We start from the raw sequence: 56644 nt of genomic DNA, 5'->3' as shown, positions 1-56644 counted from the left end.
GTGGGACTGTTCAACATCGGTGCCCGTGGGCAGATGTTGATGGCGTCGGCGGCCGCCGGCTGGGTGGGCTTCTCGTTCCACCTGCCGCTCGCCGTGCACCTCCCCCTCGCCCTCGCCGCCGGCATCGCCGCGGGTGCGCTCTGGGGCGGCATCGTCGGTCTGCTCAAGGCCCGCACCGGCGCCCACGAGGTGATCCTGACGATCATGCTCAACTACATCGCCTTCTACCTGTTGGCCTTCATGTTGCGCACGCAGGGCCTGCTGCAGGCCCCGGGCAGCGCGAACCCGAAGTCGCCCGCCACGCTCGACACGGCGATCCTGCCCGACCTGTTCGGCGCCCGGTACAACCTCAACTGGGGCTTCGTGCTGGTCATCGTGATCACGGCCGTCGTCTGGTGGCTGATCAACCGGTCGACGCTCGGCTTCCGGTTCCGCGCCGTCGGCGAGAACCCGCACGCGGCCCGCACGGCCGGCATGAACGTCAAGAACATCTACCTCTACGCGATGCTCATCTCGGGTGCGCTCGCGGGCGTCGCCGGGTCGACCCAGGTGCTCGGCACGCTGACCAGCGGCTTCACCTCGGGCATCGACGCCGGCATCGGCTTCGACGCGATCACGGTCGCGCTGCTGGGTCGCTCGCGGCCGTGGGGCGTCTTCGGAGCGGGCGTCCTGTTCGGGGCCCTCAAGGCCGGCGGGTACTCCATGCAGGCCGCCAACGGCGTGCCGATCGACATCGTGCTCGTCGTGCAGTCCCTCATCGTGTTGTTCGTGGCCGCGCCCCCGCTGGTCCGAGCGATCTTCCGTCTGCCGGCCCCGGGCCTCCGCCCGGTGCGCAAGGCCTCGAACAAGGAGGCGGTGGTCACCAAGTGAGCACGCTCACCCCTGACACCGCGGTCCCCGCCGCGCCGTCGCCCGACCTGGCCCGGGCCACGACCCGCAGCCTCAAGGCCCCGATCGCGTTCGCGATCTTCACCGTCGTGGCCGCCGTGCTGTTCCTCGGCCTGGCACGGGACGGCGAGAGCACCTTCCGCCTGTCGACCGCGACGGACTTCTTCGCCCTGCCCGACGCGGTCCTGCCGGCGGCCGGCACGGGCATCGTGCTCACGGTGCTCCTGGCCGTCATCACCGTCGTCGCGGTGCTGAGGGCCGTCCGCTTCGAGAAGGTGCCGATCTGGCTGATCGCCGTGTTCGGCGTCCTCTTCCTGCTCGGCTTCCTCACGTGGGCGAGCGCCGGTCAGACCATCCCGGTGCCCGGTCTGCTGCTCGGTGCCCTCGCGCTCAGCACCCCGCTGATCTTCGGTGCCCTCGGTGGCGTCATCAGCGAGCGCGTCGGCGTCGTCAACGTCGCGATCGAGGGGCAGTTGCTCGCCGGGGCCTTCGTCTCGGCGATGGTCGCCTCGGCGACCGGATCGGCCTACGTCGGCCTGGTCGGGGCGATGATCGCGGGCGTCCTCGTGTCGATGGTGCTCGCCGTCTTCAGCATCCGCTACATCGTCGACCAGGTCATCGTCGGCGTCGTGCTCAACGTGCTCGTCACGGGCCTCACCAGCTTCCTGTACTCGCAGGTGCTGTCGAAGTCCGAGTCGCTGAACCGCGGGGTGCGCTTCCCGCAGCTCGACATCCCTGTGCTCAGCCAGATCCCGATCGTGGGCCCGGTCTTCTTCCGCCAGACGATCATCGTCTACCTGATGTACATCGCGATCGCGGTCGTCTTCTACGGTCTGTTCCGCACCCGGTGGGGGCTGCGCCTCCGTTCGGTGGGCGAACACCCCCAGGCGGCCGACACCGTGGGAATCAAGGTCAACGCCACCCGCTTCTGGAACGTCTCGCTCGCGGGGGCCATCGCCGGCCTCGGCGGGGCGTACTTCACGCTCGGCTCGCTCGGCAACTTCCAGAAAGAGATGACGGCGGGCGCGGGCTTCATCGCCCTGGCGGCGGTCATCTTCGGCCGGTGGGACCCGATCCGGGCCACGCTCGCCGCGCTGCTGTTCGGTTTCGCGAGCAACCTGCAGAACGTGCTCGGGGCCATCGGTTCGCCGGTGCCCAGCGAGTTCATGCTGATGCTGCCGTACGTCGTGACGATCTTCGCGGTCGCCGGCCTGGTCGGGCAGTCCCGGGGCCCCGCGGCCTCGGGCAAGCCCTACATCAAGTCGTGACGGGCCGCAGCAGCGAGTCGGTCGTCGCCGAGACCGACTGGGACGCCCTCCGCGAGGCCGCCCGAGACGCCATGCGCAAGGCGTACGTCCCGTACTCGAAGTTCCCCGTGGGGGCCGCGGCCGTCACGGACGACGGACGCATCGTCTCGGGCTGCAACGTCGAGAACGCCTCGTACGGCATCACCCTCTGCGCCGAGTGCTCGCTCGTGTCCGACCTCGTCATGACGGGGGGCGGCCGCCTGGTCGCCTTCGCCTGCGTCGACGGCAACGGTGGGGTCCTCATGCCCTGCGGTCGCTGCCGTCAGCTGCTCTACGAACACTCCGACGAGGCCATGGTGCTCGACACCGTCTCGGGCTTCAAGACCATCGACGAGGTGATCCCCGACGCGTTCGGGCCGCGCCAACTCGAGCAGTACCGCGCCTCGCAGAGCTGACCCGCGCCTCCTCGTCCGTCCCCGTCGCGGCGTCCGCGTCGCGCCGACGGCCGCACTACCCACCGCACCACCGCTAGGAGCCCCACCGTGACCCAGAACGCCGTCGAACCGTTCGACACCGTCGACCTCATCCGCGTCAAGCGGGGTGGCGACGCCCTCAGCACCGAGCAGATCGACTGGCTGATCGACGCGTACACGCGCGGCTACGTGGCGGACGAGCAGATGTCTGCGCTCACCATGGCGATCTTCCTCAACGGCATGGAGCGCCGCGAGATCCGCGACATGACGATGGCCATGATCCGGTCGGGCGAGACGATGGACTTCACCGGGCTCGGCAAGACGACCGTCGACAAGCACTCGACCGGTGGCGTCGGCGACAAGATCACCCTGCCGCTGGCCCCGTTGGTCGCCTCGTTCGGCGTCGCCGTGCCCCAGCTCTCGGGCCGGGGACTCGGTCACACCGGGGGCACGCTCGACAAGCTCGAGTCGATCCCGGGGTGGCAGGCGTCGATCTCGAACGACCGCATGCGCGAGATCATGGCCGACAGCGGCGCCGTGGTCTGCGCCGCCGGGTCGGGCCTCGCCCCCGCCGACGGCAAGCTCTACGCGCTCCGTGACATCACGGGCACCGTCGAGGCCATCCCGCTGATCGCGTCGTCGATCATGAGCAAGAAGATCGCCGAGGGCACCGCGGCGCTCGTCCTCGACGTCAAGTTCGGCTCGGGCGCGTTCATCCAGGACATCGAGCGGTCGCGTGAGCTGGCCCGCACGATGGTCGACCTCGGCACCGATGCCGGCGTCGCGACGACCGCCCTGCTCACCGACATGAACGTGCCGCTCGGCCTGACCATCGGCAACGCCCTCGAGGTGCGCGAGTCGGTCGAGACCCTCGCCGGAGGCGGCCCGGCCGACATCCGCGAGCTCACCGTCGCCCTCGCCCGCGAGATGCTGACCCTGGCGGGTCGACCCGACGCCGACGTCGAGGCCGCCCTCGACGACGGCCGCGCGATGGACGCCTGGAAGCGCATGATCCGCGCCCAGGGCGGCGACCCCGACGCAGCCCTGCCGACCGCCCGCGAGACGCACGTCGTCACCGCCGAGCGCACCGGCTATCTGACCGAGCAGCACGCGTTGCCGTTCGGCATCGGTGCCTGGCGTCTCGGCGCCGGTCGTGCCCGCAAGCAGGACCCGGTGCAGGCGGCCGCGGGCATCGAGCTGCACGCGAAGCCGGGCGACCGGGTCACCGAGGGCCAGCCCCTGTTCACGCTGCACACGGACGAGCCCGGGCGCTTCGAGCGTGCCCTCGACGCCGTCGACGGGGCGTGGACGATCGGCGACGAGGCTCCGGCGGCGCGCACCATCGTCGCCGAGCGGATCGGCTGACCCGGCCACGTCCCACGCACGTCCCCCGGCACCGCGCCTCCGTCCAGGAGGCGCGGTGCCGGTTCTCGAGGCGCGCGCACCGCTCTCGTGGCGCGCGTCCAGAGTCGTCGGCCGGACCGCTAGTAGATTGAGGGCATGAGCGCTCCCGACAAGGACTACCGGCTGCCGAACGGGGGCCCGCGGCTCGCGGCCCTTCCGAAGGTGTCGCTGCACGACCACCTCGACGGGGGCCTCCGGCCCGAGACCGTCGTCGACCTGGCGGTCGAGGCCGGCATCGACCTCCCTGCGTCCGACCCCGAGGCGCTGCGCCGCTGGTTCGTCGAGAACGCCGACTCCGGCACCCTCGTCGACTACCTCGCGACCTTCGAGCTCACGGTCGCGGTCATGCAGACCGCCGAGCAGTTGACCCGCGTCGCCCACGAGTTCGTCCTCGACCTGGCCGCCGACGGCGTCGTCCACGCCGAGGTGCGCTGGGCCCCCGAGCAGCACCAGCGGCAGGGGCTCACCCTCGACCAGGCGGTCGAGGCCGTGCAGACGGGCTTCGCGTCGGCCGTACGGTCGTTGGCCGCCGACGGGTACGAGATCTCGGTCGGCCAGATCCTCAGTGCGCTGCGCCAGGGCGAGCGGTCGCTCGAGATCGCCCAGCTCGCGGTCCGCCATCGCGAGAACGGCGTGCTGGCCTTCGACATCGCCGGGCCCGAGGCCGGGTACCCGGCCGCCGACCACAAGGTCGCCTTCGACCTGCTGGCACGAGAGTTCATGCCCGTCACGGTGCACGCGGGCGAGGCCGACGGTCTCGACAGCATCCGCGGTGCGTTGATCGACGGGCGGGCCCTCCGGCTCGGCCACGGAGTCCGCATCGCCGAGGACATCCGCGTCGTCGCGAGCAAGGGGTCGACCTCGACGGTCGAGATCGGGCCGATCGCCTCCTGGGTGCGCGACCGCGAGATTCCGCTCGAGCTGTCACCGCAGTCCAACCTGCAGACCGGTGCCGTCGCCGCCTGGGGCACGGACCTCGACGACCATCCCTTCGACCTGCTCTACCAGCTCGGCTACAGCGTGACGGTCAACACCGACAACCGCCTGATGAGCGACACGAGCCTCTGCAAAGAGCTCGCCCTCCTCAGCCAGGCCTTCGACTACGACCTCGACGACCACGAGACGTTCCAGCTCAACGCCGCCGCGTCGTGCTTCCTCCCGCTCGAAGACCGTGAAGCACTGGCCGACCGCATCACCGCCGGCTTCGAGGGGGTCTGAGCATGGCGCTCCCCCCGCTGCCCGACGAGGCGGTCGTCATCGGTGCCGAGGTCGCCGACTGGCGTGAGGCCGTCCGTGTCGCGGGGCACGCGCTGGTCGACTCCGGTGCCGCCCGCGAGGGCTACGGCGACGAGATGGTCCGCATGATCGACGAGCACGGCCCCTACGTGGTCATCGCGCCCGGCCTCGTGCTGGCCCATGCTCGTCCGGGCGACGACGTGGTCCGTGACGGGCTGGCGGTCGTGACCCTGGCCGAGCCCGTCCCGTTCGGGCACCCGCACAACGACCCGGTCAGCGTGGTCCTCGGCCTCGCGATCGTCACGGTCGGGGGCCACCTCGAATCGATCGCCGACCTCGCGAACGTCTTCAACGAAGCCTCCGTCATCCCCGCCCTCGCGGCCGCCACCTCGGTCGACGAGGTGCGTCGGCTGATGGGCGTCCCCGCCTGACCCTCCCACGACGGATCGAGACAGCCCCATGAAGATCGTCACCATCTGCGGCGCCGGCATCGGCAGCAGCGGAATCCTCAAGGTCAACGCCGAACGCGTCCTGGCCAAGCTCGACATCGAGGCCGACGTCGTCGCGGCCGACATCGGCTCGATCGCCTCGGTCGGCGACGACGCGCAAGTGATCCTCACGTCGGCCGAGTTCGTCGAGGCCATCGGCTCCACGTTCGCCGACGTCATCGTCATCCAGAACCACTTCGACCAGGCCGAGCTGACCGAGAAGCTGCAGAAGTCGCTCGGCTGAGCCCGGCGGGCGCACCGGGGCGAGCCGCCACGGCACGGACGTCAGAAACCCCGGAGGCGCAGGTCGCGCCTCCGGGGTCTTGTCCGTCGTCCGGGCGGTCACCGCCCCGACCGTCAGGCCAGCAGGGCCCGCATGCCCGCGTCGAGGTCGGCCACGGCCGCCTCGGCCGCTGCTCGGCGGGCGACGGCGTCGCCCTCGGTGCTCGACGCGTCGATGTAGACCTTGAGCTTCGGCTCGGTGCCGCTCGGGCGGACGATGACGCGCGAGCCGTCGGTCAGCCAGTAGCGCAGGATGTCACCTGCGGGGAAGGCACCGAATCCGTCGCGGAAGTCGTCGACGCGGTCGACGCGGTGCGAGCCGATCGTCGCCGGGGGGCGCCGGCGCAGACCGTCGGTGAGTGCCGTGATGGTGGCGAGGTCGTCGACCCGGATCGAGATCTGCGACGAGGCGTAGGCGCCGAACCGTTCGTCGAAGGCGACGAGGTGCTCGGCCAGGCTCGACCCGGCGGTGTGCAACTCGGTCGCGAGGGCGAGCAGGTCGACCGCGGCCGAGATGCCGTCCTTGTCGCGGACGACGTCGGGGTCGACGAGGTAGCCGAGTGCTTCTTCGTAGCCGTAGAGCAGGCCTCCGACGCGGGAGACCCACTTGAAACCGGTGAGGGTGTCGACGTAGTCGAGCCCGTGCACCCGGGCGACCTCGCGCAGGGCGGGGGAGGAGACGATGCTCGCGGCCAGGGTGCCGTCGCGGTCGTCCCGACGCGCGTGCTCGGCGGCGCGCCAGCCGAGCAGTGAACCGACCTCGTTGCCGCTCAGTCGACGCCAGCCGCCGTCGACGGGGATGGCGACCGCGAGCCGGTCGGCGTCGGGGTCGTTGGCGATGACCAGGTCGGCCTCGACACGGTCGGCCGTGGCGAACGACAGATCCATGGCGCCGGGCTCTTCGGGGTTGGGGAAGGCCACGGTCGGGAACGCCGGGTCGGGGGCGCTCTGTTCACTGACGGGGATCGGCTCGGCGAAGCCCGCGGTGGCGAACACGCGTCGCGCGACCTCCCACCCGACGCCGTGCATCGCGGTGTAGACGACGCGCGGCTGACGACCGGTCGCCGCCGTCCCGGCCACGGCGGCGGTGCGTCGGACGTACTCCATGACGAGGTCGTCGCCGGCCTCGCGGTAGTCGTCGGAACGGGCCAGCCGGGTGACGGGCGCCTGCGCAGCCTTCTCGATCTCGGCCGCGATCTCGCCGTCGACCGGCGAGACGATCTGCGATCCGGCGTCGACGCCCCCGAGGTAGACCTTGTAGCCGTTGTCCTGCGCCGGGTTGTGGCTGGCGGTGACCATGACGCCCGCGCTGACGTCGAGGTGGCGCACCGCGAAGGCCAGCACCGGCGTCGGCAGGGCGCGCGGCAGGATCGTCGCGGAGACGCCGGCCGCCGCCATGATCTCGGCGGTGTCGCGGGCGAAGACGCCGGAGTTCTTGCGCCCGTCGTAGCCGATGACGATCGAGGGGTGCGACTCGCGGCCGAGGAGGAACGCCGCGAAGCCCGCCGCGGCCTGAGCCACGAGGACGCGGTTCATGCGGTTCGAGCCCGAGCCCAGGGCGCCGCGCAGGCCGGCGGTGCCGAACTCCAGGCGACCGGCGAACCGGTCGGCGAGGTCGAGGACGGCGTCGGAGTCGTCGGACCCGGCACGGGCGAGCAGGCGGTCGAGCTCGTCGCGCGTCTCGTCGTCGGGGTCCTGGTCGCGCCAGGCCGTGGCCGTCGCGATCAGACCGTCGAGGTGGGGCGAGACCCGGGGGCCGTCGCTGCCGGGCGTCGGCACGTCGCCGCTCACAGGGCCGCCACGATGCGGGCGAGCAGGTCGCTGATCTTGGCCTCGGCGTCGCGCCCGGCCTCGAGCACCTCGGCGTGGCTGAGGGGGGTCTTCTGGATGCCCGCGGCGAGGTTCGTGATCAGCGACATGCCGAGCACCTCCATGCCGGACTGGCGGGCGGCGATGGCCTCGAGGGCCGTCGACATGCCGACGATGTGGCCGCCGATCGCCTTCGCCATCTGCACCTCGGCCGGCGTCTCGTAGTGCGGGCCGCGGAACTGCGTGTAGACGCCCTCGTCGAGGTCGGGGTCGATGCCACGCGCGACGTCGCGCAGTCGCGAGGAATACAGGTCGGTCAGGTCGATGAACGTCGCGCCCTCGAGGGGCGAGTCCGCCGTGAGGTTGATGTGGTCGCTGATCAGCACGGGGGTGCCGGGCTTCCACGTCTCCCTGATGCCGCCGGCACCGTTCGTCAGGATCATCGTCGTCGCGCCCGTGGCGGCGGCCGTGCGCACGCCGTGCACGACCCGACGCACGCCGTGGCCCTCGTAGTAGTGCGTGCGGGCACCCATGACGAGGGCGTGCTTGCCCGAGGGCAGGGCGATGCTGCGGATCGAACTCGTGTGGCCGACGACGGCCGACGCGGCGAACCCGGTGATCTCGGTCGCCGGGACCTCGGCCACGGTCTCGCCGATCAGGTCGGCGGCCTTGGCCCAACCGCTGCCCAGCGTCAGGGCGATGTCGTGTCGGGCGACGCCGGTCTTGTCGGCGATCTCGGCGGCGGCGGTGCGGGCGACCTCGAAGGGGTCGGCGGCGCGGTCGTCGAGCGGGTGCGTGGTGGTCTCAGACATGGCGTCCACTCTAGGGTCTGCCGACCCGCGTCCCCGGTCGCCACGGGGCCCGGCGCGGGCTCAGTCGATGCTGAGCAGGACGTGGCCCGACGAGACGGTCTCGCCGACGACGGCCGCGATGCCCGAGACGGTGCCGTCACGGTGGGCGGCGACGGGCTGTTCCATCTTCATCGCCTCGAGCACGAGCACCAGGTCGCCCTTGACGACCTGCTGACCGGCCTCGACGGCGAGCTTCACGACGGTGGCCTGCATCGGCGCCTTGACCTCGGCACCGGTCGCGGTCACGACCGACGACCGGGGCGCACCTCGGCGCTTGGGGGCGACCGCAGGAGGCGCGGTGCGCGACCCGAGACCGGCCGGCAGCGAGACCTCGAGTCGCTTCCCGCCCACCTCGACCACGACGGTGTCGCGTGCGTCGGCCGGGCGCGGGGCCTCGGCCTCGCCGCTCCACGCGGGGATGGTGTTGTCGAACTCGGTCTCGATCCAGCGGGTGTAGATCGAGAACGGTGCGCCGTCGGCGGGCGCGAACGCGGGGTCGTCGACGATCGCGCGGTGGAACGGCAGCACCGTCGGCAGGCCGGCGACCTCGAACTCGGCCAGGGCGCGACGCGAGCGCTCGAGGGCGTCCTCGCGCGACGAGCCGGTGACGATCAGCTTGGCGAGGAGCGAGTCGAACGAGCCGCTGATCTCGTCGCCCGCCTGGACGCCGCTGTCGACGCGCACGCCGGGGCCTCCCGGGGCCTTGAAGACGTGGATCGGGCCGGGGGCCGGCATGAACCCGCGACCGGCGTCCTCGCCGTTGATCCGGAACTCGAACGAGTGGCCGCGGGCCTCGGGGTCGTCGTAGTCGAGCACGCCGCCCTCGGCGAGGCGGAACTGCTCGCGGACGAGGTCGATGCCGGTGACCTCTTCGGACACGGGGTGCTCGACCTGCAGGCGCGTGTTGACCTCGAGGAACGAGACGGTGCCGTCCTTGCCGATCAGGAACTCGCAGGTGCCGGCGCCGACGTAGCCGACCTCGCGCAGGATCGCCTTCGAGGACTCGTACAGCTTGGCGGTCTGCTCGTCGGTGAGGAACGGCGCGGGGGCCTCTTCGACGAGCTTCTGGTGGCGGCGCTGCAACGAGCAGTCGCGGGTCGACACGACGACGACGGTGCCGTGCGCGTCGGCCAGGCACTGGGTCTCGACGTGGCGCGGCTGGTCGAGGTACTTCTCGACGAAGCACTCGCCGCGTCCGAAGGCGGCGACGGCCTCGCGGGTGGCCGAGTCGAACAGCTCGGGGACCTCGTCGCGGGTGCGGGCCACCTTGAGGCCGCGTCCACCGCCGCCGAAGGCCGCCTTGATGGCGACGGGCAGGCCGTGCTGGTCGACGAACTCGAGGACCTCGTCGGCGCCCGAGACGGGGTTCAGGGTGCCGGGGGCGAGCGGGGCCCCCACGCGCTCGGCGATGTGGCGAGCGGAGACCTTGTCGCCGAGCTGCTCGATGGCCTCGGGCGACGGGCCGATCCAGATCAGACCCGCGGCCTGGACGGCCCGCGCGAAGTCGGCGTTCTCGGCGAGGAAGCCGTAGCCGGGGTGCACGGCGTCGGCGCCCGAGCGGCGGGCGACCGAGAGGATCTTGTCGATGACGAGGTAGGTCTCGGCGCTCGTGGTTCCGCCCAGGGCGTAGGCCTCGTCGGCGAGACGGGCGTGCTGGGCGTCGCGGTCCTGGTCGGCGTAGACCGCCACCGAGCCGATTCCGGCGTCACGCGCGGCCCGGATCACGCGGACGGCGATCTCTCCACGGTTGGCGATGAGGACCTTGCTGATACGCGGCATAGTTCCCCACCCTATTGCGCGCTCAGCGCCTGCCTTTGGCTGACGTGCACAAAAAGGACCAGGAGGCGCGAGCTGGAACCTACAAGGACCCGGCGGTCGGCGAGGTCCACAGTTCGTGCCACGGCACGCCGAAGCCCCGGACGAGCGACCGCAGCACGGGCACCGAGAGACCCACGACGGCACTCGGGGTGCCCTCGATGTGCGTGATGAACGCGGACGCACGGCCGTCGATCGTGAAGGCACCCGCGACCTCGAGCGGCTCGCCCGTCTCGACGTAGGCCGAGAGCTCGCGCGGGTCGAGGTCGTCCGCGAAGGTGAGGGACGCGCTCGCGACCCGGCCCGCGCCTCCTGACGGGGTGTCGGCGGTGACTCGCGGAGCGCCGCCGCGGTGGTCGACCAGCCAGTGGCCCGACCAGAGGGTGCCGTGGCCGATCTCGGCCATCCGGCGCCACCGGTCGAGCGCCAGCGCGGGTTCGTGCGGTTTGCCGTGCACCTCGCCGTCGAACTCGAAGGCGCTGTCGCCCCCGAGCACCAGCCCGTCGAGGGGGCGGCCGTCGACCACGGTGTCGAGCACGGCCTCGGCCTTGAGCCGGGCGAGGTGCTGCACCGTCTCGGCCGCCGTGAGGTCGCGGCCGAGGCGTGCGGACTCGGTCGCTACCGCGGCCTCCTCGTCGACGCCGGGGCTGATCAGCACCGGCTCGATCCCGGCGGCGCGCAACAGCGCGAGACGGGCGGGGGAGGTGCTGGCCAGGTAGAGCGGGACGGTCATGCCGCCCAGCCTGTCAGACTCGACGCATGGGAGACATGCTGGGCCGCGAGGTCGAACTGGACGTGACGGGCATCGCACACGGGGGCATCTCGGTGGCCCGACTCGACGGGCGGGTGGTCTTCGTGACCGACACCCTGCCCGGCGAGAAGGTCGTGGCGCGCATCGCCGACGACCGCAAGAAGGCCTTCTGGCGTGCCGACACGGTGAGCGTCCTCGAGGCGAGCGAGCACCGCCGACCGCACGTGTGGGGCGCGGCCGCCCTCGAGGTCGATCCGGCCGACCGGGCCGGCGGTGCCGAGTTCGGGCACATCGAGCTCGCCCACCAGCGCGAGCTGAAGCGGCGCGTGGTGGTCGACGCGCTCACCCGGATGGGCGGGGTCGCCGACGCCGACGGCCGGGTCACGGTCGAGGCCCTCCCGGGCGACGACGAGCGCGGCGGCACCGGGTGGCGCACGCGCCTGCGCCTGCACCTCGACGCCGAGGGGCGTCCCGGCCAGTACGCCGCGCGTTCGCACCGGATCGTGCACGTGCCCGACCTGCCGCTCGCGTCCCCGGAGGTCGCCGAGGTGGCGCCGCTGGGCGACGCCTTCCCCGGTGAGGAACACGTCGACGTCGTCGCCCCGAGCGTGGGGGGCGCGCGTCTCATCATCGGGCGTCAGGCCCGTTCGACCATCACCGAGATCGTCGGTGACCGCGAGTTCCGCCTCGACGACGGTGGGTTCTGGCAGGTCCACCGCGAGGCCGCCGCCACGCTCACCGCCGCCGTGCAGACCATGATCGACCCCGAGCGCTTCGATCCGAAGGGTGCCAACCTCGACCTGTACGGCGGGGTCGGACTGCTCGCCGCCGCCGTGGGCGACCGGTTCGGCGCGGGGACGCGCATCACGAGCGTCGAGAGCGACGAGCGGGCCACCGAGCACGCCTCCGAGAACCTGGCCGAGTGGATCGGAGCGTCGGCCGTGACCGGACGCGTGGAGCGCTGGTTGCGGCAGACCGCGTCGCAGGCGAGCGACGCCGAGCGCGAGCGCCTCGCCGCCGCGACGGTCGTGCTCGACCCGCCCCGCTCGGGCGCGGGACGCGACGTGGTGTCCGAGATCGCGGCCCTGCGCCCCGCCCAGGTCGTCTACGTCGCGTGCGACCCGGTCGCCCTCGCCCGCGACGTCGCCCTCTTCGCCGAGCGCGGCTACGCACTCGACGCCCTGCAGGCGTACGACCTCTTCCCGAACACGCACCACGTCGAGACGGTGGTGCGTCTGCTGCCTGCCTGAGCCGCGATCCCGTTACGATGTACCCCGTGCACGCCCGGGGTTCAGGGACCAGGGCACACGCCGACCGAAGGATCACCGTGTCAGACCTCACGACCGAGACCCCCACCGCCCCCCGCCAGACCGCGCCCGTCCGGGTCGCCGTCGTCGACGACCACGAGTCGGTGCGGCTCGGCATCCAGGCCGCCTGTCAGAACGAGGGCTTCGAGGTGATCCTCACCGCGGCCGGTGTCCAGGAGTTCGTCGAGAACCTCGCCGGTCGCGAGGTCGACGTCGTCGTCCTCGACCTGTCGCTCGGCGACGGCTCGACGGTCACGGACAACGTCAAGCGCGTCCAGGCCACGGGGTCGGCCGTCCTCGTGCACAGCATCGCCGACCGGGTCGCCTCGGTGCGTGAGGCGCTCGCCGCGGGGGCGGCCGGGGTCATCCCGAAGTCCTCCGCCACGAAGACCGTCATGGCCGCCGTCGCGACGGTGGCCCGGGGTGACGTGCTGAACAACCTCGAATGGGCGAGCGCGATCGATGCCGACCGCGACTTCGCCAAGGCCCAGCTCGGCCGTCGCGAGCGCGAGATCCTGCACCTCTACGCCTCGGGCCTGCCGCTCAAGCTGGCCGCACAGCAGCTCGGCATCGGCTACTCGACGGCCCGCGAGTACCTCGACCGCATCCGCGTCAAGTACGTCGAGGTCGGCCGACCGGCACCCACCAAGGTCGACCTGCTCCGTCGCGCCGTCGAGGACGGCATCCTGCCGGGGCTCGACGCAGACGGCGGCGATGGCCGGTGAGGGTCGGCTGAGCGCACCGATCCCGCTCGGAGCGCTCCGGCCCCCGCGCAACCCGATCAGCCGCGCCCTGCTCGACAAGGTGCTGGGGCGGATCATCGCCGCGGCGGGACTCGTCTTCGGCCTGCAAGCCCTGCCCGGCATGATCGGTCAGGTCGACAGCATGCAACTCGCCTGGGCCTGGGTCATCGGCCTGGCGATGTTCGGCGGGTTCTCCGCGTTGGTCGTGGCGAGCCTCGTGCAACGCGGCGTCACGACGGTCGAGGCCTTCGTCGCCATCGCCTACCTGATCGCCCTCGTCACGTGGCCCCTCGCCGTTGACGACCCCAGCGAGGTCCAGTCGAGCGTGCCGTGGCTCTGGTACCTGTGCACCGTCGCGACGGCCTCGGCCGCCTCGGCGTTCTCGACCTGGATCGCCACCGGCTACCTCTTCGTCGCTCCGGCCGTCTACGGCTTCATCCGCCTGACGCCGTCGGGCGGGGCGGTCTCCCCGCAACGGGCGACCCTCGACTCCGTCTACGCCATCCTGCTCGGCGGCGCCGTCCTGATCCTCGTGGTGATCCTGCGCCAGGCGGCCGCGAACGTCGACCAGGCCCAGGCGACCGCCGTCGCGCGGTACTCCGAGGCGATCCGCGAGCACGCCACCGAGCTCGAGCGGGTGCAGGTCGACGCCATCGTCCACGACAGCGTCCTCACGACCTTCATCCAGGCGGCCAGGGCGTGGTCGCCCGACGAGCGCGAGTTGTCGACCAACATGGCCCGGAACGCCATGTCCCACCTCTCCGCCGCGGCGAGCACCACGCCGTTCGACGAGTCCGACACCACGATCGCCGGAATGGTGGACCGCATCGAGGCCGCCGTGGCCGACCTGGGTGTCGCGGTCGAGCTGCGCCGGGGCCCGATCGAGGGCGACGGCATCCCGTCCACCGCCGCCGAGGCGCTCTACTCGGCTGCCGTGCAGGCCCTCGTCAACAGTTCGCAGCACGCCGGCGACGGGCCCGGTGTGAGGCGCTGGGTGCGCGTCACCCGTGACCCGACGGGTCTGACGACCGTCGAGGTCGGCGACACGGGCAAGGGTTTCGAACCGACGACGGTGCCGACGGAGCGTCTCGGGGTCCGCGTGTCGATCCACGAGAGGCTCCACAACGCCGGCGGGCTCGCGACCATCGACTCGGCACCGGGGCACGGAACCCTCGTGCGCCTGCGGTGGCCCGTCGACGCGCTCCTCGACGGAGGCCGGACCCCCGACCGTTCGCCCGACCCCGCCGACGAGGCCGGCACCTCGGGGGGCGCCGCGTGAGGGTCTCCGTGCCGCGGTGGCTGATCGTGTCGCTGGCCGCGGTCTTCTCGGCGTACCACCTGGTCCTGGCCGCGGCGTCGCTGGACCGGTTCAGCGATCCGCTGCCCGTCGTCGCGTGCATGGCGTTGTACGCCGCCGCGACCGTGGCCGTGCTGTGGCCCAGCAAGCACGTCATCATGCCCGTGTGGATGGCCTCGTTCTGCCTCGCCGTGAGCATCGTCCTGCCGCTCGTCGTGACCTCCGAGCTCGACAGCTCGGTCAAGAACGGCTACGCCACCTGGTACGTGGCCGCCGTGGGCACGCTCATGGTGATCGTGTCCACGAGGCGTCGACAGGGGTTCGCCTGGCTCGGCGCCGGCTTCATGGCGGTTCACGGCGTGCTGTGGGCCGGCGTCGAACAGATCGCCGACCTCGGCATCGTCGGCAGCGTGGTCTGGGTCGCCTTCAGCCATGCGATGTCGAGCACGCTCACCCGGGCGGGGCGCGAGACGCGCGAGTTCATCCTCGCCGAGCACGAGGCGGCGGACTGGCAGGCCGCACAGGAAGCCCACGTGAACGAGCGTCAGTACCGGTTGCTGCAGACGGGTCGGACGGCACGGCCGATGCTCCAGACCATCGTCCGCCGACAGGGCGACCTGACCGCGGCCGAGCGGCAGGAGTGTCTCAACCTCGAGGGAGCGATCCGGGACGAGATCCGGGGGCGGCGCCTCCTCGACGACGACGTCCGTCACGAGGTCATGGCGGCGCGCCGTCGCGGAGCCGTCGTCAGTCTCCTCGACGAGGGAGGCATCGACGACCTCGGACCGACGGATCTGCGACGGGTCCATGCCGTGCTCGCCGGGGCCCTGCGCGACTCGCTCGCCGATCGCATCATCGTCCGGACCGTCCAGGGCGGGGGAGAGGACGCGGTCACGGTCGTCGGACTCGGCTCGGCAGACCTGTCGTCGAGCGCGCTCGGCCGGGGGGTCTCGGCCGACGCGGACGAGGACGACGACGGCGACGAAGTCCAGCTGTGGCTGCAGATCCCTCGCTCGGCACCCTGATCGTCGGACGGCCCCCGGCGCGACGGGACCCACGACATGAGGAAGGGCCGGACGATCGTCCGGCCCTTCCGAGACCCTGAGCCAGGGCGGCAACCCGAATGCCGCCCTGACTCCCCCCGGCAGGAGCCCGTTCACCCTGGTCGGCCCCTGCTCGGTGGTGTGGCTCCGAGGGAGACACCCAACACCAGCAAGCGTGGCCGGTCAGGGCCGCATGTGCAGTAGTCATTTAGGGGGACAGGTGGGGGAGGATGACCAGGTCCACCCCCGTTCCCGGGGCGTCAGCCCTCGAAACCCCGCCACCGGCCCTCGCCGGCCGCGATGGCGGGACGGGGTGCGCGGGCCGAACGCGTCCAGGCCGACGTCGTGGGCCGGGAGGACGTCGTCGCGTCCGATTCGGCCCGGCCGACCTGGACGGCCGCGAGCAGCGCCGTCACCGCCGCCAGTTCGTCGGGCGTCGGGTCTCCGGAGACGACCCTGAGCAGGGGCGCCGTCGACTGCTCGTCCGCGTCGGGGGAGGGCTCCGTCGAGTCGGGGGACGCGGCTGCGTGACGCCCGCTCACAGGGGGATGTTCCCGTGCTTCTTCGGGGGCAAGCTCGCCCTCTTGGTCTTGAGGGCACGGAGCGCCTTGATGACCGCGACCCGGGTCGCCGCCGGTTCGACCACACCGTCGAGTTCGCCCCGCTCGGCGGCGAGGAAGGGACTCGCGACGTTGTAGGTGTACTCGTTCGCGAGCCGTGTGCGCACGGCCGCGACGTCCTCGCCGGCCTCGGCCGCCGCCTTGATCTCGTTGCGGTAGAGGATGTTGACGGCACCCTGCCCGCCCATGACGGCGATCTCGGCGGTCGGCCAGGCGAGGTTGATGTCCGCTCCCAACTGCTTCGACCCCATGACGATGTAGGCGCCGCCGTAGGCCTTGCGGGTGATCACCGTCACGAGCGGGACCGTGGCCTCGGCGTAGGCGTAGAGCAGTTTGGCGCCGCGGCGGATCACACCGGTCCACTCCTGGTCGGTGCCGGGCAGGTATCCGGGCACGTCGACGAGGGTGAGGATCGGGATGTTGAACGCGTCGCAGAAGCGCACGAAACGGCTGGCCTTCTCACCGGCCTCGATGTTGAGGGTGCCGGCCATGGCGGACGGCTGGTTGGCGATGACGCCCACCGGGCGGCCTTCGACCCGTCCGAAGCCCACGACGATGTTGGGCGCGAAGAGCGGCTGGACCTCGAGGAACTCGCCGTCGTCGACGACGTGCTCGATGACCGTCATCACGTCGTAGGGCTGGTTCGGGCTGTCCGGGATCAGGGTGTTCAGCTGGCGGTCGTGGTCGGTGGTCTCGAGTTCGACCGGCACGTCGAAGACGTGCGGGTCGGCCAGGTTGTTGTCGGGCAGGTACGACAGCAGGGCCCGGGCGTAGTCGAGGGCATCGTCCTCGTCGCTCGCGAGGTAGTGCGAGACGCCCGAGACCTTGTTGTGGGTCAGGGCTCCGCCGAGTTCCTCGAAGCCGACGTCCTCGCCCGTCACGGTCTTGATGACGTCCGGCCCGGTGACGAACATGTGGCTCGTCTTGTCGACCATGATCACGAAGTCGGTCAGCGCGGGGGAGTACACCGCGCCTCCGGCCGCGGGGCCCATGATCAGCGAGATCTGGGGGATGACGCCCGAGGCGGCCGTGTTCAGCCGGAAGATCTCGCCGTACTTGCCGAGGGCGACGACACCTTCCTGGATCCGTGCCCCGCCCGAGTCGAGGATGCCGATGATGGGCACCCCGGTCTTGAGGGCCAGCTGCATGACCTTGATGATCTTCTCGCCCGCGACCTCGCCGAGCGAGCCGCCGAAGATGGTGAAGTCCTGCGAGTAGACCGCGACCTGGCGGCCGTGGATCGTGCCCGTGCCCGTGACGACCGCGTCGCCGTAGGGTCGCTTGGCCTCCATGCCGAAGGCGTGCGTGCGGTGCCGGACGAACTCGTCGAGCTCGACGAACGAGCCCGGGTCGAGCAGCTCGTCGATGCGCTCCCGGGCCGTCTTCTTTCCCTTGGCGTGCTGCTTGGCGATCGCGGCCTCGCCGCTGGCCGTCACGGCCTCGTGATAGCGGGCCTTGAGGTCGGCGAGCTTGCCCGCGGTGGTGTGCAGGTCGGGCGCGGCGTCGGTGTGGGGCGCGGAGTCAGGAGTCACGCGCCTCACTCTACTGACCGACCCGTGGCCATCCGTTGGAGGTTTCCACGCGTGGACCCGCCCGGACGTCGTAGGAGTCGTCAACTGCAGTTCCGTAGGCTGGCACGATGGCCTTCCCCCTCAGCGCGTCCGTCAGCCCCCGTCTCGTGGTGCTCGAATCCACCGGGTCGACCAACGCCGACCTGCTGGCAGCCGTCGACGAGCCGCACCTGGCGACCTGGCTGACCCTCGACCAGTCCGCGGGGCGGGGCCGGCTCGACCGACGCTGGCAGACCGCGCCCGGTCGCTCCCTCGCGGTGAGCGTCCTGCTGCACCGGGGCGACCTGCCGGTCGACTCGCTCGGCTGGGTGCCGCTCCTCGCCGGGGTGGCGATGCGCGCCTCCGTCCGGGGCGTGGTCGAGAGCGGCGACGTCTCGCTGAAGTGGCCCAACGACGTGCAGGTCGACGGTGACAAGGTCTGCGGCCTGCTCGCCGAGCTGCGACCCCATGCGAGCGCCGTGGTCGTGGGTGCCGGGGTCAACCTCACGGTGCCCGCCGACGACCTGCCCACTCCGACCTCGACGTCGCTCGGTCTGCACGGTGCACGGGGCACGGCCCTCGAGCTCGCGGACGCCGTCACGTCGTCGTGGGTCTCGGGCCTGGCACGGCTCGTCGGCGACCTCACCGCAGCCCGCGGCGACGCGGTCGCGAGCGGTGCCCTGGCGCTGGTCCGAGCGGACTGCGCGACCCTGGGACGCTCGGTCCGCGTCGAACTCCCCGGAGGCGCGGCCCTGGTCGGCGAGGCGGTGGACGTCGACGAGTCGGGCCGCTTGGTCGTCCGTTCCGCCTCGACCGGAGAGCTGACGGCCGTCGCTTCGGGTGACGTCACGCATCTGCGGTATGAATGAGCCTGTGAGCACCGACGGACCGCAACCGACAGAGTACGTCGTCGCGCGGCTGCGTCCCCATGCCCGGGTGCTGTTCTGGCCCTCGCTCGCGCTCGTCGGCATCTGCGCCGCGACCGGTTACTTCGGCGGTCGCTTCGACGTCGAGTGGCAGAACTACGTCGTGCTGGGCGCGGCCCTCGCCCTGATCGTGCTGCTCTGGTTGGTCCCCGTGCTGATCTGGCTCGGCAAGCGCTACGTCATCACCTCGCGACGCCTCGTCGTGCGCAAGGGGCTCTTCGTGCGCACTCGCCAGGAGTTGCTGCACAGCCGCGGGTACGACCTCACGGTGCGCAAGAACTCGGTCCAGAGCGCCTTCCGCAGCGGAGACGTCCTGATCAACACCGGTCTCGACCGACCCCTCGTCCTCTGGGACGTCCCGTCGGCCGATCTCGTCCAGTCGACCTTGCACGACCTCATGGAGTCGAACCTCAACAGCGTCGCCCAGCGTCGCCAGCACGAGCAGTCCGTCGGGAACGACGAGACGACGGCCTGGGGTCACGGGCCGGTCGTCTGACCGCCCCGGGCACGCCATAGGGTGTGGTCATGCGAATCTCCGTCATCGGTTGTGGGTACCTCGGAGCCGTGCACGCCGCGTGCATGGCCGACCTCGGGCACGAGGTCGTCGGCATCGACGTCGACCCCCGCAAGATCGACATGCTCTCGTCGGGCCACGCGCCCTTCTTCGAGCCCGGCCTGCCCGAGGCCCTCCGCCGCGCTCTCGACTCGGGGCGACTGCGGTTCTCGACCGACCCGGCGGACGCCGCGGGTTCGCAGGTCCACTTCGTCGCCGTCGGCACCCCCCAGACGGCGGGCAGCGACGCGGCCGACCTGACGTACGTCGACGCCGCCGTCCAGGGGCTGCTGCCCCACCTCGCCGACGGCGACCTCGTCGTGGGCAAGTCCACCGTTCCCGTGGGCACCGCGAGCCGCCTCGCCGACCTGGTCCGCGCCTCCTCGGGGGCCGAACTGGCCTGGAACCCCGAGTTCCTCCGCGAGGGTTTCGCCGTGGCCGACACCGTCGCTCCCGACCGCTTCGTCTACGGCGTGCCCTCCGGCGACGCCGGTGAGCGCGCGACGGCCGTGCTCGACGAGGTCTACGCGACGGCACTCGCCACGGGCACCCCCCGTCTCGTGACCGGGTACGCGACGGCCGAGCTCGTGAAGGTCTCGGCCAACGCGTTCCTCGCGACGAAGATCTCGTTCATCAACGCGATGGCCGAGATCGCCGAGGCCACCGGAGCCGACGTGACGCAGCTCGCGGACGCCATCGGGCACGACGCCCGCATCGGCCGGCGGTTCCTCAACGCCGGCCTGGGCTTCGGCGGCGGATGCCTGCCGAAGGACATCCGGGCGTTCCGGGCCCGCTCACGCGAGTTGGGGCTCGAGTCCCTCGACTTCCTCGCCGACGTCGACGCCGTGAACCTCCGTCGCCGCGACCGCGTCGTCGACCTCGTGGGCGAGATGCTCGACGAGGTGCGGGGGGCGCGCATCGCCGTGCTGGGTGTGGCGTTCAAGCCCGACAGCGACGACGTCCGCGATTCGCCGGCACTCGACGTCGCCCGCCGACTCCACGCCGCGGGCGCCGACGTGGTCGTCCACGACCCCGAGGCCAACGAGACGGCCGCCCGACTGGCTCCCGACCTCGGCTACGTCGACGACGTCCCCAGCGCGCTCCGCGGCGCCGAGCTCGTCTTGGTCCTCACCGAATGGAAGCAGTTCAAGGCGCTCCGACCGGCCGAGGTCGCCGCGCTGGTCTCGAGTCGTCGCATCGTCGACGCCCGCAACGTGTTCGACCCCGCCGAGTGGCGCGAGGCCGGGTTCGAGTTCCGGGGGCTCGGGCGGCCCTAGCGGGACGCCGGAGCGCGAGGCCCGGCCTCTCGTGCCACAGCCGCTCCTCCTCCGGCAGGTCGACGCCGCCCGACCCGGTGCCACCGATACGATGACCGCATGACGAACCGGGCTCTCATCGCCGTGCTGACCGCCGGGGCCCTGGCCCTCACCCTCGCCGCGTGCACGAGCGACGACGACGACCCGACGCCGACGATGTCGAGCTTCAGCCCGACGGCGACCGCGTCACCCTCGGCGCCCGACACGGGGGCCGAGACGGCTGCCCCCACGGTGCCCGCCGACGACCCGGTCGACACCGTCGAGACACCCGTCCCCGTGCCGACCGACCAGGCGGACGGCTGGACCGACGCCCGCGCCTACGACGCCTGCCGGAACGAGGCCACGAGGTCGCAGGGCGCGGATTACACCTGGAACGACCGCTCGTCGCAGATCCTCGTCCAGGGCTCCGGGGGGCGCACCATCGACGTCGCCGGGCTCTACTCAGGCGGCGACGTAGGGGTCGCCAACGTCACCTACCGGTGCACGGTCGGTGGCACTCCGGACTCACCTCAGCTGAGCGGGACGGTCGTCCGATGACGGCTCTCCGGGTCGGCGTCATCGGCGGCGGCCAGCTGGCCCGCATGATGATCCCGCCCGCCGTCCACCTCGGCATCGAGATCAGCGTCCTCGCCGAGGCCGAGGGCAGTTCGGCCCGGTTGGCCGCGACCCGGGTGGGCGACTACCACGACGTCGACGTCGTCCTCGACTTCGCCCGCACGGTCGACGTGATCACCTTCGACCACGAGCACGTTCCCCAACACGTCCTCGCCGCTCTCGTCGACGCGGGCGTGCGCGTGCACCCCGGGCCGTCCGCGCTGGCCGTCGCGCAAGACAAGATCGTCATGCGTCAGCGGCTCTCCGAGCTCGGACTGCCCGTTCCCGACTGGGCGGCCGTCCACGACGCCACCGAGCTCGAGGCGTTCCTCGCCGACCACGGTGGCCGGGCGGTCGTCAAGACCGCGCGGGGTGGCTACGACGGCAAGGGCGTTCGCGTGGTCTCGGCGGCCCACGACGCCGACGACTGGTTCGGCGCATTGGCCGAGGACGGCAACGGAGGCGCGCTCCTGGTCGAGGAGCTCGTCGAGTTCCGGCGCGAGCTGTCGCAGCTCGTGGCCCGTCGGCCGAGCGGTGACATCGTCCCGTGGCCCCTCGTCGAGACCGTCCAACGCGACGGAGTGTGCTCCGAGGTCTTCGCCCCGGCGCCCTCGAGCGCCGGTCGCCTGGCCGACGTGGCGGACGAGATCGCGCGGACCGTCGCCGGACGGCTCGACGTCACCGGGGTCCTGGCCGTCGAGCTCTTCGAGACGACCGACGACCGCCTGTTGATCAACGAACTCGCCATGCGGCCGCACAACACCGGGCACTGGACGATCGACGGATCGACCACGAGCCAGTTCGAACAGCACCTCCGGGCGGTGCTCGACCTGCCCCTCGGCGACACGGACTGCCACCGTCCCTGGAGCGTCATGCTGAACGTGCTCGGCGGGCCGGCGACGGGGTCGATGGCCGACCGTCTGCCCGCCCTCATGGTCGACCAGCCGGCGGCCAAGGTGCACGACTACGGCAAGGCCCCCCGGCCCGGGCGCAAGGTCGGTCACGTCACCGTGGTCGGCGACGACCTCGACGAGGCCGTCTTCCGGGCGCGCGCCGCTGTCGAGTTCTTCACCGACTGACGGCTATCCTCTAGTCCGTGTCCGACCCGAAGAGCACCGACGTGCGCCCGAACGACCCCGCCGTACCCGCGAAGGTCGCCATCGTCATGGGCTCCGACAGTGACTGGCCCACCATGCAGGGGGCCTCGACCGTCCTGTCCGAGCTGGGCATCCCGCACGAGGTCGACGTCGTCTCGGCCCACCGCACTCCCGACAAGATGATCGCCTTCGGTCGCGATGCCGCCGGCCGCGGACTGTCCGTCATCATCGCCGGGGCCGGGGGAGCCGCGCACCTGCCCGGCATGATCGCGTCGGTCACGACCCTCCCCGTGGTCGGTGTGCCCGTGGCCCTGGCCAAGCTCGACGGCCTGGACTCGCTGCTCTCGATCGTGCAGATGCCGGCCGGCATCCCCGTGGCGACGGTCTCGATCGGCGGCGCGGTGAACGCCGGTCTGCTCGCGGCCCGCATCATCGGCTCGCACGACCCGGTGGTCGCCGAGCGGCTGGCCCGCCACGCCGAGTCCCTGGCCGAGCTGGTCGAGCAGAAGAACGCCGACCTGCGTCGATCGCTGTGAGCACCTCCCTGCCCGTCCGGCATCCGGACGTCACCTCCGAGCCGTTCATGACGAAGCGGGCGTGGGTGCTCGTCCTGCTGAACGTGGTCGTGCCCGGGTCGGCGCAGGTGCTCGCGGGCAGTCGCCGCCTCGGCCGGTGGGGGCTCGCCTCCACCCTCGTCTTCTGGGCGGTCGCGGTCGTCGTCGTCGTCCTGGCGTTCGCCTTCCGCTCACCCCTGATCGAGATCGCGACCAACGTCGTCGCCCTGACCGTCGTCCAGGTCTTCCTCGCGTACTACGCGGTGCTGTGGGTGGTGCTGACCGTCGACACGCTCCGGTTGGCCCGCATCGTCCGGACGGCCCCCTCGGCCCGGGGCCTCCTCGCCGGAGCGATGGTGCTGTTGATGGTGGTGACCGTCGGACCCGCCGCCTACGGGGCCTACCTCGCGGGGGTGCAGCACGGTCTGCTCAACAGCTTGTTCACCTCGAGGGCCGACGCCGCGCCTCCTGTCGACGGGCGCTACAACATCATGTTGCTCGGCGGCGACGCCGGGGCCGACCGCACCGGTCTGCGCCCCGACAGCATCTCGGTCGCCAGCATCGACGCCGAGACCGGTGCGACCACCATCGTGGGCATTCCCCGCAACCTGTACGACGCACCCTTCGTCGCGGGGTCGCCGCTCTACGGCGACTACCCCGACGGCTACGACTGCGGCGACGACTGCCTCGTGAGCTTCCTCTACACCTACGGGGAAGAGCACCCCGATCTGTACCCCGACGCCGAGTCGAAGGGCAGCAACCCCGGTGTCGAGGCGATGCGTGATGCGGTCGAGGGAATCACCGGCCTCACGGTGCAGTACTACGCCCTGATCGACATGCAGGGCTTCGTCGACCTCATCGACGCCCTCGGTGGCATCCAGGTGGACGTGCAGCAGCGCATCCCGATCAACGGGGGAGTCGATCGCAACGGCCAGCCGATCAACGTCGACGGTTGGATCGAACCCGGCGAGCAGAAGCTCGACGGATATCACGCGCTCTGGTACGCGCGAGCGCGGCACGGCACCAGCGACTACGACCGCATGTCTCGTCAGCGCGAGGTGCAGCAGGCGCTGCTCTCGCAGTTCCAGCCGGCGACGGTGCTGTCGAAGTTCCAGGCCGTCGCATCGGCGGGGGTGCAGACCGTCGACACCGACATCCCGCAAGGGGCCCTCGCGGCCTTCGTCGACCTGGCCGCCAAAGCCAAGTCGCAGCAGATCACCAGCCTCGAGCTCGTCCCGCCGACCTACGACAACGTCTACCCCGACTACGACGCGATGCGGGCCGCGGTGGCCCAGGCCACGACCTCGGCTCCCGCACCCTGACGGGCCGTCTGAGCCCGTCTCGCGAGGTCCGTCGCCTGACGGCGCACGCCGACGGGACGAGGAGGCGCGGTGCGGCTCCGCGGGGCGCTCACGTCGCCCCTGGGGCCGCACGGTGGCTCAGAGGTCGGCGTGGAGCTGCCACACCTTGTCGGCCGAGTCCCGCCAACTGAAGGCTCGTGCACGGTCGATCCCGGCGATGCCGAGACGAGTCGAAAGTTCGACGTCGGAGACGACCTGGAACATGGCCTGCGCGAGGCGCTCGGGATAGCCGGCGGCGTCTTCCCGGGCCACGCTGACGGCCGCGTCGGCCGCGACCTCGAGCAGGGCGGGGGCGTCCGAGACGATCGTGGGCGTACCCAGGCTGAAGGCCTCGACGACCGGCAGCCCGAAACCCTCGGCGAGACTGGGGAACACGAAGACCGAAGCCCGCTGCAGCAGCACCGCCAGCTGTTCGTCCGACACGAAGCCCATGGTGCGGACCTTGTCGGCGGGTAGGCCGGCGGCGGCCACGAGGTCGGCCACCTTGACGTCTCCCCACCCCTCGGGTCCGACGATCAGCAACGGCAGGTCGGGGGCGTCGGGGTGGGCGAGAGCCTGGATGAGCGGCTCGATGCCCTTGCGTGGTTCGAGCGTGCCGACGCTCAGTGCGTAGCGCTCGGGCAGGTCGAGGGTGTCGGCGACCTCGTCGGCGTCCGCAGGGACGGCGAGCTTGGGACTCACCGCCCCACCGATGACGCGGAGGCGGTCGCCGAAGGGGAAGAGTTCGGCGAGTTCGCGGGCCACGCTGTGGGTCGGCACGACGACCCCGTCGGCGTGCTTGAAAGCGCGCTTGGTCATGGCCTTGTGCCAGCGGACGCCGCGCGGGGTGAGGGTTTCGGGGTGGGTCCACGGGACGGTGTCGTGGATGGTGACGACCGTCTGTGTCCCCGGGTCGAGCGCACGGTCGTGTCGGTAGAGGGGGGCGAACAGGCTGGTCGCGTGGACCATGCCGCGCCCGGGGAGGCCGACGACGCCGCCCTGCCAGGCCAACGCCAATTCGCGGCGACCGAGCGGTGACTTGGCGACGTGGGACAGGCCGGGCAGCAGATCGGTCAACCGGTCGTAGTCGGTCTGCGGATGGGCCGCCACGACCCCCTCGACCTCGCAACCACGGGGAGCGGTCTCGACGAGGGCGCGGGTCAGTTCTTCGGTGTAGCGCCCGATGCCCCCGGGGATGGGAGCCAGGATCTGGTCAACGACTACTCGCAGCGTGGTCATCGGTCTGCAACACTCCCCTGTTCGCGGCTTCGGCCAGCGCTTCTCTCCACGGACGCATCGACGTCAGTCCGGCTCGTGCCCAGGCGTCGTGGCCGAGGACGCTGTAGCTCGGTCGCGGTGCAGGGCGGACGAAGGCCGAGCTGTCCGTCGGGAGCACCCGGGCAAGATCGAGCCCGGCCTCGTCGAAGACGGCCTGGGCGAACTCGAACCAGCTCGCGCTGCCCGAGTTGGTGCCGTGGTACACGCCGGCAGGGGCGTCGGAGTCGAGCAACGCGACGATCTGCGCCGCGAGGTCGGCCGTCCAGGTCGGCTGCCCCAGTTGGTCGTCGACGACCCTGACCGTGTCGTGTGAGGCCGCGAGCTTGACCATGGTCTTGGCGAAGTTGCCCCCGTGGGCGCCGTACAACCACGCCGTGCGCACGACGTAGGTGCCCTCGGGGTTGGCCGCGAGGGCGAGCTTCTCTCCCTCGGCCTTGGTGCGGCCGTAGGCGCTCACCGGCGCGATGGTGGCGTCCTCGGCGTAGGGCTCGGTGGCGTCGCCGTCGAAGACGTAGTCGGTCGAGACCTGGACGAGCTTCGCCCCGACGGAGGCGGTGGCCTCGGCGAGGAGGCCGGCTGCGGTGCCGTTCACGGCCAGCGCGGCCTCTTCGTCGGTCTCGGCCGCGTCGACGGCGGTGTACGCGGCGGCGTTGACGACGACGTCGTGCCCCTGGACGGCGGCGAAGACGGCGTCCCGGTCGGTCACGTCGAGGTCGGCACGGCCGAGCACCGTGACGTCACGCCCGAACAGTGCTTCGAGGAGATCGGTGCCGAGCATGCCCCGGGCCCCGGTGACGAGGTACTTGGAGTTCTGGGCGGCGACCATCAGAGGGTGGCGCGCTCTTTGAGGGGCTGCCACCACTCGCGGTTGTCGCGGTACCACTGGACGACGTCGGCGAGGCCCTTCTCGAAGGGGACCTGGGGCTCGTAGCCGAGCTCGTCGCGGATCTTGGAGATGTCGACGGAGTACCGCAGGTCGTGGCCCAGACGGTCCTGGACGCGGTCGACGTAGGACCAGTCCTTGCCGGTGGCCTCGAGCAGCATCTCGGTGAGCTCTTTGTTGGTGAGCTCGGTGCCGCCGCCGATGTTGTAGATCTCGCCCGCGCGGCCGCTGACGAGCACCATCGCGATGCCGCGGGTGTGGTCGTCGACGTGCAGCCAGTCACGGATGTTGTTGCCTTCGCCGTAGAGAGGGACGTGCACGTCGTCGATCAGGTTCGTGACGAAGAGCGGGATGACCTTCTCGGGGAAGTGGTACGGACCGTAGTTGTTGCTGCAGCGCGTGATCGAGACGTTCAGCCCGTGCGTGCGGTGGTAGCTGCGGGCGAGCAGGTCGCTGCCGGCCTTCGAGGCGGAGTAGGGCGAGTTCGGCTCGAGCGGGCGGTCCTCGGCCCACGAGCCCTCGGCGATGGAGCCGTAGACCTCGTCGGTCGAGACGTGGACGAAGCGCTTCAGGTCGTTGCGCAGGGCGGCGTCGAGCAGCTGCTGGGTGCCGAGCACGTTGGTCTCGACGAAGATCGAGGCGTCGCGGACCGAGCGGTCGACGTGTGATTCCGCCGCGAAGTGGACGACGGCGTCGACCTCGGGGAAGAGCGTGTCGAGCAGGGCGCCGTCACGGATGTCGCCCTTGACGAAGGTGTAGCGGGGGGAGTCGGCGACGCTCACCAGGTTGGCCTCGTTGCCCGAGTAGGTGAGCGCGTCGAGGACGACGACCTCGGCCCCTTCGAGGCCCGGGTAGGCGTCTTCGAGCGTGCGGCGGACGAAGTTGGAGCCGATGAAGCCGGCTCCGCCGGTGACGAGGATTTTCACAGTGGTCCCTTGGGTCGATCGCAGGCGGTCGATCCATGGTAGCGGAGGGCGCCTCCCGCCTCTGCTGACCCGCGGCGTGCTCCGTGTCGGGTCGGAGACGTGCGGAACCGGGCAGGCCGGTAGAGTGCCCGGGTGCAGATCCGCGAACTGAAGATCCCAGACAGCTACGAGATCACACCGAAGCAGTTCGGTGACGACCGAGGGGTGTTCCTCGAGTGGTACCGCTTCGACAAGCTCGCCGAGGTCGTGGGACACCCCATCGACCTGCGACAGGCGAACACGTCGGTCTCCAAGCGTGGTGTCGTCCGGGGCATCCACTTCGCCGACGTGCCCCTCGGGCAGGCCAAGTACGTGACGGCGACGCACGGTGCCGTGCTCGACTACGTCATCGACATCCGCGTCGGGTCACCGACCTACGGTCAGTGGGACACGGTCCTCCTGGACGACACGGACCGTCGGGCGATCTACATCGCCGAGGGGCTGGGGCATGCTTTCGTCGCGCTCACCGACGACGCGACGGTGAGCTACCTCGTCACCGACACCTTCAATGCCGAGCGAGAGCACGGGATCGATCCCCTCGACAGCGAGATCGGTCTCGTCTTCCCGGCCGAGGCGGGCGAGCCCCTCCTCTCGCCGAAGGACACCGAGGCACCCTCCCTGAGCCAGGCCGCGTCGGCAGGTCTCCTGCCCACGTGGGACGACATGCGGACGTACTACGCGTCCCTCGACGGAAAGACGGTCTGACGTGAAGGGCATCATCCTCGCCGGGGGCTCCGGCACGCGCCTCTGGCCGATCACCAAGGGCATCTCGAAGCAGCTCATGCCGATCTACGACAAGCCGATGGTCTACTACCCCCTGTCGACGTTGATGATGGCGGGCATCCGCGAGGTCTTGGTCATCACGACGCCGGAGTACAACGATCAGTTCCGTGCCCTGCTCGGCGACGGCTCGCACCTCGGCATGACCATCGATTACGCCGTCCAGCCGTCACCCGACGGTCTCGCTCAGGCGTTCATCATCGGCGAGGACTTCATCGGTGACGACTCGGTCGCGCTGGTCCTCGGCGACAACATCTTCCACGGTGTGGGACTCGGGTCGAATCTGAAGAAGAACGCCGACGTCGAGGGTGCCACCATCTTCGCGTACCACGTCTCCGACCCCAAGGCCTACGGCGTGGTCGAGTTCGACGAGGCCTTCAAGGCGGTCTCCATCGAGGAGAAGCCGGCGGTCCCCAAGAGCAACTACGCCGTCCCGGGGCTCTACTTCTACGACAACCGCATCGTCGAGATCGCCAAGACGATCGAGCCCAGCCCCCGTGGTGAGCTCGAGATCTCGACGGTCAACGAGCGCTACCTCGAGGCCGGCGACTTGCAGGTCCAGGTGCTCGATCGCGGCACGGCCTGGCTCGACACGGGCACCTTCGAGTCGATGATGCAGGCGTCCGAGTACGTCCGGGTCATCGAAGACCGTCAAGGGCACAAGATCGGCTGCATCGAGGAGATCGCCTGGCGCAACGGGTGGATCGACGACGAGCACCTCGCCGACCTGGCGGCGCCGCTGGCGAAGAGCGGCTACGGCGTCTACCTGCAGAACCTCCTGGCCGTCTGACCGGCGATGGACCTCGCTGACCTCCTCGGCCGCGCGACCCTCGAGGTCGAGACGGCCGCCGAGCGGGTGGGTCGTCTCGAAGCCCGCGTGCGTGAGCTCGAAGCCGAGTTGGATGCGGAGCTGACCCGACGTCGGAGGTCATGGCGTCGGCTGTTCCGCCGATGACCCCGGTGGGCACGAGAGGTGACGGTCGCCTCCTGGCCGTCTTCCCTCACTACCCCGACAATCCGTGGCACGAGATGGTCTACCTCGGCTTGCGCGGACGGGGGGATCGCGTGTCCGGAGTCGGGCCCTTCTTCTCCGTCGGCGAACTGACCGCGCAGCTCGGAGGCGAGCTGCCCGACACCGTGCACCTGGGGTGGTCGACGCCTGTGACGCAGGTCGTACCGGACGTCGTGGCCTCGATGCAGCGGGTCCTGCGCTTCGTGGACACCGTGCGCGAACTGAGGGCCCTGGGCGTCCGCGTCGTCTGGACCGTCCACAACGTCGTGTCGCACGAGTCCCACCACGTGACACCGGAGCTGGCGTTCCACCGTCTCCTCGCCGAGACGGTCGATGCCGTTCACGTCATGAATCCCGGAACGGTCGACATCGTCGCGCCCCTGTACGTCCTCCCCGTCGAGAAAGTCGTCCGCATCCCGCATCCGAGCTATGCGGTCGAACCGGACGGGGCAGGGGCGGGTTCGGCGACGGTGGGGACGGTGCGCCTGCTGGCGTTCGGCGAGGTCCGACCGTACAAGGGCATCCTCGAGTTCGCGCGACTCGTCGACCGGGCACGTCGAGCCGGCCTCGACGTCGAGCTCGACGTGGTCGGACGTGTCGGCGGGACTCTCTCCGAGGACGACGTGCGCGAACAGCTCGAGCGATGCGACGGGGTGCGGTTCGAACCCGGGTACGTCGAACCGACCCGGGTGCCGAGCGTGTTCGGTCGGGCCGACGCCCTCGTCCTCCCGTACGACGGAGGCCTCAACAGCGGAGTGGCCCTGCTCGCCGCCTCCTACGGTGTGCCCGTGCTCATCGGTGGGTCTCTTCGCGCCACCTGGCCCTTGGAACCGACGTGGCAACTCCCGCTCTGGGCCGTGCAGGGCGACGACGGCGACGACCTGCACTCTCTGCGCGATGCCGTCGAGCGAGTGCACCGAGAGCACGGAGCGCTCCGGGAGTCCGCCCTGGCCGCGGCGCGGGAACGGTCACCGATATCCCTGGCCGGTCGCTACGCCGACCTGTTCCTGCCGCGGGAGGGCTAGCGCGGTCGTGCCCTTCAGTCGGAACGCTTCCGTCCTCCTCGCGTCCTCTCGCTGACGGCATCGACGAGCCGGACCACGCGCCGGGCTTTCTGCGCAGAGAGCTCGCCTTCGACCTGGCGGAGGCGGACCTCGAGGGCCTCGACGGCTCGCCTCAGCTCGTGCTCCGCCGCCTCGGCCTCACGGTCTCGTCGTTCGAAGGCTCGATCGCGAGACACCAGGGCACGGCCGGCGTCGGACGCGACCGTGGCGAGGCGACCGTCCAGGGGAGACTCCTCGGTGCCGCTACTCAGTCCGAGCCCGTACAGCTCGTCCCGCAGGAAGGTGTCCTCGACGAGTCCTGACCGAACGGCCGCGTCGGCGTCGAGGTGTCTCGCTGCCGCGTAAGGGAGCAGGGTCCCTTCCTTCAGGCGGAGGAAGTCCCGCATACCGTGGTGGTTCGGACTGGGGTTCAGATCCGGGTTGGCCTGGTATCCCGCTCCTGCCATGGCGACCTTGCGCTCGACCTGCCGCCACGACCGCCAGGGGAGGTGCAGGACCTCGAGCTCCAGTCCCGGTGGGGGAGATCCTTTGCTCTCGATCGTGACGATGTGATTGCCCTGCGCGACGACGACGTCGGCAGATCCGACGTGGACGGCATTGTGGGTGGGATGCGCCAGCAGCCCGGCGGCCGCAAGATCCTCGGACGATCGATCGTCTCGCCACACGAGCCGATCGAATCCGGCCCCCGACTCGGCGAGGGGGCCGATCAAGTTGACGACCGGCACGGTGAACGATCGGATCGCCGGGTCGAGTCGGGTGAAGACGTCCTTCAGAGTGAGGGTCCGGTCGACGGGTACGAGGAACTCGTCGGCGTCGGCGTTGACGACCCAGTCCGCCCCGTGCAGAACGGCCGCATCCCGAGCCATCTGTGTGACGACTGTGCCCTGCTGCTTCCGGTGGACGGGGTCGTGGAGGAGCACGAGGTGCCCCGCGTCCGCGTGAGTCTGGAGGGCTTCCCTCGTGCCGTCTTCTGACGCGTTGTCGGTGACGATGATGACATCGACACCCTGCGCGCGATGGTGTCCGACCCAGGCGTCGATCAGATCGATCTCGTCTCGGACCATCGCGGTGACGGCGAGGATCATGGTTGCTCCTTCGGGGGATGGGGTGGCCAGGACCCGTCGGGGGGACCTGGTGTGACCGATGACGGGTTCTCGGAGGTCACCGACCGGGGCCGACGCGAGCGCGCACGGCGAGGCCGACCCGCAGGGCCAGCCTGAGCGGAGCCAGTACGACGCCCGGATACTTCTTCGCCAGGAACCGGTAGGCGCTCCGGTGATGCGCTCGACGCATGGCCGACGATGAGGACTGCGTCGAGTGTGCGCCGACGTGCACGACCTGGGCGGCAGGTTCCAAGACGTTGGAGTACCCGAGGCGCCCGAGCCTCCAACCCAGATCGACGTCCTCGAAGTACATGAAGAAGGATTCGTCGAATCCTTCGAGCTCGTCGAAGACCTCACGCCGGACGAGGAGGCAGGCCCCCGAGAGCCAGCCGGTGGTCCGACGGACCGAGGTCTCACCGTCGCGGTGGTACGAGCGTGTCCACGGGTTCTCGGGCCACACGTTGGCGAAGAGGGCGTGACCGAGTCCGGTCCGCAGCGACGGGATGCGACGCGCCGACGGATAGACCTCTCCGTCGACCTCCCGGACGACAGGGCCCACGGCCCCTATCTCGGCGTCTCGTTCCGCGGTCAGCACCAGTGTGTCGACGACACCCGGAGTCAAGACGACGTCAGGGTTCGAAATGAGGAGCCAGCGAACGCTGTCGGGCATGTGACGGGCTGCGTGGTTGACCGCTGACCCGTAGCCGCGGTTTCCCCCGACCGGGAGGAAGATCGCGCCGTGCTTCTCGGTCTCGGCACGCGCCTCGCTCTCGTCGGCGGACGAGTTGTCGGCCACGAGCACGATGACCGTTCCGGGGTGTTCCGAGGCTTCCAGCGTCGAGTCGAGGAAGTCGGCCAGGTAGCGACCGGAGTTGTAGCTCACGGTCACGATCGCGACCGTGGGGTCAGTGTTCTGGTTCATTCTCGTTCTCGACCGTTTTCGCCCGAGGCAGCCCCGTCGCTCACTGCCCGGTAGGCAGCATGGTGGACGACGGCGCAGGCGGCCCAGGTGAAGAGTTTGGCACGACCTACGGCTCGTCCACGGAGCGCCGCTCCGCCGTCCCTGTCGGTCAGGGCTTCCGTCATCGCGGTCGTCAACGAACCCTCTACGGGTTCGGCGTAGATCACCGCGTCCCCTCCTACCTCGGGAAGGGCCGTGCGGTCGGTCGTCAGGACGAGTGCTCCGGTGGACATGGCCTCGAGCACGGGGAGACCGAATCCTTCTGCGCTGCTCGGGTAGACGACGAGGGATGCTCCACCGAGGAAGGGGGACAGGTCGTCGAGAGGGAGGTACCCCAGGTAGCGGAGGGTTCCACCGACGACGTCTCCGGCCTCCTCCAGGCGCCGGGAGGCCTCGACGTCCCATCCGAGTCCTCCCGCCACGAGGAGTGGCGGCGTCGTCGCGTCACGTTGCGTCATGGCTTCATGGGCGGCGATGAGAGGGCCCACGTTCTTGCGTGGCTCGACGGTCCCCAGGAAGGCGATCCACCCCACGCGTGGGTCGAGGCCTAGCCGTGCGGCGAAGGCCCGGACCGATTCGTCCGACGGAGGGCGGAAGACTACGGGGTCGACACCGTGATGGGCCACGTCTACGGGGCCGTGGGCCGCTCTAGCGTACTGAGCCAGTTCTCGGGACGTCGCGTCACTCGGCGCGATGGACCGTGCGGCGAGCCTCCGCCCGAGCGCGATCCACGTGCGGAAGAACAGGCCCTTGACGCGTCCGTGGTCCTCGGGGGCGGAGAAGAAGGTTCCGTCGTGGACGGTGACGACGGTCCGCCGAGCCGCAGCGAGAGCGAAGGTGTAATGAGGCGAGTGGATGACGTCGACGCCGTGGCGTCGCGCCAGTCGCGGAAGTCCCCACTGTTCCCAGACGAGTCGGAGCGGTCGACTGGTCAACCAGGGCGGTGAGGTGACGTAGTCGTGCCGGGGGGCTTGTCCACTCAGCCACGCGAGGTCCTCGGGCTTGACCACCACGAGGACCGGTGCCTCGATCTCGCTGAGGCCGACGAGCAGGCCCGCGAGGTAACGCGCAACGCCTCCACGCGTAGGCGGGAGGGACGTGGCGTCGACGAGGACTCTGGGGCGTTCCACGAGTCGATCAGTCCATTTCACGTGCCACGGCATCGACTCGTACCACGCCGCTGCCTCGGTCGTCGTCGGACATGACGAACCGTGCAGCCTGGCGACGGATGGCGATGTGTGATCCGTCCGGTTCGGCGAAGAACGCGTGGACGAAGAACTGCCCGGCACCGAAGCTGACATCGCGGAGTCGGTACTCGACGGACGCCGTCCCGTCCAGCGGCTCGTGGACCAGACCGAGCATCCGGCTGTCCGTGCCGTAGACCTGCGTGCCCAGGGTGGTCTCGATCTTCAGGCCCGAATGCCACGCGGGGAGCAGTGTCGAATGCGAGTACGTCATCGTGACCACGAGGGTGTCACCGGGCTGGAATTCCTCCCCCGGGGCACGACCCTCGGCATGGATCTCCGCTTCGAGGACTCGACCCGGCGAGGGATCCTCGTCGGGTTCCGCCTCGGCCGCCTCGGCGACCCGACGGCCCTCGAGGATGTCCCGGAAGTTCTTCACCGCGTCGGCGGCACTGCCCTGGAACTTGACCTCGCCTTGCGACAGGACGACGGCCATGTCGCACATCTCCTGCACCTGCCCCAGGGAGTGGCTCACGAGGATGATCGTGCGACCCTGCTGCTGGAACTCCCTGATCTTGTCCAGGCACTTGCGCTGGAAGGCCTCGTCACCGACGGCAAGGACCTCGTCGACGAGGAGGACGTCCGGGTCGGTGTGGACGGCGACGGCGAAGGCCAGCCGCACGTACATGCCCGACGAATAGAACTTGACCTGGGTGTCGATGAAGTCGCCGATCCCGCTGAACTGCAGGATGTCGTCGAAGCGTTCTTCGGTCTCTGCCTGGCTGAGTCCGAGGATCGCGGCATTGAGGTAGACGTTCTCCCGACCGGTGAGGTCGGGGTGGAACCCGGCCCCGAGCTCGAGCAGCGCCGCGAGACGTCCGCGACGGGTGATCGTGCCCGTCGTCGGTTCGATGATGCCGCCGATGGCCTTGAGCAAGGTGCTCTTGCCCGAGCCGTTGGGCCCGAGGAGGCCGATCGTGACACCTGCGGGGATGTCGAGGGTGACGTCCCTGAGCGCCCAGAAGGCCTCGCTGTGGCGACGTCCCGCACGTCCGAGGGTCACGAGACGCTCTTTGAGGGAGTTGTCCTTGCGGATGACGAATTTCTTCGAGACCCCCTGGACCGAGACCACGGTCGGCGCGGACGTGGGAGGCATGAGGGAATTCGTCCCCCGGCTGTCGTGCGTGATGATGTCGTCCATTCGGGTCAGAGCTCCTGCGCGAAGTTGCCTTGGAGCTTCGCGAACACGCGCTGGAAGAGCACGACCAGGATCAGGCCGATCACCGCCGCGACACCCATTCGCAGCAGGAGGTCGTCCGGATAGTGTTCGTCACCACCGGCCGTCCAGAACGCCCGGTGGAAACCGAGCACGGCGAGGGTGATGGGATTGTCCGTGTAGAGGCCCAGGAGCCACGACCAGCGGCCCTCGAGCTTCTCGCTCACCATCGTCCAGGCGTAGACGATGGGGGAGGCCCACATGGCCAACATGAGCAGCACCTCGACGAGGTACTGCATGTCCCGGAGGTAGACGTTCGCCGCTGCCAGCAGCAGCCCGAAGGCCGTCCCGTAGATCAGGATGACGATGACGGAGGGGAAGAAGTAGAGCAGCTCGACGTGCCAGGGGAAGGACCCCGTGACAGCGGTCGCCGCGAGGAGCACGACGAGCTGGATGCCGAAGTTGAAGAGCGCGGACCCGATGCTCGCCAGCGGATAGATCTCTCGCGGGACGTAGACCTTCTTGATGAGCCCGGCGTTGCTGACCACCGAGGACGTGCTTCCCGCGATCATCTCGGAGAACAGTCCGTAGATCGTGAGGCCGGCGAAGACGTAGACCGCGAACCCGGGGATGTTCCGGGCCGCGCCGAGGACTTGGCCGAGGATCACGTAGTAGATCAGCAGTTGCGTGATGGGCCGGATGAGAGTCCACACGAAGCCGAGCGCGCTGTCCTTGTAGCGGGACTTCAGGTCGCGTCGGATGAGCAGATCGAGCAGCTGCCGGTGGGCGAAGATCTCACGGACGATGCCGAACGCACCCGAGAACCCGGAGGAGGGCTGCCCGGCGACGACCATGGGCTCGTCCGCGAGACGGGCGAACCGCTGGGAAGGTGTCGTGGTGCCGGGTGTCGTTGTGGTCATGCGGGTTACCTCTTCGATCGGAAAACTGGAGAACTATAACCCGCACGGGCTCGACGGCTCCGGGGCGTCCCGGAGGCGAGGGTCCTCACTTGCCGTACTTGCTGGCCCGTGTGGTGGCGAGACGGTTCTTCACCTTGTCGCGGAGCACGTCGATGCCGCCCCCGTGGGTGACGTAGTGACGGGCGAGGGCCACGTCCCGGCGGATGCCGTGACGGCTGTTGGCGATCCGGTGGAACTTCTCCTCAGCGGTGAGAGCCGACGCGGCCCTGACCTTGCGACCGACGGATCCGTCGGGAGCGTCATCGCTCCGGTCGGGCGCGACCCACGGGTCCTTGCAGAATTCGACGAGAGGGGCGAGGGCTTTCTCCCAGGTGAAGTCCTGCGCCACACGGGTGACGGCCTCTCGCGAAGAGGCGATGGCGGCGGGGTCGTACAGCACGGTCTCGAGGGCGTCAGCCAGGGCCTCGACGTCTCGCTCGGCCACGGACACGCCCATGCCCTCGGCGCCCACGAGATCGCCGAAGCTGTCGCCGCGCGTCGTGACGATCGGGAGGCCAGCCCACATGTAGTCGAGGATGCGAGTGCGGAACGAGAACGTGGTCTCGATGTGGTCGTAGTGGGTGCTGACGCCGGCGTCGGCTTCGAGGAGGTAGTTCTGGCGGTCCTCGAGCTGGACCCACTGCTCGTTGAAGAACACGTTCTTGCCTGCGACGCCGAGGCGGGCGGCGAGCTCGCGGGTCTTCGCCACGATCGCCATCTCGGGTACGTCGGGGTTCGGGTGCGCGACGCCGAGGAAGAACAGTCGGACGTCGGGCCTGCGTTCGGCGAGCAGGGCGATCGCCCGGACCAGGGTCATGGTGTCGAACCAGTTGTAGATCCCCCCGCCCCAGATCACGACTTTGTCGTCTTCGCCGATGCCGTCCACGACCCCCCTGATGGCTCGTCGCTCGTGGACCGGGGGAGTGCTGTCCATGCCGAACGGCGCGATCGCGATGAGTTTTTCGAGGTTCTCGTCGGCTGCGTAGTTCTCCGGGTTGATTCGCCCGAGCCCGGCGAGCTGGCCCAGCCAGAAGAGGCGCTGGCGCTCGGAGGCGCAGAGGAAGAAGTCGGCGCGCAGCAGCTGCTCGTTGAGCACCTCGGTCGCCGAGGCGACCTGGTTCTTCCATTGCGCGAGTCCCCATTCGCGGCCCTGCTCGAGCTGTTCGAGGTGCATGGGGTCGTAGAGGTCAGCGACCATGATCTTCGTGGACCGCTTGAGGGTCTGGAAGTGGTGCAGCGCGTGGCCCTGGAACACGATGACGTCGGCCCACTTCTCGTGCTGGCGCATCTCGTGCTCGTTCTGCAGCCGTACCCGCTCGACCTCGAACGTGTCCGAGCTCCGGTTGGCCACGTTCCAGGTCAGGAGACGGACGTCGTTGTGCTCGGAGAGCGCCTCGCTGATCTTCCAGGCGCGCATGGCGGGCCCCGCCATCTTGGCGCCGATCGCGTCTCCGGTGATGACGAGCACCCGACGTCGCTGGGTGTGCTCCTCGATCTCGAACGCGTCGACGATGTTCCGGAAGCCCTCGAGGTAATAGGGGTCACCGAACAGCGGCTTCAGGATGTCGCCGAAGAGCCGGAACACGTCGGCGTCCGTCTTGGTGCGCCGTGCCTGGAGGTCGTCCCGGGTCTCCTGGAGCGACGGGAGCTCCTTGACGAACTGGTCGAGGGCGAAGAGGCCGGCGACCGTGTCCTTGGCAACCGGGGTGTCCCGGTCGAACTCGTCCGCGGCTCCGACGAAACGTCTGATGTCGAAGGACTCCGAGTCGAGGCCGCTCTTGGCCACCGCTCGACGGGCGAGGAGGGCCAGTGCCCCGGGCAAGAACTTGGAGAGGCTCTCGTCACCGAGGTTCTTGAACATGAGCATCAGGGCGTTCCGCTCGAGGAGGTACATCTCGCGGTACTCGCCGAAGCTCTTCATGGAGCCGTGATGCTTGTGGTACACGACCGACGCCGGCGCGAAGCGCACCCGGTACCCGAGGATGTTTAGACGCCAACCCAGGTCGACGTCGTCGTAGAACATGAACAGCCGCTCGTCGAAGCCACCCACCTCGAGGAACACGGACTTGCGGACGAACAGGGCGGAGCCCGTGCCGAACAGGAGGTCCCGGGGGGTGTCGAACTCACCCGTGTCGATCTCGGTGACCCGGTCCTTGTAGCCCATGCCGAACCAGGTGAGGCTGCCTTGGACGAAGTCGATGGCCTTGCCGTCCCAGTCGAGGACCTTGCTGCCGACGGCGGCGATCTTGGGACTGACGTTGAACTGCGCGAGGGCTTCGCGGATCCACCCCGTGCCCGGCTTCGAGTCGTTGTTGAGGAACGCCACGTACTCGCCGCGAGCCCGTCGCGCCCCGAGGTTGCTGCCACCCGTGAACCCCAGGTTCTCGTCCGAGACGATGATCGTCACGTTCTCTTGCTCGCCCAGCGTCGCCGTCAGCCTGGCGGTGCTGTCGTCACCGGAACCGTTCTCGACGATCAGGATCTCGAGTTGTGCCGCTGGCCAGTCGACGTCGTTCAGGCGGGCGACGCACTCGAGCGTGTCGTCCGTTCCTCGGAAGTTGACGATGACGACGGAGACGACGCTCGACGTGGAAACTGGCAAGACGGGGACTCCAAGACGACGAATGACGATGGGTGCGAACCTGATCCGGGCGGACCCAACTATAACGAGCACGCTCCTGCGCAGGTCCCTGACAGACTACCGGCATGGAGAGCACCGTCATCGTGGTCAACTGGCGGCAACCCGACTTGACCAGGAGGTGCCTGGAGTCCCTGTTCGCGCAGGCGGGCCCTGCGACCGAGGTGGTCCTCGTCGAGAACGAGGCCTCGCCGGGTGCCCGAGCCGGGTGGGAGTCCGAGTTCTCCGGTCTCGTCGTCGTGGCCGTGCCCCGCAACCTCGGCTTCGCCGGCGGGGTCGCCCGCGGCCTCGACGTCGCCTCGGGCGACGTGATCGTCCTGGTCAACAACGATGCGGTCGCCGGCCCGGGATTCCTCGAGATCGGAACGGAGCGCCTCCTCGAAGGCCCGACGGAGGTGGCTGCCGTGGCCGCGACGGTCCTGCTCCAAGGCGGGTTCCGACCCGCGGCACCCGACGACGACCCGGAGCACGTGCTGGTGGGGAACGCCGGAGCCCGATGGGTCCGGTCGGAGCGGGGCGGCACCACGTTGATCAACGGGACGGGGGTCGAGCTCACCGCGGACGGGAACGGCCACGATCGTGACTGGCTCGTCCCGGCTCCTCCGGACGGGCCTCCGGCCCACTCCGAACCGCCGTTCGGGTTCTCGGGGGGCGCGGCCTTCATCCGCCGGCGTGCCCTCGACGAGGTCGGCGGCTTCGACGAGTCCCTCTTCATGTATTACGAGGACCTCGACCTCGCCTGGCGCCTCCGTCTCGCGGGGCACGAGATCGTGCACGCGGAGGACGCGACGACCATCCACGTCCACGCGGGCAGCTCGAGCAGCAGTGGTTCCCTCGTGCGGTACCAGAGCATGCGGAACAGGTTGGCTGTCGTCGTCCGCAACGGCAGCCTGCCGATGGTCAGCCGCGTCGTCGCACGGACCGTCGGAAAGTGCGTCACCGACCTGCTGTCCACCCCGCGGCAGCGCCAACTCGCGCCACGCGACTGGGTTCGGCTCTGGTCGGAGGCGCCACGCCTGGTGGTCGGTGCGCTGAGGTCGCGACGCCGGGACGGGGTCGGGTCTCGAGACCGCGTCCGGGTCGAGTCACTGCTGCGACGCTAGGGCCGGTGCTCGTCGGTCAGCCCCCCTTGGGGGGCGTGGACGTCCCCTTCAGCCCCTGACAGGGGGACAAGTTCACGTTATGGTCGTTGCAGCGGCCTCGGATCACTGCCGCGCGGACCGGTCTGACGCTTGGTGGTGTCCTGGGCGGTGCGACATCGCGATGCCTACAGGGAGGCACCTCCATCGTGCGACGAATATTGACACTCCTGCTCGCGACCGCCGTCGCGGCCACTCTCATGACGGGCATGTCCCTCGCGACGACGCCGGACCGCTCGTCGGCCCTCTCGGGGGCCGATTTCGACCCGGGCAACATCATCTCCGACGCCGTCTTCTTCAACTCGGGCGCGATGAACGAGGCGCAGGTCCAGAACTTCCTGAACTCGATGATCGGCAGCTGCAGCAACGGCAATTGCCTGAACGTCAAGACGCTGACGACGACGACGCGGGGTGGGGACGCGATGTGCGGCGCCTACCAGGGTGCGGCCGCCGAGCCGGTCTCGCGCATCATCGTCAAGGTGTCGCAGGCCTGTGGCATCAACCCCCAGGTGCTGCTCGTCACGCTGCAGAAAGAGCAGAGCCTCATCTCGGGGGCGACGGCCCGTGCTCCCTCCGCCGCGAGGCTCGACCGGGCGATGGGATTCGCCTGCCCCGACACCGCCAACGGCGGCTGTGACCCGTCCTTCGCCGGTGTCTACAACCAGCTGTACAAGGCTGCCTGGCAGTTCAAGCGCTACGCCAACCCCGCCGGGACGAGCAACTACTTCACCTGGTTCCGACCGGGCGTCACCGCGAACGTCCAGTACAACCCCAACGCGGCCTGTGGCACGAAAGCCGTGACCATCCGCAATCAGGCGACGGCGAACCTCTACTACTACACGCCGTACACCCCCAACGCCGCGGCGCTCTCGAACCTCAACGGCGGCGGCGACGGCTGCTCCGCCTTCGGCAACCGCAACTTCTGGGTCTACTTCAACAACTGGTTCGGCTCGACCAACGCGCCGGCGCAACCGATCGGGTCATACGAGTACGCCAGCGGTGGCGTCGGCACGGTGACCGTGGCCGGTTGGGCTCTCGACCGGGCGAGCTCGGCGTCGATCCCCGTCCACGTCTACGTCGGGCCGGCCAGCACGGCCATTCCGACGACGTTCGCGCGGTCCGACGTCGCGGCCCAGTACCCGACCCTCGGGGCGGCGCACGGCTTCGCCGCGACCGTCGACGCGGCTCCCGGCACGTGGCAGGTCTGCCTCTACGCCCTGGGGGTCCAGTCGGGCAACAACGCGATGCTGGGGTGCAAGACGGTCACCGTCCTCGACCCCTCGCCCGTCGGCTCCGTGGAAGCCGTCCGGCCCGCTCCGGGCGGAGTGCAGGTGGCCGGCTGGGCCTTCGACTTCGACACCCCGAACCCGATATCGGTCCATGTCTACGTGGACGGCGTGGGCAAGGCCATCACCGCCGACCTGCCCCGGTCGGACATCGGGCGCGTCTATCCCCAGCAAGGCCCGAACCACGGATTCGCGCAGGTCTTCGCGGCGAGCCCGGGCGTTCATACGGTCTGCGTGTACGGCATCAACGCGGGTGCCAAGGGCGCCACGAAGGCCTTCCCCTGCTCGACCGTGACCGTGCCTCCGCACGAGCCCATCGGGGCGGTCGACGGGATCACCACGTCCGCCGGGGCGATCAGCCTCTCGGGCTGGGCCCTCGACGGTGACGTCGCCGACGCGATCCCGGTCCACGTCTACGTAGACGGTGTCGGTCAGGCCTTCACCGCCGATCAGGCCCGGTCCGACATCGGTCGCATCTACCCGGCCTACGGCGCCGGTCACGGTTTCGCCATGAGCATCCCGGCCAAGGCGGGAGCGCACGAGGTCTGCGTCTACGCGATCAACCGCGGTCCGGGGTCGCACACCCTGATGACGTGTCGGACCGTGACGGTCACGAACACGGCTCCCGTCGGAAGCGCCGAGGTGGTCCGAGGGGTCGCCGGCGGAGTTCAGGTCGCCGGGTGGACTTTCGACCCGGACAGCCCCAAGACGTCGATCCCCGTGCACGTGTACCTCGGGTCGGTCGCGACCGTCATCACGGCAGACCAGGCCAGGAGCGACATCGCCCGGGTGTTCCCCGAGGCGGGCGCGGCTCACGGCTTCTCGACGGTCGTCCCGGCGGCGTCCGGGCCGCAGAAGGTCTGTGTCTACGCCCTCGACACCGCTGGCGGCTACAACCCGTCGCTGTCGTGCTCGACGGTGACGGTGCCGTGACGTCGGACTCCTGACCAGGAATCGACGTTCGTGGCCAGCCCGTGAAGAAGGCCCCCGCACCATACGGTGCGGGGGCCTTCTTCGCGAGGGGTCTAGCGGAGACCCGCGGTTTCGTCTACCGGTGGACGTCGCCGCTCGGTGGGCGAGGAGCCGTCCTCGGCCGCCGGTCGGGCGGCCCGCATGGCCGCCACCACGGTCACGGCGCAGGTGGCGGCGACGACGATCACCCAGGGCGCCCAACCCAGCGGGGGCAGCCATTCGGGGTCCACGATCATCTTGCTCCAGCCGTCGGTCAGCCCCACGACGTACCGCTTGAGGTTGAACAGGACGGCGTGCACCTGCATGAGGGAGATCGTCACGAGTGCCACGATCGCGAGCACACGGACCCTGAGGTTCGCGAAGGCCCGGGGGAAGGCCGAATCGAGGGCGACGCCACCGGCGACGATCAACGGGGCGACGAGTGCCAGCACGTATCGCGCCTGCCAGATGAAGCCGTAGTCCTTGGCGCCGTAGCCCTGGACGACGGCCGGGACCAGGACGAAGGCCAGGGCGAGCACGCCCAACGCCACCTGTTCCCGCCGTCGCCCTGCGACCAGGCCGCCGACGACGAGGACGAGCATGATCGCGCCCCAGATGCCGACGGTGGTCGGAGGCAACGGAGTGTCGAGCCACCCGAGCAGGCCGACATAGCCCTGCACGTTCTCGAACGTGACGAACATCATCTCCTTGAACGCGACGGGGAAGCTCGTTCCGACCCCGGGGTTCGGCACGGTGACGCTCAGGCTCTGCGTCGAGATGGTCCACAGGACGCTGAACGCGACACCGAGACCGATGGCACCGGCGGCGATCCAGAAGGCGACGGATCGGACGAGTCGGAGCCAGAGCTCTTTGTCGATCATGGTGGCGACGACGATGACGAGCAACCAGAGCAAACCGATGCTCCTGGTGTTCGCCACGGCGACCGCCGCAACGGCCACGAACGCCACGCGGTGAGGCGGGACGCCCTCGTCGATGCGTTGACGCAGGAGTGTGAGCCAGGCGAAGAGCATCACCGCGGCGGTGATCTCCATGCCGTTGGGATTGATGCCCCCCATGAGGAACAGCACCATGGGGGTGACGGCGGTGACGAGGCCGACGACGGCGAACGATCGTGCCCGGAGCTGCATGAGGGCGACGAACGCCAGGGACAGGAGCGCCGCACTCAGGCCGACGCTCATGGCGCGCATCGCGTAGAGACCGATCTCTCCGTCGAAGACGAGGGAGGGCAGGCCCACGATCGCGTAGTAGAGGGGGTCGTACGAGCCAGCCGACGTCGTGGCCTCCGTCGCGCTGTCGTCGTCGCTGACGGCCGTCTGGCACTCGGCCGAGACGGCCGCGTTGAAGGCGTAGCACCGGAGGTCGTAGGTCTCGGCGACGTACGCAGGGACGTCGACCTCGGTCCAGCCCCCGTCCGCCGTCCGCTCGCCGAGGATCTGGCCGTGCGCGACCGCGACGGCGTGGATGGTGTGTGCGGGTTCGTCCGGGACGGCCATCAACGGGCTGGCGACGGCCCACGAGCCGCCCAGGGCGCAGAGCACGACGAATGCCGAGACGAAGTGCTTCACGGCCGAACGGAGGCCGAGGCGACCGACTCCGGCCCTCGCCCCGGGTCGGTCACGGACGGTCGTCGTGTCCAGGTCGGTCATGGTCCTCCAGTCGTCGCCGGCCGACGTCCGGATGCGGATCGGCCCCGACGATCGTACCGACCCGTGCGTCGTCCGCCTCGCGACCGCGCCCTAGGCTGGTGCGACATGAGCACTCCTGAGACGGTCCCGGCGACGCTCCCCGCGTCCGGCCGCAGCGTGGCCACGTCGGCCCTCGTGTCGATCCTCGGCATCGGGGTGCAGGGCGTCGCCCGGTTGATCTACACCGTCCTCATCGGTCGCACCTTCGGCACCGAGGCGCTGGGTCACGCCTCCACGCTTCTGAGCCTGTCCATATTCGCCGCTCTCTTCTGGCCCACGCCGGCGGGCAACACGGCGTCGCGGTTCCTGGCCGTCGCTCTGCGGGCCGGGCTGTCCGACGCCCTCCTCCGTCGGACGCTCGCCCTCACCATGTTGGGCTCGTCACTCGTGCTCGGCGCGGTGACGGTCCCCGTCGCCCTCGCACTCGGCAACCCACCGACGACCGCGCTGTCGGCCGCCTGGTTGGTGATGGGCTACGGTGCCTACACCTACGCCCGAGGATCACAGCTCGGGTACCACCGCGTCGGCAAGGCAGCAGCCTGGGACGGTGTCACCGCATTCCTCTCGCTCGGCCTGCTCGTGGTCGTCTGCGTCACGGGTGGGGGGCTCTTCGTCCTCGTCCCTCTGTCGCTGGGCTACACGGTCTTCGCCCTGGCGTGCTGGCCCAGGGGCTCAGAGCACACGGACGCTCCCGAGGCCGGTCAGGCCAGGGTCGCGCTCTCGTTCGGGCTGTGGAACGTCCTGACGGGGATCACGACCAACGGCTTGCTGCAGCTCACGATGGTCGCGGCGCAGCTGGCCTCGCCCGGAACCGGGGCGGGTGTCTTCGCCGCGGCGTTCACGTTGGCGACACCGGCATCGATGCTCGGTCAGGCCGTGGCGCAGATCGTCATCCCGGCATTCGCCCATCACGAGCCCGGGGCACCTCTCCGCCGTCGCGGTCCGCTGGTGCTGTTCGTCGGTTTCTCGTTCGCCTGCGCTCTGGTGTTCGGTCTGGTGGCGGCAGCGGCGCCGTGGTTCCTGCCGCTCTTCTACCCGGCCGAGGGGCAGGACGCCGTCGGGCCCCTGAGGTTCCTCATGCTCGGGGTCTTCGTCTTCACGGTGGCTCTGATCCCGGCGGCTCTGCTCCTGGCCGGCGGACGGTCTCGCGAGGTCGCCCTGTCATCGGTGGTCGGATTCGTGATCGGGGTGGGGACGATGTTCGCGGCCGCCGCGACGTGGGGAGTGCAGGCAGGCAGCGTCGGATTCCTGGTCGGCTCCAGCGTCAACCTCGTCGCCGTGCTCGCGTTGTCGTTCTTCCCGACGAAAACCGACCGCACCGGACCGCCCGCGGTCTCGGACGAAGGTCCCGCCCCGGACGCCTGAGGGTCAGACGAGGCGTCTCGCCACGAACCAGTAGAGCCGCATGGCCGTCTGGAGCGGCCGAGCACCGGCGGGCAAGGGGAACACCTGCTGGTCGAGGTGCGAGGTCAAGAGGGGAACGAGCCGACGGTCGGAGACCCGACGGGCATCTTGGACGAAGCGACGTCGGGCCGCGATCCAGGCGGCGTTGTCGCGTACCCATGCCTTCGCCCGTCGACGCTCGGTCGCCCATCCCTGGCGACGCGCCACCACCCCGAGGGCGAGGTCGAAGGCGGCCAGGGGCAACCAGGCCGCGATGCGGAGGCGTCGACCGTAGGCGGTGCGGACGAACACCTGCCGGTTCTTCTCCAGCAGGTACATCTTCAGGGAGTTGCGGCTGAACTCGTAGTGGTGGACGACGACGGCATCGGGGACGAAGACGACCTCGAACCCGGCCTGCCAGGTCCGCCAGCTCAGGTCGACGTCTTCGTGATAGGCGAAGTATTCGTCGGCGAATCCCTCGAGGCTCTGCCACAACGACGTTCGCAGCACGAGCCCCGCGCCCGAGGCCGACGCGACGGGGACCTCGACGCTGTGGAGGTCGGCAGGCTCCTCGAGTCCGCCGGCCCAGCTCAGCCCGACGACGTGCACGGGGTTTCCGGCCGAGTTCATGCGGTCCTCGCGGCCGCCCAGCCGGATGCTGCCGCTCGCGATGCCGACCTCGGGCCGACTGGCGACACGGACGAGGGCGGCGACCGCATCGGGTGCGACGACGGCGTCGGAGTTGACCAGGCCCAGGAAGTCTCCTCGGGCGTGTCTCGCGCCGTAGTTGACCCCGCCGGCGAACCCGAGGTTCTCGGTCGGTGTGACGACCAGGAGGCGCGGGTCGTCAGGCAACGACGCGACGGCATCGGAGGTGCATCCGTTGTCCACGAGGACGAGGTCGACGTCGACGCCCGTCGAGGCGAGGGTCGCCGACACCGACTCGTGGAGCCAGGGTTCGTCGCCGTAGGCGAGTGTGACGATGGTGACCCGGGGAGCGGGGCTCACCGGGAGTCGTCCGTGCGCTGGAACGCCGACGACTCGAGGCGGGAGATGCGTTCGTCCTGCAATGCCGAGTGCTCGGCGAGGGTCCGTGACTTCTCTTCGAGCACCGTGAGCTCCGCGCTGTGCTGGACCGAGACGAGGAACAGGACGATGGTGCTCAGGAAGAAACCGAGGTTGGTCGGCACGGTGACGCCGAGGAGGGACGCCGTTCCCGTGAGCAGGCCCGGGAACACTGCCACCACGAGGGCCACGACGCCGGCGACGATCCACCAGAGGGCGTGACGCTCGCGCACCCGGCGGCGGCGGAGCAGGTCGAAGACGACGACGAGGACGAGGAACGCCGAGACGATCCCGAAGACGTAGGTGGTGACGTTCATGCGGACGGACTTGCTTCCGAGCTGAGGGCGAGCGGGGGACGCCAGAGGGCGATGACGAGAGCGAGGCAGGCCCGGCCGAGGTACACCGCCGCCTTGACGGGATCGTGGGACGGCGTCCCGCCTGCGCGGACGCGCATCGACACGGGAACCTGGGTGATGGTGCACCCGGCCCTCGCCGCGAGCACCAAGGACTCGACCGTGTCGCCGAGGTACTCGGCGGGGTAGTGCTGGGCGAAGATCGCGACGGCGCGGGGCCCGGCCCCGCGGAACCCCGAGGTCGTGTCCGTCAGTCGGGTGCGCGCGATGCGGCTGACCGTCGACGCGAGGACGAGCATGGCCCAGCGTCGCGGGCCCGACGCCTTGTAGTCGCCCTCGCCGGCGAAGCGGGCCCCGATGGACACGTCGACGGTCTGGAGGGCCTCGAGGAGGGCGGGGACGCCGGCGGGATCGTGCTGTCCGTCGGAATCGACCTGGACCACGTACCGGAAGCCGTTCGCGAGCGCGTACTTGAAGCCTGCACGCATGGCACCGCCCACGCCGAGGTTGAAGGGCAGGTCGAGGACCGTGGCCCCGGCGGACCGGGCACGCTCGACCGTCGCGTCGTTCGAACCGTCGTTGACGACGAGGACGGAGACGCCGGGAAGCTTCTCGAAGACCTCGGTCACGACGCCGGCGACGGCGACCTCTTCGTTGAAGGCGGGCATGACGATGAGCGTCTGCGCCAGATGATCCATGGCAAGGATCGTAACAGCGCGCCGACCGCAGCGGGGTGTGGCCGGTACGGCCTGGATGGGCGACGGGTCCGATAGGATTCCCGAGGCCCGGGGCGAAGCCCCCGTCGAGTCCGAGCGGCGGCTACGTCCCGCAGGCCCGAACCACCGTCTGTTGGGGAGATAGATGAACATCACGCCTCCGGTGCGTCGGCCGCGACAGGGCGACGGTCCTGAACGAGGTCTGGCGCGACTCGCCGGACGACTCGGCACCCGTCCCGTCGCCGTCTTCGTCGTCTCGTTCCTGGCGTTCCTGGCGCTGTCGTCCCTGTGGGCGGTCACGACGCCGATCGGGGCCAGCCCCGACGAGCCGGCGCACTACATCAAGGCCGCGTCGACCGTGCGTGGGCAGCTGATCGGTGAGCCGGGCCCCCGACCGCAGGACAAGGTCGTGCAGGTCCCCGAGAACGTCGCGGACACGGGCAACGTGATGTGCATGGCGTACGACCCCAGTACGACCGCCGACTGCCTGCCCCCTTTCGGCAGCGACCGTGACCTGGTCGACTCCACGACGTCCGCCGGGTTGTACAACCCCGTGTACTACGTGCTGGTCGGTTGGCCGTCGTTGCTCGAAATGGGCAAGGGGTCCCTCTTCCTCATGCGGTTCGTGAGTGCGGGCCTCTGCGCCTTCTTCCTCGCGTCTGCCGTGACGGCGCTCTCGCGCCTTCCCCGCCCGACCCTGCCGGTCCTGGCGGTCTTCGCGGTCTCCACCCCGATGACCTATTTCCTGATGGGTTCGGTGAACCCGAACGCACTCGAGATCTCGACGACGGCCGCGTTCTTCTCGACGCTCCTGCTGGCCACGACGACGCCGGTTCCCGCCGGGCCGGGACGCTGGCTCGTCGCCGGTTCGTTGGCTCTGTCGGGCGGCCTCTTGGTGCAAGCGCGGGGGTTGTCCCCGGTGTGGCTCGGGCTGGCGGTGCTCGTCGTCGCCGTATGGGTCGGCGTCCCCGCCTTCCTGCGTCGTGTCCTCACTCCTCCGTACCTGGCAAGCGTCGTCGCCGTGGCGGTCTCGACCGCCCTCGCGGTCGTCTGGACCCTCCGCTCGGGCTCGCTGAACGCCGTGGGCGTCTACTCGGGAGCCGGTACTTCCACGGCCCAGGGGTTCGTCCGCATGGTCGAGACCTCGACCGACTACGTCGCCCAGGCGGCAGGCAACTTCGGGTGGCTCGACACACCGGCGCCCGGGTACGTGGCCTTCGTCTATTCCGGGCTGCTCGGTCTGCTCGTGGTCTCCGCCCTGCTCTTCGGTGGGCGAACGCGCGCCGGTGCCGCCGTCTGGGTGGCCTTGGCCTCGGCCGTCGTCATCCCCGCCGCCGTCCAGGCCTCGAGCGTCACCGAGTCCGGGTACATCTGGCAGGGGCGGTACAGCCTCCCGGCCGTCGTCGTGTTGGTCCTCGTGGCCGCCGTGGCCGCCAGCGGTCGTTTCGATCGGCTCCCTGTGTCCGAAGGCCGCCGCGTCGTCCTCTTCCTGCTCGCGGCGACGGCCTTCGTGCAAGCGGCATCCGCCCTGACCGCGTTGAAGCGTTACAGCGTCGGTCTCTGGACGTCCTGGGCGGAGATGTTCTCGGCACCCGTCTGGCACCCGCCCTTGCTGGGGGTCGGGCCGTGGGCCGTGTCGGTCGTCGCAGTCGTCGTCGTCGTCAGCCTGTCGGCGTATCTCGTCGTCCCCCCAGCCGTCTCCCTCGACCCGGGCGTTCCCCCGGGGGAGCCCGAGGACGGGCGGCTCGAGTCCGGTGACGAGGTGCCCGCATGGCGCTCCTGAGTCGTCAGAACGTCATGTCGGTCCTGCTCTACGGGGCGGTGGGCGGCACCGCGTTCGTCATCGACCTGGGGTCGTTGATCGTCCTCCGGGACGTTTTCCGGGCACCGCTTCCCCTCGCGACAGCGGTGTCCCTCGTCGCCGGGTTGACGGCCAGCTACACGCTCCAGCGATTCCTCACGTTCCGCCGGAACAAGGTCACGTGGCACAGCCTCTGGAAGTACGGGGTGCTCGTCACCTTCAACTGGGTCATGACGACGCTCATCATCCACGGCGTCGAGTCGGCAGGCATCAGCTACGTGATCGGCAAGTTCGGCTCGACGGCCATCATCACGACCTGGAACTACTTCATCTACCGCTTCTGGATCTTCCGCCACGCGGAGGCCGCCGATGCGGCGGCGACCGGCTCCTCGGCACCAGGCGAGCTGTACTGATGACGGTGTCCCTCCTCGCGTCCCCTGGGTCGGCTCGGGGCGGTGACGAGGGGCGAGACGTCTCGTCGCGCTCGGCGTGGCTCGACCGGATCGTCGCGGCGTGCCTCGTCGTCGTCACCGTGGCGCTCGGGTGGAGCAGGTTGACGCCTCTCGTCAGGCGGACGGCATGGGCCGAGGACGCCGGGCTCTTCCTCGTCCAGCGCTTGGACCGGGGGCCCTTCGCCACGCTCCTCCTGCCCTACGACGGGTACCTCCACCTCGTGCCGCGGATCGTCGTGGACCTCGTCGTGGCCGTGTCGACCGACGAGGACCAGTTCGCGCTCGGCACGACGGTCGCGAGCCTGGTCGTCGTCGGTCTCGCTGCCGCCTTGGTCTTCCTCTTCAGCGCGTCCTTCGTCACGAGCAGGGTCATGCGGGCCGCCCTCGCACTCGTGCCCGTGCTGGCGCCGATGGCTGCCCTCGAAGCCCTGGGCAACGCGGCCAACCTGCACTGGTTCCTGCTCTACCTGCTGCCCTTCGCCGTCGTCTGGAGGCCGCGTCGGACCACCGGGCACGTCGTCCAGGTGATCGTCATCGTCGTCGTCGTGCTGAGCGAGGTGCAGTCGGTCATCTTCCTGCCGTTGGTGCTCCTCGTGCTGGTCCGGCGCGTGACCCGGTCGGGAGCCGTCGCCCTCGTCCTGGCGTGCGTCGCCCAACTCGCCTCGGTCGTGGCGAGTCCACGCGTCCGCGGGGACGCCCCACTCCCCGAAGTCGTGAACGTGGCCATCGGCTTCGTCGCGGAGCCCGTGATGGGTTCCTGGGTCTCTCCGGGACGCGCCGCCGACCTCCTGACCGGGCCGCACGGGGTAGCGGTGGCCCTCGCCGCCACGGCTCCGTTCGTCATCGCCCTGGGTGCCGGGCTCGTGCGGCGGCGAAGCTCCCGGAACCTCCTGATCGCCGTGCTCGGGTACGGCGTCCTGGCGGTCTGGGTGACGGATGTCTACGCGAACCCGACCGTGACGATCGACTTCGTGGGTCATGGCTTGGGTCTCACCCGCGACATGGGCTACGTCCGCTATGCCCTGGTGCCGTCGATGTTCCTCATCGCACTGCTCGCGTTGGGCATCGACCGACTCGCGGCGTCGAGGTCCCTCGTCTCCCGAGGGGGAGCGGTGCTCCTGGTGATGGTCTTGGTCGTGGCTCTGACCCGACAGTTCGCGCCGTATTCGTACACTCGCATCTCCGGACCCGACTGGGCCGCCTCGGTGGCCACGGCGAGGGTGGCCTGTGAGGCGGACCCCGAGGGGGTCGTGCGCGTCGCCTCGGCGCCCGCCGGGTGGGGCGTCGACGTCGCCTGTTCCGACCTCGACGGCGACGGCTTCGATCGGTAGCCGCATCGTCACGGTCGTCCCGAGAACGGCGTCCGTGCCGTCTAGGCTGAACGCGTTGTCACCAGAAAGGCAAGAATGAGTCACCACTCCGGCGCCGGCGCCCTCGTCGTCCTCCCCACCTACGACGAGGTCGAGAACCTCCCGATCATCCTGGGTCGGCTCTTCGCCGCGACCCCTGAGATCCACGTGCTCGTGGTCGACGACGGCAGTCCCGACGGCACGGGAGACCTCGCCGAGACGATGGCCGTGGCCGACGACCGCATCCACGTGACGCACCGCCAGGGCAAGCTCGGTCTCGGCTCGGCTTACGTGGCGGGCTTCGGGTGGGCACTCGCGCGGGGCTACGGCGTCGTCATCGAGATGGACGCCGACGGTTCGCACCCGCCCGAGAAACTGCCCGAGATGATCTCCCTGGTCGGCGCGGGTGGGCCGGCCGCACCCAGTCTCGCCATCGGCTCGCGCTGGGTCCCGGGTGGCTCCGTCGTCAACTGGCCCCTCTCGCGACAGGTCCTGAGCCGAGGCGGCAACCTGTACGCGCGCCTCGCGCTCGGTCTTCGTCTCAAGGACGTGACCGCGGGCTTCCGTGCTTACACGCGCGCGGCCCTCGAGTCGATGGACCTCACCGGCATCGACTCCAAGGGGTACTGCTTCCAAGTCGACATGACCCTGCGGGTCCTCGACGGCGGCGGCCGCGTCGTCGAGGTGCCGATCGAGTTCCGCGAGCGTGAGCTCGGCGAATCGAAGATGAGTCGAGCGATCGTGGTCGAGGCCATGCTCAGGGTCACGAAGTGGGGCGTGCAGCGTCGCCTGCAGACGCTCCTCGGTCGCCGTCCGGGGCCTCGGTGGGTGGTCGAGGACCGCCAGTCGTGACCGGGGGCCGTTCCGCGGCCCCCTACGCTGGGGTGATGTCCACGGGGGAAGAACTGCGACGGCGCGACAACAACCTCGACGCCCTCCGGCTCGGCGGAGCCCTGCTCGTCGTCCTCGGGCACTCGTACGTCGTCCTCGCCAAACCGATGGCGCCTCCGACGATCTTCGGACAGCCGCTGCACGCCCTCGGCGTGCACGTCTTCTTCATCATCAGCGGTTACCTGATCACCAAGAGCTGGCAGCGTCGCCCCGACTGGCGCAGTTACTTCGCCGCGAGGGCCCTGCGCATCTTCCCCGCCCTGATCGTCGCCGTGATCCTGACCGCCTTCGTCGTGGGCACGGTCTTCACGACGCTGCCGACGGGCGACTACCTGTCCGACCCGAGCACCTGGCTCTACCTCAAGAACGCCCTCCTGCAACCGGTCTTCGGTCTGCCGGGCGTCTTCGTCGACCTCCCGTACCCCTACGTCCTCAACGGCTCGTTGTGGACGCTCCCGGTCGAGTTCGCCTGTTACCTCGTCGTGCCCCTCGTCCTCCTCCTCCCGCGGAGGTTGCACGTCCCGGCCGTCGGGCTGTTCGCCCTGATCAGCATCGCCCTGCACCTCAGGGTCTGGCCGGACGTGGACGTCCTCGGTTTCTTCACGTCCTCGTCCGTCGGAGAGCCCTGGATCTTCTTCGCCGGCGGCATGCTGTGCGCCCTCCTGCTCGAGCGGCACGCCTTCCGACTCGACGTGGCCCTCCTCGGTCTGTTCGCCGTCACGATCGTCTCGGCCGTCGACGCGGGTCTCGGCACCTACGTCCTCTGGGCGGTCCTGCCGTACTCGACCCTCGCCCTGGGGCTCGCGTCGACGCCGGTGCTCCGGAGGGCGTCCCGCTACGGCGACTTCTCCTACGGCCTGTACATCTACGCGTTCCCCGTGCAGCAGGTCGTCGTCGCGACGCTGGGCGTCCGCGGCATCGCCGCGAATGCCGTGGCCGTGGTCGTGGCGACACTCGTCCTGGCCGCCCTCTCCTGGCACCTCGTCGAGGCCCCGGCCCTGCGGGTCAAGACGCGCTTCGAGAAGCGCTTCCCGGCTCGTCGCGGTCGGCGGGCCGCTGTGCCGAGGGTCCTCGTCGGCAGCGACGTCGACGCCGGTCGGGGCCCGACGGGCTGACGCGACGACCCACCAGGCGACCGGGTGGTGACCGACCCGACCCGCGCCTCCTACCGGCCGGCCGCCTGCGGCAGGCGTGACCGCCACGATCGCTTGCGGGCCGCGATCGTCGCGATGGTGACGAAGGTCATCAGGGTTCCCTCGAACAGCACGAAGCTCTCGGCGACGGCCGTCACCCCGATCAGGACCAGCACGAGCGCCGGCCAGACGTAGGCCACGATCGGGTGGCCCGAGGCCGTGATCCAGCTGCGCACGAACGCGAGCGTGCCGGCCACGACGAGCAACAGCCCCCCGACGAGGCCCAGCTGCAGCCATATGTCGAAGAACGCGTTCAGGCCCGTCTCGTGCGGTCGGCCGTTTGGAGCGATGATCGTCGAGTAGGGGAAGATCTCGGTCGGCCACTGTCCGACGAAGCCCCAGCCGACGATGTCGTGCACCGCGGCCAGTTCGCGGATGCGCGCCCAGAGCAGCGAGCGGACCGACAGGTCGTTCGTGGCGTCGACGGCATCGAGGAGGCGCGAGCGGCCCGCGTAGGCCAGCGCGCCTCCCAGCACCACGATCACCGCGAAGACCGACTGCATGAGCGACCGTCTCGACTCGGGGGCCCGACGCAGCGCGTCGAGCGCCACGCCGGCCACGATCAGGACGATGACCGCGATCGCCGTCGCGGGGGAGCGGGCGAAGCCGAGCGCCGTCAGGGCGAGCACGCCCGAGGCCACGGCCTGTCGTCGGGGAACCGACCGGGTGAGGAACTCGACGGCGAAGGTGATGACCGCGAGCGTCGCCAGGAACCCCAGGTAGTTGCGGGTGCCCGAGATGCCCTGGATGGGCCCGCCCGCGGCGAGGTTGCCCTGGATGCCCAGGAACGCGATCGGTTGGTCGATCAGCAGACCGCTCAGCACCTCGAGCGACAACGAGACCACGAGCAGGATGCGCAGGGCGTCGCCGAACGCCCTCACGACCTGCACGAGGTCGCGTCCGAGTGCCAGGTAGAGCCCGAGCGCGCCGAACCCGACGGCGTAGGCGACCCCGCCGATCGTCACCCAGGTGTACTCGCTCCAGAAGACGCTGAGGCCCATGAACCCGAAGAGGGCGATGAGTGACACGGGCAGGATGCCGTGCCATTCGATGTGGTGCCGACCGCCGACGAGCGAGAGCGCCGCCAGCACCACGAGCGTGCCCAGGACGGCGAGCGACCCGGGCCACCCCATCAGGGCGCGCACGGACTGCGTCGAGAACGCGTAGAGGACGATCGCGACCGACAGCGCCTGCGAGAAGTGCCCGCCGGCCGAGAAGCCGATCCAAGCCGAGAGGTAGCGGCGCAGGGGGTCCCGGTCGCGGTCGAACCCGTGGTCGTGGCCGGAGGTCACCGGTCGTGGCCCGTCCAGCCGAAGGGGTCGCGTCGGGTGACGAGTACGACGATCACGAACGTGGCCCACCCCCACTCGACGATCAAGCGGGACTCCGTCAACCCGTGGACGAGCAGGGCCGTCACGAGGAGCAGCGGCAGCAGGTCGAGGGCCGACCACGGGGCCGCGACCTCGCGGGCCAGCATCCGACGGTCGACGGCCCACCACCAGGACCGCAGCACGACCCCGACGATGGTGAGGCCGAAGAGGATCAGGCCGACCCACCCCAGCTGGAACCAGACGTCGAGGTACGCGTCGTGCGCCTGCAGGTACACGACGCCGTTGCGCTCGGCGAGGTCGGTGAACGGTTCGACGAACGGGAACCAGTAGCTGACCCAGCCCCAGCCCACGACGGGGTGCTGGACGCCGAGGTCGTAGACGGCCGACCAGATGTCGGTGCGGCCCGTCAGGTCGCCGCTCTTGCCGAGCACCGCGAGCAGGGGACCGCGAGCGAGGACGGCGACGGCGAGGCCCGCGACGACGACGAAGGCCGCGACGCCGAAGACGGGGGCCCGGTGACCGGGCTCGCGGCGGCGGGTCGCCAGCACCAGCAGCAGCACGAGGCCGACGGCGACCGCGACCACCGCGACCGTCGCCGACCGGGTCAGGACGAGTGCCAGCAGCGAGGCGGCGAGCCCGACGATCGTCGAACCGCGGGAGATCGACCGGTTCGCGGCCTCGACGGCCGTGACGACGAGGGCCAGCAAGGCGATGATCGCCAGGATGTTGCTGTTGCCCTGCAGTCCCTGGATGCGACCGCCCTCGAAGAGCACGTCACGCGACCAGAACCACGCCGCGGGCTGCCCGGTGCAGTCGAGGTATACCGGGCAGACCGGCTGTCGGACGAACAGCCCGACGACGACCTCGAACAGCAGTGAGGCCACGACGTGGATGCGCAGCGCTCGTCCGAGGGCGGTCACGATGGCCGGCCACGGGGCGACGACGGTGACCGCCAGGGCGCCCACGCTCGTCATCAGCGTGAGGACGATGCCGATCGCCGAGCCGGCCGGGTACTGCGACCAGGCGATCGAGGCGACGGCGAACGCCAGGAAGAGCACGAGGAGGCGCGGGAGGGTCCGCACCCGGGGCGGGTGCCGCACGACGAGGACGACGGAGGCGACCACCATCGCGACGCAGGCCGCCCCCCAGCCCCACCAGCCGGTGCCGTTGCGCAGGACGTCGCCACCGAAGAGCACGAGGAACGCGAGCGTCGCGAACGTCGTGGCTCCGCGCGCGGGCGCCGTTCGGGCGGGCCGCGCGGGCAGCGTCGAGGTCATGGGCACCAGGCTAGACGACGGGGGAGGCGCAGCGGGGCGACCGGGGGCCGCCCCGCCCGATGGATCAGACGAAGGCTGCCTGGCCCGTGATGCTGCGGCCGACGATGAGCGTGTTCATCTCGCGAGTGCCCTCGTAGCTGTAGAGCGCCTCGGCGTCGGCGAAGAACCGGGCCACGTCGTACTCGAGCACGATGCCGTTGCCCCCCATGACCTCGCGGGCGTACCCGACCGTCTCGCGCATGCGGGCCGTGGTGAACGCCTTGGCGAGCGAGGCGTGCTCGTCGCGTTGCGTGCCCTCGTCGAGCATCTGCGAGCAGCGGACCACCATGCCGATCGACGCGGTGATGTTGCCGATGCACTTCACCAGGAGGTCCTGGATCAGCTGGTGTTTGGCGATCGGCTTGCCGAACTGCACGCGCTCGTTCGCGTACGCCAGCGCGGCCTCGTACGCGCCGATCGAGTTGCCCACGGCCGCCCAGGCGACCTCGGCCCGGGTCAGGCGGAGCACGGCCGCCGTGCTGCGGAACGAATCGGCCTGCTGCAGCCGGTTGCGCTCGGGCACGCGGACGTCCTCGAGGGTGATGTCGGCGTTCTGGACGATGCGGAGGCTCTGCTTGTCCTCGATCTTGGTGGCCGTGTAGCCCGCGGTGTCGGTCGGGACGATGAAGCCCTTGACCTGGCCGTCCTCGGCGCTCTTGGCCCAGATGATGGTGATGTCGCTGAACGTGGCGTTGCCGATCCACCGCTTGGAGCCGTTCAACACCCAGCCGTCGCCGTCACGGGTGGCGATCGTACGGAGGCCCTGGGCCGAGTCCGACCCCGACAACGGCTCGGTCAGGCCGAAGGCACCCACCAGGTCGCCGCTCGCCATGCGGGGCAGCCACTCGGCGCGCTGCTCCGGCGAACCGCCGACGCCGATCGACCCCATCGCCAGGCCGTTCTGCACGCCGACGAAGGTCGCGACGGACGCGTCGACGCGGGCGAGCTCGAGTGCGACCCAGCCGCGGAAGACGGCGGAGTTCTCGAACGGGCGCGTCTCTTCCCACGGCATGCCGAACAGGCCGAGGCCGGCGAGGCCCTTGACGATCTCGTGCGGGAAGGTCGCGTCCGCCCAGTGGCGGTTCACGCCGGGCTTGACCTCGGTCTCGAGGTAGCGGCGCAGGTCGGCCAGCACACCCTTCTCGCGGTCGGAGAGCAGGTCTTCGTAGCCGTAGAAGTCGCTGACGAGAGAGGTGAACGAGGTGAGGGTCGCTGATGACATCCGTGCTCCATTGCTTCGTGTCGGGACGACAGGAGCCTAGGCAGCGACCCGGCCGTGACCAAGGGATTGGTAGCTTTGGTCAACGCCCCGGCGTCGTCGACCGCACGGCTTTGTAGGGGGCGACCAAGCACGACCTCGACAAGCAGGTAAAGCCATGTTCCTCGCCATCACCAACACGCCCCGCGACTACGCCTGGGGTTCGACGACGGCCATCGCCGACCTGCTCGGTCGTCGACCGAGCGGCCGCCCCGAGGCCGAGCTCT

The 56644-nt window shown here is 70.1% G+C and carries 53 protein-coding genes (2 of these 53 cut by a window edge); 31 read left to right on the top strand and 22 right to left on the bottom strand.

The window, feature by feature from the left end; all coding sequences use genetic code 11:
- The 7 genes from AC1MBW_RS01845 to AC1MBW_RS01815 form a co-directional block, all read left to right on the top strand.
- Positions 1-870, top strand: partial view of an ABC transporter permease gene (locus tag AC1MBW_RS01845; protein WP_054146645.1) — the 3' portion only. Its footprint begins 405 nt before the window's first position; the window shows 870 of its 1275 coding nt (coding positions 406-1275); its start codon lies off the left edge, out of view; the stop codon is at positions 868-870.
- Positions 867-2156 (top strand): ABC transporter permease, encoded by a 1290-nt coding sequence (locus AC1MBW_RS01840; protein WP_054146644.1) that lies wholly within the window; start codon positions 867-869, stop codon positions 2154-2156. The genes AC1MBW_RS01845 and AC1MBW_RS01840 overlap by 4 nt, the downstream gene beginning before the upstream one ends.
- Positions 2153-2590 carry a cytidine deaminase gene (locus AC1MBW_RS01835; protein ID WP_054146643.1) on the top strand — a complete coding sequence of 146 codons (438 nt, stop codon included), beginning with the start codon at positions 2153-2155 and terminating at the stop codon, positions 2588-2590. The genes AC1MBW_RS01840 and AC1MBW_RS01835 overlap by 4 nt, the downstream gene beginning before the upstream one ends.
- An 87-nt stretch (positions 2591-2677) precedes the next feature.
- Positions 2678-3973, top strand: a complete 1296-nt coding sequence (locus AC1MBW_RS01830) for a thymidine phosphorylase (RefSeq protein ID WP_480025264.1) — start codon at positions 2678-2680, stop codon at positions 3971-3973.
- A gap of 135 nt (positions 3974-4108) precedes the next feature.
- On the top strand, positions 4109-5230 hold the full coding sequence (locus AC1MBW_RS01825; RefSeq protein ID WP_054146641.1) for an adenosine deaminase: 1122 nt from the start codon (positions 4109-4111) through the stop codon (positions 5228-5230).
- A 2-nt stretch (positions 5231-5232) separates the two neighbouring features.
- Positions 5233-5679: a PTS sugar transporter subunit IIA gene (locus tag AC1MBW_RS01820; protein ID WP_054146640.1), complete on the top strand. Its 447-nt coding sequence runs from the start codon at positions 5233-5235 to the stop codon at positions 5677-5679.
- A gap of 28 nt (positions 5680-5707) precedes the next feature.
- Positions 5708-5980, top strand: a complete 273-nt coding sequence (locus AC1MBW_RS01815) for a PTS sugar transporter subunit IIB (protein ID WP_043594402.1) — start codon at positions 5708-5710, stop codon at positions 5978-5980.
- A 113-nt stretch (positions 5981-6093) separates the two neighbouring features.
- Here AC1MBW_RS01815 and AC1MBW_RS01810 read toward each other — a convergent pair whose 3' ends face one another.
- The 4 genes from AC1MBW_RS01810 to AC1MBW_RS01795 all read right to left on the bottom strand — a co-directional run bounded on the left by AC1MBW_RS01810 (position 6094) and on the right by AC1MBW_RS01795 (position 11226).
- The gene (locus tag AC1MBW_RS01810; protein WP_480026062.1) at positions 6094-7797 is read right to left on the bottom strand and encodes a phospho-sugar mutase; all 1704 of its coding nucleotides are present in this window, start codon (positions 7795-7797) and stop codon (positions 6094-6096) included.
- 8 nt (positions 7798-7805) lie between these two features.
- Positions 7806-8639, bottom strand: a complete 834-nt coding sequence (locus tag AC1MBW_RS01805; protein ID WP_054146638.1) for a purine-nucleoside phosphorylase — start codon at positions 8637-8639, stop codon at positions 7806-7808.
- A 60-nt stretch (positions 8640-8699) separates the two neighbouring features.
- Positions 8700-10457 (bottom strand): acetyl/propionyl/methylcrotonyl-CoA carboxylase subunit alpha, encoded by a 1758-nt coding sequence (locus tag AC1MBW_RS01800; RefSeq protein ID WP_480025263.1) that lies wholly within the window; start codon positions 10455-10457, stop codon positions 8700-8702.
- 79 nt (positions 10458-10536) lie between these two features.
- Positions 10537-11226 (bottom strand): Maf family protein, encoded by a 690-nt coding sequence (locus AC1MBW_RS01795; protein ID WP_054146636.1) that lies wholly within the window; start codon positions 11224-11226, stop codon positions 10537-10539.
- Positions 11227-11252: 26 nt separating this feature from the next.
- Between AC1MBW_RS01795 and AC1MBW_RS01790 the strand changes: the two genes are divergently transcribed.
- The 4 genes from AC1MBW_RS01790 to AC1MBW_RS01775 all read left to right on the top strand — a co-directional run bounded on the left by AC1MBW_RS01790 (position 11253) and on the right by AC1MBW_RS01775 (position 15616).
- Complete coding sequence (locus AC1MBW_RS01790) at positions 11253-12494, top strand: class I SAM-dependent RNA methyltransferase (RefSeq protein WP_480025262.1); 1242 nt, start codon at positions 11253-11255, stop codon at positions 12492-12494.
- A gap of 71 nt (positions 12495-12565) precedes the next feature.
- Positions 12566-13276, top strand: a complete 711-nt coding sequence (locus AC1MBW_RS01785; RefSeq protein ID WP_369813638.1) for a response regulator transcription factor — start codon at positions 12566-12568, stop codon at positions 13274-13276.
- On the top strand, positions 13266-14573 hold the full coding sequence (locus tag AC1MBW_RS01780; protein WP_054146633.1) for a sensor histidine kinase: 1308 nt from the start codon (positions 13266-13268) through the stop codon (positions 14571-14573). Before AC1MBW_RS01785 ends, AC1MBW_RS01780 begins: the two co-directional genes overlap by 11 nt.
- Positions 14570-15616: a hypothetical protein gene (locus AC1MBW_RS01775; RefSeq protein ID WP_480025261.1), complete on the top strand. Its 1047-nt coding sequence runs from the start codon at positions 14570-14572 to the stop codon at positions 15614-15616. Before AC1MBW_RS01780 ends, AC1MBW_RS01775 begins: the two co-directional genes overlap by 4 nt.
- Before the next feature lie 278 nt (positions 15617-15894).
- Here AC1MBW_RS01775 and AC1MBW_RS01770 read toward each other — a convergent pair whose 3' ends face one another.
- Positions 15895-16176, bottom strand: a complete 282-nt coding sequence (locus AC1MBW_RS01770) for an acyl-CoA carboxylase epsilon subunit (RefSeq protein WP_480025260.1) — start codon at positions 16174-16176, stop codon at positions 15895-15897.
- Positions 16173-17786, bottom strand: coding sequence for an acyl-CoA carboxylase subunit beta (locus tag AC1MBW_RS01765; RefSeq protein WP_054146631.1), 1614 nt, complete (start codon positions 17784-17786; stop codon positions 16173-16175). Before AC1MBW_RS01765 ends, AC1MBW_RS01770 begins: the two co-directional genes overlap by 4 nt.
- Before the next feature lie 107 nt (positions 17787-17893).
- Between AC1MBW_RS01765 and AC1MBW_RS01760 the strand changes: the two genes are divergently transcribed.
- The 7 genes from AC1MBW_RS01760 (at position 17894) to AC1MBW_RS01730 (ending at position 24166) form a co-directional block, all read left to right on the top strand.
- Positions 17894-18673, top strand: coding sequence for a biotin--[acetyl-CoA-carboxylase] ligase (locus AC1MBW_RS01760; RefSeq protein WP_480025259.1), 780 nt, complete (start codon positions 17894-17896; stop codon positions 18671-18673).
- Positions 18674-18677: 4 nt separating this feature from the next.
- Positions 18678-19226, top strand: a complete 549-nt coding sequence (locus AC1MBW_RS01755) for a PH domain-containing protein (RefSeq protein ID WP_235451060.1) — start codon at positions 18678-18680, stop codon at positions 19224-19226.
- A 29-nt stretch (positions 19227-19255) separates the two neighbouring features.
- Positions 19256-20560, top strand: coding sequence for a UDP-glucose dehydrogenase family protein (locus AC1MBW_RS01750; RefSeq protein WP_480025258.1), 1305 nt, complete (start codon positions 19256-19258; stop codon positions 20558-20560).
- A gap of 99 nt (positions 20561-20659) precedes the next feature.
- Positions 20660-21136 carry a hypothetical protein gene (locus tag AC1MBW_RS01745; RefSeq protein WP_054146628.1) on the top strand — a complete coding sequence of 159 codons (477 nt, stop codon included), beginning with the start codon at positions 20660-20662 and terminating at the stop codon, positions 21134-21136.
- Positions 21133-22272, top strand: coding sequence for a 5-(carboxyamino)imidazole ribonucleotide synthase (locus AC1MBW_RS01740; RefSeq protein ID WP_480025257.1), 1140 nt, complete (start codon positions 21133-21135; stop codon positions 22270-22272). The genes AC1MBW_RS01745 and AC1MBW_RS01740 overlap by 4 nt, the downstream gene beginning before the upstream one ends.
- Positions 22273-22289: 17 nt before the next feature.
- On the top strand, positions 22290-22826 hold the full coding sequence (purE, locus tag AC1MBW_RS01735; RefSeq protein WP_255364138.1) for a 5-(carboxyamino)imidazole ribonucleotide mutase: 537 nt from the start codon (positions 22290-22292) through the stop codon (positions 22824-22826).
- Positions 22823-24166 carry an LCP family protein gene (locus tag AC1MBW_RS01730; protein ID WP_480025256.1) on the top strand — a complete coding sequence of 448 codons (1344 nt, stop codon included), beginning with the start codon at positions 22823-22825 and terminating at the stop codon, positions 24164-24166. Before purE ends, AC1MBW_RS01730 begins: the two co-directional genes overlap by 4 nt.
- A 117-nt stretch (positions 24167-24283) precedes the next feature.
- Here AC1MBW_RS01730 and AC1MBW_RS01725 read toward each other — a convergent pair whose 3' ends face one another.
- Genes AC1MBW_RS01725 through rfbB form a run of 3 tightly spaced genes read right to left on the bottom strand, consistent with a single transcriptional unit; the run spans position 24284 to position 27271 of the window.
- On the bottom strand, positions 24284-25423 hold the full coding sequence (locus AC1MBW_RS01725) for a glycosyltransferase family 4 protein (RefSeq protein WP_480025255.1): 1140 nt from the start codon (positions 25421-25423) through the stop codon (positions 24284-24286).
- Positions 25398-26288 (bottom strand): dTDP-4-dehydrorhamnose reductase, encoded by an 891-nt coding sequence (rfbD, locus tag AC1MBW_RS01720; protein WP_480025254.1) that lies wholly within the window; start codon positions 26286-26288, stop codon positions 25398-25400. The genes AC1MBW_RS01725 and rfbD overlap by 26 nt, the downstream gene beginning before the upstream one ends.
- On the bottom strand, positions 26288-27271 hold the full coding sequence (gene rfbB / locus AC1MBW_RS01715; protein ID WP_054146624.1) for a dTDP-glucose 4,6-dehydratase: 984 nt from the start codon (positions 27269-27271) through the stop codon (positions 26288-26290). The genes rfbD and rfbB overlap by 1 nt, the downstream gene beginning before the upstream one ends.
- Before the next feature lie 132 nt (positions 27272-27403).
- Here rfbB and AC1MBW_RS01710 point away from each other — a divergent pair, with 132 nt between their 5' ends.
- From AC1MBW_RS01710 to AC1MBW_RS01695, 4 genes are all read left to right on the top strand, one after another.
- On the top strand, positions 27404-28015 hold the full coding sequence (locus AC1MBW_RS01710) for a dTDP-4-dehydrorhamnose 3,5-epimerase family protein (protein ID WP_480025253.1): 612 nt from the start codon (positions 27404-27406) through the stop codon (positions 28013-28015).
- A gap of 1 nt (position 28016) precedes the next feature.
- Positions 28017-28880, top strand: coding sequence for a glucose-1-phosphate thymidylyltransferase RfbA (gene rfbA / locus AC1MBW_RS01705; RefSeq protein WP_054146622.1), 864 nt, complete (start codon positions 28017-28019; stop codon positions 28878-28880).
- Positions 28881-28886: 6 nt separating this feature from the next.
- A complete protein-coding gene (locus tag AC1MBW_RS01700; protein ID WP_161805534.1) occupies positions 28887-29045 on the top strand; it encodes a hypothetical protein in 159 nt (52 codons plus the stop codon).
- Positions 29046-29155: 110 nt separating this feature from the next.
- Complete coding sequence (locus AC1MBW_RS01695; protein ID WP_152970314.1) at positions 29156-30127, top strand: glycosyltransferase; 972 nt, start codon at positions 29156-29158, stop codon at positions 30125-30127.
- Between the two features lie 14 nt (positions 30128-30141).
- On the opposite strand, the gene AC1MBW_RS01690 is transcribed toward AC1MBW_RS01695, so the two are convergent.
- From AC1MBW_RS01690 to AC1MBW_RS01665, 6 genes are all read right to left on the bottom strand, one after another.
- Complete coding sequence (locus AC1MBW_RS01690; RefSeq protein ID WP_054146620.1) at positions 30142-31251, bottom strand: glycosyltransferase family 2 protein; 1110 nt, start codon at positions 31249-31251, stop codon at positions 30142-30144.
- A gap of 76 nt (positions 31252-31327) precedes the next feature.
- Positions 31328-32191 (bottom strand): glycosyltransferase family 2 protein, encoded by an 864-nt coding sequence (locus AC1MBW_RS01685; RefSeq protein WP_054146619.1) that lies wholly within the window; start codon positions 32189-32191, stop codon positions 31328-31330.
- Positions 32188-33360: a glycosyltransferase family 4 protein gene (locus AC1MBW_RS01680; protein WP_054146618.1), complete on the bottom strand. Its 1173-nt coding sequence runs from the start codon at positions 33358-33360 to the stop codon at positions 32188-32190. The genes AC1MBW_RS01685 and AC1MBW_RS01680 overlap by 4 nt, the downstream gene beginning before the upstream one ends.
- 7 nt (positions 33361-33367) lie before the next feature.
- On the bottom strand, positions 33368-34570 hold the full coding sequence (locus AC1MBW_RS01675) for an ABC transporter ATP-binding protein (protein ID WP_480025252.1): 1203 nt from the start codon (positions 34568-34570) through the stop codon (positions 33368-33370).
- Positions 34571-34620: 50 nt separating this feature from the next.
- Positions 34621-35550 carry an ABC transporter permease gene (locus tag AC1MBW_RS01670; RefSeq protein ID WP_054146616.1) on the bottom strand — a complete coding sequence of 310 codons (930 nt, stop codon included), beginning with the start codon at positions 35548-35550 and terminating at the stop codon, positions 34621-34623.
- An 85-nt stretch (positions 35551-35635) separates the two neighbouring features.
- Positions 35636-38191, bottom strand: coding sequence for a glycosyltransferase (locus tag AC1MBW_RS01665; protein ID WP_480025251.1), 2556 nt, complete (start codon positions 38189-38191; stop codon positions 35636-35638).
- A 104-nt stretch (positions 38192-38295) separates the two neighbouring features.
- Between AC1MBW_RS01665 and AC1MBW_RS01660 the strand changes: the two genes are divergently transcribed.
- Positions 38296-39330, top strand: coding sequence for a glycosyltransferase family 2 protein (locus AC1MBW_RS01660; RefSeq protein ID WP_480025250.1), 1035 nt, complete (start codon positions 38296-38298; stop codon positions 39328-39330).
- A gap of 185 nt (positions 39331-39515) precedes the next feature.
- Positions 39516-41585, top strand: a complete 2070-nt coding sequence (locus AC1MBW_RS01655; RefSeq protein WP_480025249.1) for a hypothetical protein — start codon at positions 39516-39518, stop codon at positions 41583-41585.
- Positions 41586-41677: 92 nt separating this feature from the next.
- Here the strand turns inward: AC1MBW_RS01655 and AC1MBW_RS01650 are convergent, their stop codons facing one another.
- The gene (locus AC1MBW_RS01650; protein WP_480025248.1) at positions 41678-43270 is read right to left on the bottom strand and encodes a DUF2142 domain-containing protein; all 1593 of its coding nucleotides are present in this window, start codon (positions 43268-43270) and stop codon (positions 41678-41680) included.
- Positions 43271-43375: 105 nt separating this feature from the next.
- On the opposite strand from AC1MBW_RS01650, the gene AC1MBW_RS01645 reads away from it, so the two are divergent.
- Positions 43376-44674, top strand: coding sequence for a lipopolysaccharide biosynthesis protein (locus AC1MBW_RS01645; RefSeq protein ID WP_054146611.1), 1299 nt, complete (start codon positions 43376-43378; stop codon positions 44672-44674).
- A gap of 3 nt (positions 44675-44677) precedes the next feature.
- Here the strand turns inward: AC1MBW_RS01645 and AC1MBW_RS01640 are convergent, their stop codons facing one another.
- Genes AC1MBW_RS01640 through AC1MBW_RS01630 form a run of 3 tightly spaced genes read right to left on the bottom strand, consistent with a single transcriptional unit; the run spans position 44678 to position 46808 of the window.
- Positions 44678-45700, bottom strand: coding sequence for a glycosyltransferase family 2 protein (locus AC1MBW_RS01640; protein ID WP_480025247.1), 1023 nt, complete (start codon positions 45698-45700; stop codon positions 44678-44680).
- Positions 45697-46074: a DUF2304 domain-containing protein gene (locus AC1MBW_RS01635; protein ID WP_054146609.1), complete on the bottom strand. Its 378-nt coding sequence runs from the start codon at positions 46072-46074 to the stop codon at positions 45697-45699. The genes AC1MBW_RS01640 and AC1MBW_RS01635 overlap by 4 nt, the downstream gene beginning before the upstream one ends.
- Positions 46071-46808 (bottom strand): glycosyltransferase family 2 protein, encoded by a 738-nt coding sequence (locus AC1MBW_RS01630; protein ID WP_054146608.1) that lies wholly within the window; start codon positions 46806-46808, stop codon positions 46071-46073. Before AC1MBW_RS01630 ends, AC1MBW_RS01635 begins: the two co-directional genes overlap by 4 nt.
- 163 nt (positions 46809-46971) lie before the next feature.
- Here AC1MBW_RS01630 and AC1MBW_RS01625 point away from each other — a divergent pair, with 163 nt between their 5' ends.
- The 5 genes from AC1MBW_RS01625 to AC1MBW_RS01605 all read left to right on the top strand — a co-directional run bounded on the left by AC1MBW_RS01625 (position 46972) and on the right by AC1MBW_RS01605 (position 52434).
- Positions 46972-48609, top strand: coding sequence for a DUF2142 domain-containing protein (locus AC1MBW_RS01625; RefSeq protein ID WP_480025246.1), 1638 nt, complete (start codon positions 46972-46974; stop codon positions 48607-48609).
- Positions 48597-49040: a GtrA family protein gene (locus AC1MBW_RS01620; protein WP_054146606.1), complete on the top strand. Its 444-nt coding sequence runs from the start codon at positions 48597-48599 to the stop codon at positions 49038-49040. Before AC1MBW_RS01625 ends, AC1MBW_RS01620 begins: the two co-directional genes overlap by 13 nt.
- A complete protein-coding gene (locus AC1MBW_RS01615; protein ID WP_054146605.1) occupies positions 49040-50410 on the top strand; it encodes a hypothetical protein in 1371 nt (456 codons plus the stop codon). The genes AC1MBW_RS01620 and AC1MBW_RS01615 overlap by 1 nt, the downstream gene beginning before the upstream one ends.
- A 75-nt stretch (positions 50411-50485) precedes the next feature.
- Positions 50486-51280, top strand: coding sequence for a polyprenol monophosphomannose synthase (locus tag AC1MBW_RS01610; protein WP_480025245.1), 795 nt, complete (start codon positions 50486-50488; stop codon positions 51278-51280).
- 35 nt (positions 51281-51315) lie between these two features.
- A complete protein-coding gene (locus tag AC1MBW_RS01605) occupies positions 51316-52434 on the top strand; it encodes an acyltransferase family protein (RefSeq protein WP_480025244.1) in 1119 nt (372 codons plus the stop codon).
- 50 nt (positions 52435-52484) lie between these two features.
- Here AC1MBW_RS01605 and AC1MBW_RS01600 read toward each other — a convergent pair whose 3' ends face one another.
- The 3 genes from AC1MBW_RS01600 to AC1MBW_RS01590 form a co-directional block, all read right to left on the bottom strand.
- Positions 52485-53804: a hypothetical protein gene (locus AC1MBW_RS01600; RefSeq protein WP_054146602.1), complete on the bottom strand. Its 1320-nt coding sequence runs from the start codon at positions 53802-53804 to the stop codon at positions 52485-52487.
- On the bottom strand, positions 53801-55120 hold the full coding sequence (locus AC1MBW_RS01595; RefSeq protein WP_480025243.1) for an O-antigen ligase family protein: 1320 nt from the start codon (positions 55118-55120) through the stop codon (positions 53801-53803). Before AC1MBW_RS01595 ends, AC1MBW_RS01600 begins: the two co-directional genes overlap by 4 nt.
- A gap of 64 nt (positions 55121-55184) precedes the next feature.
- Positions 55185-56381 (bottom strand): acyl-CoA dehydrogenase family protein, encoded by a 1197-nt coding sequence (locus AC1MBW_RS01590; protein ID WP_054146600.1) that lies wholly within the window; start codon positions 56379-56381, stop codon positions 55185-55187.
- A gap of 154 nt (positions 56382-56535) precedes the next feature.
- On the opposite strand from AC1MBW_RS01590, the gene manA reads away from it, so the two are divergent.
- A protein-coding gene (manA, locus tag AC1MBW_RS01585; RefSeq protein WP_480025242.1) for a mannose-6-phosphate isomerase, class I crosses the window boundary here: on the top strand, positions 56536-56644 show its 5' portion. It continues 1058 nt past the right edge of the window; the window shows 109 of its 1167 coding nt (coding positions 1-109); its start codon is at positions 56536-56538; the stop codon falls past the right edge of the window.

Source organism: Frigoribacterium sp. AP1, assembly GCF_056680555.1.
The sequence above is the reverse complement of the archived record's forward strand: the minus strand, read 5'-3'. Positions and strand labels throughout refer to the sequence as shown.

Coding starts and splice junctions, on each gene's coding strand:
- AC1MBW_RS01825 (WP_054146641.1), top strand. CDS start 4,109: ATGAGCGCTCCCGACAAGGACTACCGGCTGCCGAACGGGGGCCCGCGG.
- AC1MBW_RS01820 (WP_054146640.1), top strand. CDS start 5,233: ATGGCGCTCCCCCCGCTGCCCGACGAGGCGGTCGTCATCGGTGCCGAG.
- AC1MBW_RS01815 (WP_043594402.1), top strand. CDS start 5,708: ATGAAGATCGTCACCATCTGCGGCGCCGGCATCGGCAGCAGCGGAATC.
- AC1MBW_RS01805 (WP_054146638.1), bottom strand. CDS start 8,639: ATGTCTGAGACCACCACGCACCCGCTCGACGACCGCGCCGCCGACCCC.
- AC1MBW_RS01800 (WP_480025263.1), bottom strand. CDS start 10,457: ATGCCGCGTATCAGCAAGGTCCTCATCGCCAACCGTGGAGAGATCGCC.
- AC1MBW_RS01795 (WP_054146636.1), bottom strand. CDS start 11,226: ATGACCGTCCCGCTCTACCTGGCCAGCACCTCCCCCGCCCGTCTCGCG.
- AC1MBW_RS01790 (WP_480025262.1), top strand. CDS start 11,253: ATGGGAGACATGCTGGGCCGCGAGGTCGAACTGGACGTGACGGGCATC.
- AC1MBW_RS01780 (WP_054146633.1), top strand. CDS start 13,266: ATGGCCGGTGAGGGTCGGCTGAGCGCACCGATCCCGCTCGGAGCGCTC.
- AC1MBW_RS01760 (WP_480025259.1), top strand. CDS start 17,894: ATGGCCTTCCCCCTCAGCGCGTCCGTCAGCCCCCGTCTCGTGGTGCTC.
- AC1MBW_RS01750 (WP_480025258.1), top strand. CDS start 19,256: ATGCGAATCTCCGTCATCGGTTGTGGGTACCTCGGAGCCGTGCACGCC.
- AC1MBW_RS01745 (WP_054146628.1), top strand. CDS start 20,660: ATGACGAACCGGGCTCTCATCGCCGTGCTGACCGCCGGGGCCCTGGCC.
- AC1MBW_RS01740 (WP_480025257.1), top strand. CDS start 21,133: ATGACGGCTCTCCGGGTCGGCGTCATCGGCGGCGGCCAGCTGGCCCGC.
- AC1MBW_RS01725 (WP_480025255.1), bottom strand. CDS start 25,423: ATGACCACGCTGCGAGTAGTCGTTGACCAGATCCTGGCTCCCATCCCC.
- rfbD (WP_480025254.1), bottom strand. CDS start 26,288: ATGGTCGCCGCCCAGAACTCCAAGTACCTCGTCACCGGGGCCCGGGGC.
- AC1MBW_RS01700 (WP_161805534.1), top strand. CDS start 28,887: ATGGACCTCGCTGACCTCCTCGGCCGCGCGACCCTCGAGGTCGAGACG.
- AC1MBW_RS01690 (WP_054146620.1), bottom strand. CDS start 31,251: ATGATCCTCGCCGTCACCGCGATGGTCCGAGACGAGATCGATCTGATC.
- AC1MBW_RS01685 (WP_054146619.1), bottom strand. CDS start 32,191: ATGAACCAGAACACTGACCCCACGGTCGCGATCGTGACCGTGAGCTAC.
- AC1MBW_RS01675 (WP_480025252.1), bottom strand. CDS start 34,570: ATGCCTCCCACGTCCGCGCCGACCGTGGTCTCGGTCCAGGGGGTCTCG.
- AC1MBW_RS01670 (WP_054146616.1), bottom strand. CDS start 35,550: ATGACCACAACGACACCCGGCACCACGACACCTTCCCAGCGGTTCGCC.
- AC1MBW_RS01660 (WP_480025250.1), top strand. CDS start 38,296: ATGGAGAGCACCGTCATCGTGGTCAACTGGCGGCAACCCGACTTGACC.
- AC1MBW_RS01650 (WP_480025248.1), bottom strand. CDS start 43,270: ATGACCGACCTGGACACGACGACCGTCCGTGACCGACCCGGGGCGAGG.
- AC1MBW_RS01645 (WP_054146611.1), top strand. CDS start 43,376: ATGAGCACTCCTGAGACGGTCCCGGCGACGCTCCCCGCGTCCGGCCGC.
- AC1MBW_RS01635 (WP_054146609.1), bottom strand. CDS start 46,074: ATGAACGTCACCACCTACGTCTTCGGGATCGTCTCGGCGTTCCTCGTC.
- AC1MBW_RS01630 (WP_054146608.1), bottom strand. CDS start 46,808: ATGGATCATCTGGCGCAGACGCTCATCGTCATGCCCGCCTTCAACGAA.
- AC1MBW_RS01625 (WP_480025246.1), top strand. CDS start 46,972: ATGAACATCACGCCTCCGGTGCGTCGGCCGCGACAGGGCGACGGTCCT.
- AC1MBW_RS01620 (WP_054146606.1), top strand. CDS start 48,597: ATGGCGCTCCTGAGTCGTCAGAACGTCATGTCGGTCCTGCTCTACGGG.
- AC1MBW_RS01615 (WP_054146605.1), top strand. CDS start 49,040: ATGACGGTGTCCCTCCTCGCGTCCCCTGGGTCGGCTCGGGGCGGTGAC.
- AC1MBW_RS01610 (WP_480025245.1), top strand. CDS start 50,486: ATGAGTCACCACTCCGGCGCCGGCGCCCTCGTCGTCCTCCCCACCTAC.
- AC1MBW_RS01605 (WP_480025244.1), top strand. CDS start 51,316: ATGTCCACGGGGGAAGAACTGCGACGGCGCGACAACAACCTCGACGCC.
- AC1MBW_RS01595 (WP_480025243.1), bottom strand. CDS start 55,120: ATGACCTCGACGCTGCCCGCGCGGCCCGCCCGAACGGCGCCCGCGCGC.
- AC1MBW_RS01590 (WP_054146600.1), bottom strand. CDS start 56,381: ATGTCATCAGCGACCCTCACCTCGTTCACCTCTCTCGTCAGCGACTTC.